The sequence below is a fragment of the Inquilinus sp. 2KB_23 genome (assembly GCF_052115705.1).
Taxonomy (GTDB): domain Bacteria; phylum Pseudomonadota; class Alphaproteobacteria; order DSM-16000; family Inquilinaceae; genus Inquilinus; species Inquilinus ginsengisoli_A.
Genome location: NZ_JBFRHF010000001.1, coordinates 454,995 through 510,613, shown reverse-complemented (window position 1 = coordinate 510,613; position 55,619 = coordinate 454,995). Strand labels below are relative to the sequence as shown.

General features: G+C 69.5%; 56 protein-coding genes (1 of these 56 only partly in view). 24 read left to right on the top strand and 32 right to left on the bottom strand.

Annotated features, from left to right (window positions below):
* Both AB4112_RS02265 and AB4112_RS02260 read left to right on the top strand, forming a co-directional pair.
* The coding region (locus tag AB4112_RS02265; RefSeq protein ID WP_441716909.1) for a DUF3734 domain-containing protein at positions 1-423 on the top strand (423 nt) is incomplete at its 5' end.
* A gap of 255 nt (positions 424-678) precedes the next feature.
* Positions 679-1,401, top strand: a complete 723-nt coding sequence (locus AB4112_RS02260) for an MOSC domain-containing protein (RefSeq protein ID WP_441716908.1) — start codon at positions 679-681, stop codon at positions 1,399-1,401.
* 269 nt (positions 1,402-1,670) lie between these two features.
* On the opposite strand, the gene AB4112_RS02255 is transcribed toward AB4112_RS02260, so the two are convergent.
* From AB4112_RS02255 to AB4112_RS02245, 3 genes are all read right to left on the bottom strand, one after another.
* Positions 1,671-2,531 (bottom strand): hypothetical protein, encoded by an 861-nt coding sequence (locus AB4112_RS02255; RefSeq protein ID WP_441716906.1) that lies wholly within the window; start codon positions 2,529-2,531, stop codon positions 1,671-1,673.
* Positions 2,532-2,708: 177 nt separating this feature from the next.
* Entirely contained in the window at positions 2,709-3,035 is a 327-nt protein-coding gene (locus AB4112_RS02250) for a hypothetical protein (RefSeq protein ID WP_309800590.1), read from the bottom strand.
* Between the two features lie 644 nt (positions 3,036-3,679).
* Positions 3,680-4,762, bottom strand: a complete 1,083-nt coding sequence (locus tag AB4112_RS02245; protein ID WP_441716904.1) for an ATP-dependent 6-phosphofructokinase — start codon at positions 4,760-4,762, stop codon at positions 3,680-3,682.
* A gap of 325 nt (positions 4,763-5,087) precedes the next feature.
* Here AB4112_RS02245 and AB4112_RS02240 point away from each other — a divergent pair, with 325 nt between their 5' ends.
* Genes AB4112_RS02240 through AB4112_RS02225 form a run of 4 tightly spaced genes read left to right on the top strand, consistent with a single transcriptional unit; the run spans position 5,088 to position 7,872 of the window.
* Entirely contained in the window at positions 5,088-5,288 is a 201-nt protein-coding gene (locus tag AB4112_RS02240; RefSeq protein ID WP_309800586.1) for a YdcH family protein, read from the top strand.
* Between the two features lie 57 nt (positions 5,289-5,345).
* Complete coding sequence (gene purE / locus AB4112_RS02235; protein ID WP_441716902.1) at positions 5,346-5,840, top strand: 5-(carboxyamino)imidazole ribonucleotide mutase; 495 nt, start codon at positions 5,346-5,348, stop codon at positions 5,838-5,840.
* On the top strand, positions 5,837-6,934 hold the full coding sequence (locus tag AB4112_RS02230) for a 5-(carboxyamino)imidazole ribonucleotide synthase (RefSeq protein WP_441716900.1): 1,098 nt from the start codon (positions 5,837-5,839) through the stop codon (positions 6,932-6,934). The genes purE and AB4112_RS02230 overlap by 4 nt, the downstream gene beginning before the upstream one ends.
* A gap of 53 nt (positions 6,935-6,987) precedes the next feature.
* Positions 6,988-7,872 (top strand): hypothetical protein, encoded by an 885-nt coding sequence (locus AB4112_RS02225; RefSeq protein ID WP_441716898.1) that lies wholly within the window; start codon positions 6,988-6,990, stop codon positions 7,870-7,872.
* On the opposite strand, the gene AB4112_RS02220 is transcribed toward AB4112_RS02225, so the two are convergent.
* Positions 7,862-8,746, bottom strand: coding sequence for a LysR substrate-binding domain-containing protein (locus tag AB4112_RS02220; protein ID WP_441716896.1), 885 nt, complete (start codon positions 8,744-8,746; stop codon positions 7,862-7,864). The two genes, AB4112_RS02225 and AB4112_RS02220, sit on opposite strands and share 11 nt — an antisense overlap.
* 95 nt (positions 8,747-8,841) lie before the next feature.
* Between AB4112_RS02220 and tmpA the strand changes: the two genes are divergently transcribed.
* Together tmpA and AB4112_RS02210 are read left to right on the top strand one after the other, a co-directional pair.
* Complete coding sequence (tmpA, locus tag AB4112_RS02215) at positions 8,842-10,011, top strand: 2-trimethylaminoethylphosphonate dioxygenase (RefSeq protein WP_441716895.1); 1,170 nt, start codon at positions 8,842-8,844, stop codon at positions 10,009-10,011.
* Positions 10,008-10,553 (top strand): HD domain-containing protein, encoded by a 546-nt coding sequence (locus tag AB4112_RS02210; RefSeq protein WP_441716893.1) that lies wholly within the window; start codon positions 10,008-10,010, stop codon positions 10,551-10,553. The genes tmpA and AB4112_RS02210 overlap by 4 nt, the downstream gene beginning before the upstream one ends.
* Before the next feature lie 101 nt (positions 10,554-10,654).
* Here the strand turns inward: AB4112_RS02210 and AB4112_RS02205 are convergent, their stop codons facing one another.
* The 4 genes from AB4112_RS02205 to nthA all read right to left on the bottom strand — a co-directional run bounded on the left by AB4112_RS02205 (position 10,655) and on the right by nthA (position 12,813).
* Positions 10,655-11,041: a RidA family protein gene (locus AB4112_RS02205; protein ID WP_441716891.1), complete on the bottom strand. Its 387-nt coding sequence runs from the start codon at positions 11,039-11,041 to the stop codon at positions 10,655-10,657.
* A gap of 113 nt (positions 11,042-11,154) precedes the next feature.
* Positions 11,155-11,535: a nitrile hydratase accessory protein gene (locus AB4112_RS02200; RefSeq protein WP_441716889.1), complete on the bottom strand. Its 381-nt coding sequence runs from the start codon at positions 11,533-11,535 to the stop codon at positions 11,155-11,157.
* Positions 11,522-12,181: a nitrile hydratase subunit beta gene (gene nthB, locus AB4112_RS02195; protein ID WP_441716888.1), complete on the bottom strand. Its 660-nt coding sequence runs from the start codon at positions 12,179-12,181 to the stop codon at positions 11,522-11,524. Before nthB ends, AB4112_RS02200 begins: the two co-directional genes overlap by 14 nt.
* Positions 12,178-12,813 (bottom strand): nitrile hydratase subunit alpha, encoded by a 636-nt coding sequence (gene nthA, locus AB4112_RS02190; protein ID WP_441716886.1) that lies wholly within the window; start codon positions 12,811-12,813, stop codon positions 12,178-12,180. Before nthA ends, nthB begins: the two co-directional genes overlap by 4 nt.
* Before the next feature lie 145 nt (positions 12,814-12,958).
* Here nthA and fumC point away from each other — a divergent pair, with 145 nt between their 5' ends.
* Together fumC and AB4112_RS02180 are read left to right on the top strand one after the other, a co-directional pair.
* Positions 12,959-14,362 carry a class II fumarate hydratase gene (gene fumC / locus AB4112_RS02185; protein WP_441716884.1) on the top strand — a complete coding sequence of 468 codons (1,404 nt, stop codon included), beginning with the start codon at positions 12,959-12,961 and terminating at the stop codon, positions 14,360-14,362.
* Positions 14,363-14,520: 158 nt separating this feature from the next.
* Positions 14,521-14,745 (top strand): ribbon-helix-helix domain-containing protein, encoded by a 225-nt coding sequence (locus AB4112_RS02180; RefSeq protein ID WP_441716882.1) that lies wholly within the window; start codon positions 14,521-14,523, stop codon positions 14,743-14,745.
* A gap of 55 nt (positions 14,746-14,800) precedes the next feature.
* On the opposite strand, the gene AB4112_RS02175 is transcribed toward AB4112_RS02180, so the two are convergent.
* The 11 genes from AB4112_RS02175 to AB4112_RS02125 all read right to left on the bottom strand — a co-directional run bounded on the left by AB4112_RS02175 (position 14,801) and on the right by AB4112_RS02125 (position 27,394).
* Positions 14,801-15,112, bottom strand: a complete 312-nt coding sequence (locus AB4112_RS02175; protein ID WP_441716880.1) for a hypothetical protein — start codon at positions 15,110-15,112, stop codon at positions 14,801-14,803.
* Between the two features lie 136 nt (positions 15,113-15,248).
* On the bottom strand, positions 15,249-17,078 hold the full coding sequence (locus tag AB4112_RS02170) for an extracellular solute-binding protein (protein WP_441716878.1): 1,830 nt from the start codon (positions 17,076-17,078) through the stop codon (positions 15,249-15,251).
* 210 nt (positions 17,079-17,288) lie between these two features.
* On the bottom strand, positions 17,289-19,769 hold the full coding sequence (locus AB4112_RS02165; RefSeq protein ID WP_309800559.1) for a glycogen/starch/alpha-glucan phosphorylase: 2,481 nt from the start codon (positions 19,767-19,769) through the stop codon (positions 17,289-17,291).
* 139 nt (positions 19,770-19,908) lie between these two features.
* Positions 19,909-21,045 carry a branched-chain amino acid ABC transporter substrate-binding protein gene (locus tag AB4112_RS02160; protein ID WP_309800557.1) on the bottom strand — a complete coding sequence of 379 codons (1,137 nt, stop codon included), beginning with the start codon at positions 21,043-21,045 and terminating at the stop codon, positions 19,909-19,911.
* A gap of 80 nt (positions 21,046-21,125) precedes the next feature.
* Positions 21,126-21,479 carry a DUF6867 family protein gene (locus AB4112_RS02155; protein WP_309800555.1) on the bottom strand — a complete coding sequence of 118 codons (354 nt, stop codon included), beginning with the start codon at positions 21,477-21,479 and terminating at the stop codon, positions 21,126-21,128.
* 10 nt (positions 21,480-21,489) lie between these two features.
* Positions 21,490-22,200: an ABC transporter ATP-binding protein gene (locus tag AB4112_RS02150; RefSeq protein WP_441716915.1), complete on the bottom strand. Its 711-nt coding sequence runs from the start codon at positions 22,198-22,200 to the stop codon at positions 21,490-21,492.
* The gene (locus tag AB4112_RS02145) at positions 22,200-23,069 is read right to left on the bottom strand and encodes an ABC transporter ATP-binding protein (RefSeq protein ID WP_309800553.1); all 870 of its coding nucleotides are present in this window, start codon (positions 23,067-23,069) and stop codon (positions 22,200-22,202) included. The genes AB4112_RS02150 and AB4112_RS02145 overlap by 1 nt, the downstream gene beginning before the upstream one ends.
* Entirely contained in the window at positions 23,066-24,607 is a 1,542-nt protein-coding gene (livM, locus tag AB4112_RS02140) for a high-affinity branched-chain amino acid ABC transporter permease LivM (RefSeq protein ID WP_309800551.1), read from the bottom strand. Before livM ends, AB4112_RS02145 begins: the two co-directional genes overlap by 4 nt.
* Positions 24,608-24,611: 4 nt before the next feature.
* On the bottom strand, positions 24,612-25,532 hold the full coding sequence (locus AB4112_RS02135; protein ID WP_309800548.1) for an ABC transporter permease subunit: 921 nt from the start codon (positions 25,530-25,532) through the stop codon (positions 24,612-24,614).
* Positions 25,533-25,746: 214 nt separating this feature from the next.
* Positions 25,747-26,610 carry a fructosamine kinase family protein gene (locus AB4112_RS02130; RefSeq protein WP_309800546.1) on the bottom strand — a complete coding sequence of 288 codons (864 nt, stop codon included), beginning with the start codon at positions 26,608-26,610 and terminating at the stop codon, positions 25,747-25,749.
* A complete protein-coding gene (locus tag AB4112_RS02125; RefSeq protein WP_441716874.1) occupies positions 26,603-27,394 on the bottom strand; it encodes a GntR family transcriptional regulator in 792 nt (263 codons plus the stop codon). Before AB4112_RS02125 ends, AB4112_RS02130 begins: the two co-directional genes overlap by 8 nt.
* Before the next feature lie 126 nt (positions 27,395-27,520).
* On the opposite strand from AB4112_RS02125, the gene AB4112_RS02120 reads away from it, so the two are divergent.
* The 5 genes from AB4112_RS02120 to AB4112_RS02100 all read left to right on the top strand — a co-directional run bounded on the left by AB4112_RS02120 (position 27,521) and on the right by AB4112_RS02100 (position 33,159).
* Entirely contained in the window at positions 27,521-28,906 is a 1,386-nt protein-coding gene (locus AB4112_RS02120) for a family 4 glycosyl hydrolase (RefSeq protein ID WP_309800542.1), read from the top strand.
* Positions 28,903-29,838, top strand: a complete 936-nt coding sequence (locus tag AB4112_RS02115) for a carbohydrate kinase family protein (protein WP_441716872.1) — start codon at positions 28,903-28,905, stop codon at positions 29,836-29,838. The genes AB4112_RS02120 and AB4112_RS02115 overlap by 4 nt, the downstream gene beginning before the upstream one ends.
* A 67-nt stretch (positions 29,839-29,905) precedes the next feature.
* The gene (locus AB4112_RS02110) at positions 29,906-31,168 is read left to right on the top strand and encodes an ABC transporter substrate-binding protein (RefSeq protein WP_309800538.1); all 1,263 of its coding nucleotides are present in this window, start codon (positions 29,906-29,908) and stop codon (positions 31,166-31,168) included.
* Positions 31,169-31,408: 240 nt separating this feature from the next.
* Positions 31,409-32,299: a carbohydrate ABC transporter permease gene (locus AB4112_RS02105; RefSeq protein ID WP_441716870.1), complete on the top strand. Its 891-nt coding sequence runs from the start codon at positions 31,409-31,411 to the stop codon at positions 32,297-32,299.
* Positions 32,296-33,159: a carbohydrate ABC transporter permease gene (locus tag AB4112_RS02100; RefSeq protein WP_309800534.1), complete on the top strand. Its 864-nt coding sequence runs from the start codon at positions 32,296-32,298 to the stop codon at positions 33,157-33,159. Before AB4112_RS02105 ends, AB4112_RS02100 begins: the two co-directional genes overlap by 4 nt.
* Here the strand turns inward: AB4112_RS02100 and AB4112_RS02095 are convergent.
* Positions 33,156-33,620, bottom strand: coding sequence for a low molecular weight protein-tyrosine-phosphatase (locus tag AB4112_RS02095; protein ID WP_309800533.1), 465 nt, complete (start codon positions 33,618-33,620; stop codon positions 33,156-33,158). The genes AB4112_RS02100 and AB4112_RS02095 overlap by 4 nt on opposite strands.
* Before the next feature lie 47 nt (positions 33,621-33,667).
* Positions 33,668-34,657, bottom strand: coding sequence for an aldo/keto reductase (locus AB4112_RS02090; protein ID WP_309800531.1), 990 nt, complete (start codon positions 34,655-34,657; stop codon positions 33,668-33,670).
* A 126-nt stretch (positions 34,658-34,783) separates the two neighbouring features.
* Here AB4112_RS02090 and AB4112_RS02085 point away from each other — a divergent pair, with 126 nt between their 5' ends.
* On the top strand, positions 34,784-35,695 hold the full coding sequence (locus AB4112_RS02085) for a LysR family transcriptional regulator (protein WP_309800529.1): 912 nt from the start codon (positions 34,784-34,786) through the stop codon (positions 35,693-35,695).
* A 181-nt stretch (positions 35,696-35,876) separates the two neighbouring features.
* Here the strand turns inward: AB4112_RS02085 and AB4112_RS02080 are convergent, their stop codons facing one another.
* Positions 35,877-36,539, bottom strand: a complete 663-nt coding sequence (locus AB4112_RS02080; protein WP_309800528.1) for a sulfite oxidase-like oxidoreductase — start codon at positions 36,537-36,539, stop codon at positions 35,877-35,879.
* A gap of 212 nt (positions 36,540-36,751) precedes the next feature.
* On the opposite strand from AB4112_RS02080, the gene AB4112_RS02075 reads away from it, so the two are divergent.
* Positions 36,752-38,986, top strand: a complete 2,235-nt coding sequence (locus AB4112_RS02075; RefSeq protein WP_309800526.1) for a mechanosensitive ion channel domain-containing protein — start codon at positions 36,752-36,754, stop codon at positions 38,984-38,986.
* Here the strand turns inward: AB4112_RS02075 and AB4112_RS02070 are convergent.
* Positions 38,968-39,120 (bottom strand): hypothetical protein, encoded by a 153-nt coding sequence (locus AB4112_RS02070; protein WP_309800525.1) that lies wholly within the window; start codon positions 39,118-39,120, stop codon positions 38,968-38,970. The genes AB4112_RS02075 and AB4112_RS02070 overlap by 19 nt on opposite strands.
* A 110-nt stretch (positions 39,121-39,230) precedes the next feature.
* Here AB4112_RS02070 and AB4112_RS02065 point away from each other — a divergent pair, with 110 nt between their 5' ends.
* Genes AB4112_RS02065 through AB4112_RS02055 form a run of 3 tightly spaced genes read left to right on the top strand, consistent with a single transcriptional unit; the run spans position 39,231 to position 41,552 of the window.
* Entirely contained in the window at positions 39,231-39,632 is a 402-nt protein-coding gene (locus tag AB4112_RS02065) for a Fur family transcriptional regulator (RefSeq protein WP_309800523.1), read from the top strand.
* Entirely contained in the window at positions 39,610-39,855 is a 246-nt protein-coding gene (locus tag AB4112_RS02060) for a hypothetical protein (RefSeq protein ID WP_309800520.1), read from the top strand. The genes AB4112_RS02065 and AB4112_RS02060 overlap by 23 nt, the downstream gene beginning before the upstream one ends.
* A 56-nt stretch (positions 39,856-39,911) precedes the next feature.
* A complete protein-coding gene (locus AB4112_RS02055; protein ID WP_309800518.1) occupies positions 39,912-41,552 on the top strand; it encodes an adenylate/guanylate cyclase domain-containing protein in 1,641 nt (546 codons plus the stop codon).
* 114 nt (positions 41,553-41,666) lie between these two features.
* Here AB4112_RS02055 and AB4112_RS02050 read toward each other — a convergent pair whose 3' ends face one another.
* The 5 genes from AB4112_RS02050 to AB4112_RS02030 all read right to left on the bottom strand — a co-directional run bounded on the left by AB4112_RS02050 (position 41,667) and on the right by AB4112_RS02030 (position 46,924).
* On the bottom strand, positions 41,667-42,842 hold the full coding sequence (locus tag AB4112_RS02050; RefSeq protein ID WP_441716864.1) for an IS481 family transposase: 1,176 nt from the start codon (positions 42,840-42,842) through the stop codon (positions 41,667-41,669).
* A 121-nt stretch (positions 42,843-42,963) separates the two neighbouring features.
* On the bottom strand, positions 42,964-43,629 hold the full coding sequence (locus AB4112_RS02045) for an exopolysaccharide biosynthesis protein (RefSeq protein WP_309800516.1): 666 nt from the start codon (positions 43,627-43,629) through the stop codon (positions 42,964-42,966).
* A 262-nt stretch (positions 43,630-43,891) separates the two neighbouring features.
* Entirely contained in the window at positions 43,892-44,542 is a 651-nt protein-coding gene (locus AB4112_RS02040; protein ID WP_309800514.1) for a ThuA domain-containing protein, read from the bottom strand.
* A 26-nt stretch (positions 44,543-44,568) separates the two neighbouring features.
* Positions 44,569-45,687, bottom strand: coding sequence for a Gfo/Idh/MocA family protein (locus AB4112_RS02035; protein ID WP_309800512.1), 1,119 nt, complete (start codon positions 45,685-45,687; stop codon positions 44,569-44,571).
* A 16-nt stretch (positions 45,688-45,703) separates the two neighbouring features.
* Positions 45,704-46,924, bottom strand: coding sequence for an ROK family protein (locus AB4112_RS02030; RefSeq protein WP_309800510.1), 1,221 nt, complete (start codon positions 46,922-46,924; stop codon positions 45,704-45,706).
* A gap of 455 nt (positions 46,925-47,379) precedes the next feature.
* Between AB4112_RS02030 and AB4112_RS02025 the strand changes: the two genes are divergently transcribed.
* The 4 genes from AB4112_RS02025 to AB4112_RS02010 all read left to right on the top strand — a co-directional run bounded on the left by AB4112_RS02025 (position 47,380) and on the right by AB4112_RS02010 (position 52,843).
* Positions 47,380-49,368: an aldo/keto reductase gene (locus AB4112_RS02025; protein WP_441716861.1), complete on the top strand. Its 1,989-nt coding sequence runs from the start codon at positions 47,380-47,382 to the stop codon at positions 49,366-49,368.
* A 67-nt stretch (positions 49,369-49,435) separates the two neighbouring features.
* Positions 49,436-50,695: an ABC transporter substrate-binding protein gene (locus tag AB4112_RS02020; protein ID WP_441716859.1), complete on the top strand. Its 1,260-nt coding sequence runs from the start codon at positions 49,436-49,438 to the stop codon at positions 50,693-50,695.
* Between the two features lie 388 nt (positions 50,696-51,083).
* Positions 51,084-52,001: a carbohydrate ABC transporter permease gene (locus AB4112_RS02015; RefSeq protein ID WP_309800503.1), complete on the top strand. Its 918-nt coding sequence runs from the start codon at positions 51,084-51,086 to the stop codon at positions 51,999-52,001.
* 8 nt (positions 52,002-52,009) lie between these two features.
* Positions 52,010-52,843 (top strand): carbohydrate ABC transporter permease, encoded by an 834-nt coding sequence (locus tag AB4112_RS02010; protein WP_309800502.1) that lies wholly within the window; start codon positions 52,010-52,012, stop codon positions 52,841-52,843.
* Positions 52,844-52,863: 20 nt separating this feature from the next.
* Here AB4112_RS02010 and AB4112_RS02005 read toward each other — a convergent pair whose 3' ends face one another.
* The 4 genes from AB4112_RS02005 to tauB all read right to left on the bottom strand — a co-directional run.
* Positions 52,864-53,667 carry a GNAT family N-acetyltransferase gene (locus AB4112_RS02005; RefSeq protein ID WP_441716856.1) on the bottom strand — a complete coding sequence of 268 codons (804 nt, stop codon included), beginning with the start codon at positions 53,665-53,667 and terminating at the stop codon, positions 52,864-52,866.
* A gap of 111 nt (positions 53,668-53,778) precedes the next feature.
* A complete protein-coding gene (gene tauD / locus AB4112_RS02000; RefSeq protein ID WP_441716854.1) occupies positions 53,779-54,627 on the bottom strand; it encodes a taurine dioxygenase in 849 nt (282 codons plus the stop codon).
* A gap of 28 nt (positions 54,628-54,655) precedes the next feature.
* Complete coding sequence (gene tauC / locus AB4112_RS01995; RefSeq protein ID WP_441716913.1) at positions 54,656-55,486, bottom strand: taurine ABC transporter permease TauC; 831 nt, start codon at positions 55,484-55,486, stop codon at positions 54,656-54,658.
* 12 nt (positions 55,487-55,498) lie between these two features.
* Positions 55,499-55,619: the final stretch of a taurine ABC transporter ATP-binding subunit gene (gene tauB, locus AB4112_RS01990; RefSeq protein WP_309800498.1), read on the bottom strand. Its footprint extends 659 nt past the window's final position; 121 of the gene's 780 nt are visible here — the last part of the coding sequence; its start codon lies beyond the right edge, outside the window — the gene reads right to left on this strand; the stop codon is at positions 55,499-55,501.

The window sequence follows — 55,619 nt, the reverse complement described above, 5'->3', positions numbered from 1 at the left end:
CTGTGGTCGGCCAAGGGCCGGCTGCCCGACGACCTGATGGAGGTGTCGAGCCGGCAGAAGGACATCCAGTATTCCAGCCGCACCCGCGCCATCACCACCTACATGATGCAGATGCAGAAGATGCGCCAGGCGCTGCAGCGGGTGATGGAGAAGCTGCCGGAGGAGGCGAAGCAGGACCCGGAGATCAAGGCCATCGCCGACCTGGCCTGCCCGCACGCCTACAACATCGTCCACCTGATCTACCAGACCAAGGCCTATGAGGGCCATTCCAAGGACTACGAGTTCGGGCTGGACGCGATGCGCGAGCATTGGCAGAGCGGCCTCGACGACATCCGCCGCACTTTGGCCGACCCGCGCCGCCTGGACCGGCCGTCGCCCGAAATCGGCGTCGTCACCCACGACGTGCACCGGCTGGACCGTTAGCCGGGTCGGTGAGTGGCAACCGTCTGGCGCGCCACAATTTCCACTGTCATTGCCCGGCTTGACCGGGCAATCCAGGGACCACCAAGAGCCGCTCTGGCCGCCCCTGGATGCCACGGTCAAGCCGTGGCATGACAGTGGAAGGCAGCCTGGGCAGGGTTGGACGCGCCAAGGCGAACCCCAACCACCTCATCGATCGTCGGGTTGCCCCTGCCTTTTCTTCCTCCATGATGCAGCGAGGACAGAAGCGGGGATGTGATGGAAGGGCGGGTCACGGCGCTGTGGCGCTATCCGGTCAGCTCGCTCGGCGGCGAGGCGCTCGCGGCCTGCGCCGTCGATGCCACCGGGCTGGCGGGCGACCGGGCCTGGGGCCTGGCGGACCGCGACAGCGGCGAGACCGCCTGTCCCGAATCGAAGCGCCGCTGGCGGCCGGCGCCGCAGATCCGGGCCCGGCTCGGCGAGGATGGCCTCCGCCTCGACTTCCCGGACGGGCGCAGCCTGCCGCCCGACGCCGCCGGGGACGCCCTGGCCGACCATTTCGGCTTTCCCGTGCTGCTACGGCCGCACCGACCCGACGCGGCCGAGACCGCGACGGCCGGGCCGCTGAAGCCGCGCTATGAGCGCCACCCGATCCACCTGCTGACCACCGCCTCGCTGGCGGCGCTGCAGGCCATCCTGCCGGACAGCGCGATCGATGTGCGCCGGTTCCGGCCGAACCTGGTGCTCGACCTGCCGGGGGCGGAGGGCTTCGCCGAGACCGGCTGGATCGGCCGCGCGGTGGCGATCGGCGACGCGCGGATCCGCATCGCCGACCCCTGCGTGCGCTGCGCCTTCACCACCCTGGCCCAGGGCAGCCTGCCGCAGGACCCGGCGGTGCTGATGGCGATCGCCAGGAGCAATGCCACCCATCTCGGCGTGCTGTGCACGGTCGAGGCGCCCGGCGAGATCCGGGTGGGTGATGCAGTGCGGGTGCTGGGGTAAAGGGAGGCGATCGAGCCTTATTGAGTCCCCCCTCCCCTCGCGGGAGGGGGTAGGGGGAGGGGGTTTTCAATGCCCAGAACCGGCCCGGACTCCGGCAATCCGGCTCCGACGCCGAAGCCTGTCCTTTGCGCATTCGCGCGCGGACGCGCGCAGACCCCTCCCCCTACCCCCCTCCCGCAAGGGGAGGGGGGACAGGAAAGGAGCGGGCTCGGCATATTCTGAAAAGGTCCCGCAGGCCGCAACTCCGCCCCAGACGGCCGACTCGCCCCTCAGCTGCTGTCGGGCGGCACGGCGGGGTCGAGCGGGATGTCGAGGTTGCCCTCGATGTCGAAACCGAGGGAGCGGCAGAGGCGGACCACGGCGGTGGCGGTGCTCTCGGTGTCGATCAGCCTCTCGACATCGGGCTCCTGCAGCCGCACCGCCAGCCCGGCCCGGATGTCGGCGGCCAGGGCGGGCTCGGCGAGTTCGTCGATGGCCAGTTCGACCCTGGCGGTGACGGCGGCCTGGCGGCGGGCGCGCTCGGCCGCGATCTCCTCCGCGCTGCCGCCCGGCCGGCCCGGACGCGGCCGGCTCACACGATGCCGCGCCCGGCGGCTCCATTTCCTGGCGAGGCCGAGGCCGCAGACCAGCCCGGTCACGACCGAGCCGACCGGGCGGTCCTCGACCGGGTCCTCGCGGTCGCCATACAGGTCGGCAAACGCCTGGTTGACCTGCATGTCGAGGGCGGCGGCGCGGTCGCGGTCCTCGACATCGCCCCACACCAGGCTGTCGATCGCGGTCTCGACCTGTTCGCGGTGGCGGGTGCGGCGGGCCTCGTGGCCGCCGTCGCGGGCGCACATGTCCTGCACGGCGCGGGCGCGCTGGGCCACGGTCTGGCGCACCAGATGGGCATAGCGGACGAAGGCGAGACCGGGATCTCCGGCCGGGGCCGCCAGGCCCGCCGGGGCCTCGGCCGGCGCGGCCGCGGCGGCAGGCTGGGCCTCCGGCGCTTGGCCGCCGAGGATGCGGGCACCGGCCGACTCGGCCAGTTGCATGCCCATCTCGGCCAGCCGCGTGAGCATCTCGGCCTGTTGCAGCGCGCAGTTGCGGCCATAGGCCTGGGGGTCGAAATCGGCGGGCATCTCTTTCATGGAACATATCATGAACGAATGAAGCAGATGAGCGCAATGAACATTATGTTTACGGATCCGGCGGAGCCCGCGCGGGCCCCATCAGGGCCGACCGGCGGATACTAGACCAGCCCGCTGAGCACTCAGCTCGCCAGAGCCACGCCAAAATTGCGCACTCTCACCCGTAATTCGGCCGGGTCAGCGTTCGGCGGCCAGTCTTTCGCGAATCCGCTCCGGTCCGCCGGCCATGCGTCGGGCGAAGGGCCGGTCGGGATCCACCACGCGCCAGAAGGGAGCGCCGCCGTCCTGGCTGATACGCACCAGGTGCCGCTGCACGGTCACCGGGCAGCAGGCATCCGCCCCGTATGCCCTGGCGAGTGCGCGTCTCAGCTCCGCCGGATCAGACACCAGGCCGGGCCGGGCCGCCCGGAGAGCGTCGGCGACCATCGCCTCGCTCGGAATCAGCATGCTCTGCGTCTGGCTCCTGCCCTTGCGCCGCGTCTTGATCACCGGTCGTTCGTCCATGACTGCCTCCATCCATGATCTCCCCGGAGGACGAACGGGAACGGCGCGATACATGCCCTCGCCTCCATCCCCCAGACAGCGGCCTGGGGTCGAAATCGACGGGCAGCTCTTTCATGGAACATATCATGAACAAATGAAACAGATGAGCGCAATGAACATTATGCTTACGAAATCGGCGGCGCCTGCACGATTCGCATCGGGCAGGCGGTGCGCTGCCATATCGACAGCCTCAATTCTTTGCAGGATCCCCTATGCCTGATCAGATCAAGGAAGCGTGGGGAATACTCTTTGCCCGCATCTTCGCGCATCAGGCCGTGAAGGTCGCCCTCGATCAGCAGCGGCTCCGCGACGATGCCACCCCCTCTATCTGGCCGAACTCGAGAGGATCACCGCTCAACTCGAGAGCGAGGTTTCTGCGGCCCGGAAGGCCATGAGGTGTGATGCGGGCATCCTGGACATGATCACGGCGGCCCGGCAACGGATCGCCAATGACGAGGTTGAACCGCTTCAATAACCGTAGGGGCGTTCGAAGACCGACTGGGATCGATCGGATCCCCGCCAACGCCCCAGCAGCCGTATCGACGGTCGGAGGTTGGGTTCGCGACGCGAACCCAACCTACAGAACGCCTTTATCAGCCCTCACCTCAATCCCCCAGGCAGATCCCCAGCGCCCTCGCGGTCTTGAGCAGCGCGTCGTCGTGCTTGATGTCCTGGTATTCGGCGATCGCGTCCTGCAGCGGCACGTCGATCACCCGGCGGTCGGACCAGGCGACCAGGCGGTCGAACTTGCCCTCGGCGATCAGGTCGACCGCATGGGCGCCGAAGGCCGAGGCGATCAGCCGGTCGCGCCAGCTGGGCATCGAGCCGCGCTGGACATGGCCCAGCACCGTCACCCGCGTTTCCGCCCCCGTGGTGTCGGCGATCTTGAAGGCGACATAGTCGCCGATGCCGCCGAAGCGCTTCTCGCCGCCGTGATAGTCCTTGTGCACCTTGGTGCCGTCGATCGTCTTCACCGCTTCCGACACCACCACCAGCGCGAAGTTGCGGCCGGTCTTGCGCACGTCGCGGATCTTGTCGGCGACGGAGTCGATCGAGAACGGGATCTCCGGGATCAGGATGACGTCGGCGCCGCCGGCGATGCCGGCCGCCAGTGCGATGTGGCCGGCGTCGCGGCCCATCACCTCCAGCACCATCACCCGGGCGTGGCTGGCCGCGGTCGGCTGCAGCCGGTCCAGCGCCTCGGTCGCCACCGCCACCGCGGTGTCGAAGCCGACCGAGACCTCGGTCAGGCCGACATCGTTGTCGATGGTCTTGGGGATGCCGACATAGTTGAAGCCGCCCTGCTGCGCCAGCCGGCGCAGGATCAGGTGGCTGCCGTCGCCGCCGACCCCGATCAGCGCGTCGAGGCCGAGTTCGTGATAGCCGCCGATGATCTCGACCGACCGGTCCTTCAGCGTGCCGTCGGCCATCGGGAAGGCGAAAGGGTCGCCCTTGTTGGTGGTGCCGAGGATGGTGCCGCCCTGGCGCATCACCGCGGTCGTCATCTTGTCCGGCGTCAGCACCTCGTAGCGCAGCGGCCGCGACAGCAGGCCGGAGGTGCCCTCCTTGATCCCGATCACGGTCCAGCCCAGCCCGTCGGCCCGGCACACCGCCGCGCGGATCACCGCGTTCAGCCCGGCGCAGTCGCCGCCGCTGGTCAGGATGCCGATGCGCTTTTCGCCCGCCATGGCCGTGTTCCCACTTCCCCCACACTCCGGTCTTCCCCTTGTACCGGGATGCGCCGGGCACGGTACAGAGACCGTTTGGAAATGCGCTGGTGTGAGTCGGCTGGCGGTGGAATCGAGAACCGGAGCGCAGCGGACGTTTGGTCTCGTCGAGCACCGGAAGCGCAGAGGCCGCCGTCAGACGGCCGCACCAGGTGCATTTACAGATGGTCTCATTGATGCGGCGGCCGGGCGCCTCCCCCGCATCAAACGCGTTCCGGTCCGGGGGCTGGCTGCGCTATGATCCCGGCCGCTGTACCGGGATCCGCATGAAAGGTCGACGGAGGGAATGATCGACATCGAGTCGATGCAGGAGAAGCTCGCCGCATTGCGGATCGAGCACCGCGATCTTGACGAGATCATCGACCGGCTGACCGCGGACGGGCCCATGAACCAGCTGCAGATCCAGCGCCTGAAGAAGCGCAAGCTGCTGCTCAAGGATCAGATCACCATGATCGAGAGCCGGATCCTGCCCGATATCATCGCCTGACCACCATCATCGCCTGACCGCACCCCTTCGCCCGCCAGACCGAGGATCATCCGACCCATGGCCGAACCCGTCGCCCCCGTGGCGATCATCATGGGCAGCCAGTCCGACTGGGAGACCATGCGCCACGCCGCCGAGACCCTGGCGCTGCTGGGCATCGCCCATGAGGCGCACATCGTCTCCGCCCACCGCACGCCGCAGCGGCTGTATGATTTTGCCGGCAGTGCCCGCGACCGCGGCGTCAAGGTGGTGATCGCCGGGGCCGGCGGCGCCGCGCACCTGCCGGGCATGACGGCGGCGCTGACGCCGCTGCCGGTCCTGGGCGTGCCGGTCGAGAGCAAGGCGCTGAAGGGCATGGACAGCCTGCTGTCGATCGTGCAGATGCCCGGCGGCATCCCGGTCGGCACCCTGGCGATCGGCCGCGCCGGGGCGATCAACGCCGCGCTGCTGGCTGCCGCGATCCTGGCGCTGAGCGATCCGGCCGTGGCCGACGCGCTGGACGATTGGCGCCGCCGCCAGACCGCCGCCGTGGCCGAACACCCGAAGGACGAATGACCAGCGCTCCCCCTCTCCCACCCGGCAGCGTCATCGGCATGCTCGGCGGCGGCCAGCTGGGTCGCATGACCGCGCTGGCCGCCGCCCGCCTGGGCTACCGCACCCATGTGCTGTGCCCGGACCTGGACAGCCCCTGCGCCCAGGTCACCAACCGGTCGACCCTGGCCGCCTACACCGACCATGCGGCGCTGGACGTCTTCGCCACCCAGGTCGACGTCGTCACCTACGAATTCGAGAACATCCCGTACGAGACCGTGCGGCACCTGGCGGCGCGGGTGCCGGTGCGGCCGGGCCCGGACGGGCTGGCGGTGTGCCAGGACCGGGTGGCGGAGAAGGATTTCGCCAACCGCCACGGCATCGGCACCGCCCCCTGGCGCGCGGTCGGCTCGGCCGAGGAGCTGGCGGCGGCCGTCGCCGCGATCGGCACCCCGGCGGTGCTGAAGACCCGGCGCGAGGGCTATGACGGCAAGGGCCAGGCGGTGATCCGCCGGCCCGAAGATGCCGCGGCGGCCTGGCAGCAGCTGGGCGGGCGCCCGTCGGTGCTGGAGGGCTTCGTCGACTTCGCCCGCGAGCTGTCGGTGATCGCGGCCCGCGGCGTCGACGGGTCGGTGGTGTGCTACCCCGCGGTCGAGAACCGGCACCGCGACCACATCCTGTCCGAGACGATCGCCCCGGCCCCGGACCTGTCGCCCGAGCGCGCCGAGGAGGCCGAGCGGATCGCCCGCACCCTGGTCACCGCGCTCGACATGGTCGGGCTGCTGGCGGTCGAGCTGTTCGAGGCGCGCGACGGCAGCCTGCTGGTCAACGAACTGGCGCCGCGGCCGCACAATTCCGGCCACTGGACCCAGGATGCCTGCGCCTGCGACCAGTTCGAGCAGCTGGTCCGCGCCGTCTGCGGCCTGCCGCTGGGGTCGACCGCGCGCCATTCCGATGCGGTGATGCAGAACCTGATCGGCGACGACGTGCTGCGCTGGCCGGACTTCCTGGCCGAGCCGGGCGCGCGCCTGCACCTCTACGGCAAAGGCGCGCCGCGCCCTGGCCGCAAGATGGGGCATGTCAACCGGCTGGTCCCGGGGCCAAAGTTGCATAAATAGATATTCTCCGGCATCATTCCTGCATATTTGCGGGAATTGGCCGGAGGCAAGGAATGCGGGACCTTGGCGCGGCATTGCTTCGGACGCTCCGCCGTCCCGAAGCCTTGGCCGCTTGCGTCGGTGCCCTTTGCGCCATCGCCGTGGTCCTGGTGACCCAGAGCTTTTCTTTGGTGCGGGGCCTGAGCATTGAGAGCCGGCGGGTCGAAGGCGCCATCGGTCTTGAGCAGCAGCGCTTCGCCTTCGAGATCATCGACCGATCCCTGACCGCCAACGACCCCAAGGACAACCTCGCCCACCTGGCCTTCTACGCCAAGGTCGGGGTGCTCGACCGCTACAAGGACAACATCCTGCAGATGGCCACGGCCGCCGGCATCGATGTCGACCGGCTGCTGCCCCCCGCCGCGCCGGCCACGCCGCCGGCCCGCGGCTTCGTCGGCGGCAGCCCGGTGCCGGAGAAGCTGTACCTGGCGCTGTTCGGGCAGCCGGCCGCCAGCCTGAGCGAGACCTGCCAGGCGCCGACCAACAAGCGGCTGCTGAGCAATGTCGAGGATGCCAATGTCGGGCCGTTCCAGGTGCAGGGGCTGAAGCCGGCCGTCGCCTCGCTCAAGGACATCCTCGACAAGATCAAGGCCGACAACCCCGACCTCTACGGCCGGCTCGACACCGCCGGGATGATCTGCGCCAAGCTGATCCGCGGCACCAACCGGATCTCGTCGCAGGCCTGGGGCGGCACCATCGACCTGATGATCGACCACAAGGTCCTGCCCTATATGGACCCCGCCAACCCCGGCAATCCGCTCTATGCCGACTATTCCGCCCTGGCTGGGTACTTCATGGAGGATGGCTGGATCTGGGGCGGGCCGACGGAGCCGAGCCGCTTCGAGATCAGCGCCGACTTCCTGGTCCGGTCGGTCAATCAGGGCGCGATCACCCTATGACCTGAACATCGGCAGCGGCGGCCACCGCCAGCTCGATAAAGGCGCGGATCGCCGGGAAGCGGCGGCGGTCGCGGTGGCACAGCACGTATTCGTCGGTCTGCCACCCCCGGTCGCCCAGCGGCCGGATCGCGATCCTGGGGTCGGGCCGGATTTCGCCCTCGGAGATGAAGCCGATGCCGAGGCCGTGGCCCACCGCCTCCTGCACCGCCTCGCGGCCGGTGACCTCGAACACCGCGGCGGGCACGATCTCGGCCTCGGCCAGGCCGCGTTCGACCGTGCGCCGGGTCATCGACCCGGTCTCGCGCATCACCAGCCGTCGGCCCGCCAGCGCAGCGGCCGGCACCGCATCCAGCGCGGCCAGGGCGTCGCCAGCCGGCAGCATCAGCCGCACCGGGTCGCGATACAGCGGCGCGATGTGGAAGCGCGGATCGACCGGCGGGTTCGACAGCAGCGCCACGTCCAGCCGCGCCTCGGACAGGTCCTCCAGCACCGCGCCGGCATTGCCGATCGACAGCCGGATCTCGACCTGGGGGTGGCGGCGGTCGAACTCCGCGATCAGCGGCATGACGTAGTAGGGGCTGTCGGCGCCCAGTTGCAGCAGCCCCTGCGCCAGCTGGGCCGACCCCTCCAGCAGCGTCGCCGCCTCCTGCTCGGTGTCGAACAGCCGGGTGGTCAGCCGGAACAGCCGCCGCCCCATCTCGGTCGGCTGGACCTTGCGCGAACTGCGTTCGAACAGCAGCACGCCGTAGCGTTCCTCCAGCGCCTTCACCGATTGCGACAGGGTCGGCTGGGTCAGGCCCAGCGTCCGCGCCGCCAGGGTGAAGCTGGACTGGGTGGCCACCGCATGGAAGGCGCGCAACTGCATCAGATTCATTGGCATGACCTATAGATAACATGGGAATCCCGAATTGGACTTATGCATTGAGGAGTCGCAATTTCGGTCTCAGCCACTCCAGCCTCAAGGCCGCCATGCCCACCGTCGCCGCCCGCCCGATTGCCAGTGCGCGCCCGATCACCACCGACGACATCGGGATCGCGACGCTGCACCACACGCCCAGCCGCCTGACCATCCGCTGGTCGGATGGGCGCGAGAGCCCCTATCCCGCGATCTGGCTGGCCGACAACCGGCCGGACCGCCGCGACCGGCCGGACGGGCAGCGCCTGTTCGACGCCATCGACCTGCCCGAGGGCATCGTCCTCCGCGCCGCGGCGCTGGCGGCCGACGGATCGGTCGAGATCCACCTCGCCGGCTTCGACAACCCGGCGCGCTTCACCGCCGCCTGGCTGCGGGCCCATGCGCTGGACCCGGCCTCGCGCGCCGAGCGCCGCCGCAAGCCGGTGCTGTGGGATGCGGGCCTGGCCGCGGCGCCGCCGTCTGGCGACTACGCCGCGGTGCTGGCCGATGACGGCGCCCGCGCCGCCTGGCTGCGCCAGGTCCACGACCACGGCTTCGCCCTGCTGCGCGGCGTGCCGACCGAGCCGGGCATGGTGTGCAGGGTGGTCGAGATCTTCGGCCATGTCCGCGAGACCAATTACGGCCGGCTGTTCGACGTGGTGGCGGTGGAGAAGGCGCAGAACCTGGCCTTCACCGCCCTGTCGCTGGGCAACCACACCGACAACCCCTATCGCGATCCGGTGCCGCAGATGCAGCTGCTGCATTGCCTGGAGGCGGCGCCCGAGGGCGGCGAATCGGTGGTGGTCGACGGCTTCGCCGCCGCCGACCGGCTGCGGCGCGAGGCGCCGGACGCCTTCGCCCTGCTGACCCGCCGGGCGGTGCCGTTCCGCTATGTCGAAGCCGGCAAGGTCGACCTGCGCGCCAAGGCGCCACTGATCGAGCTGGACGCCGACGGCGACGTGAAGGCGGTGCGCTACAACAATCGCTCGATCGCGCCCTTCGACCTCGACCCCGATGAGGTCGAGGCCTTCTACGACGCCTATCGCCGCTTCGGCCGGCTGCTGCACGACCCCGCCCTGACCGTCGGCTTCCGCCTGGCGCCTGGCGACCTGTTCATCGTCGAGAACCGCCGCGTGCTGCACGGCCGCCGCGGCTTCTCCGCCGGGCGCCGCTGGCTGCAGGGCTGCTACACCGACACGGACGGGCTGACCAGCACCCTGTTCAGCCTGGAGGCGTCCCGATGAGCGACACGCTGCATCCGCTGCTGGCCGAGATCGAAGGCCTGTTCGCCGCCCATGGCCACAACACCTATGGCGAGGGCGTCACCATGCAGGAGCACGGGCTGCAGGCCGCGGCCCTGGCCGAGCACGAGGGCGCGCCGGACGAATTGGTGGTCGCCGCCCTGCTGCACGACATCGGCCATTTCCTCGAGCTGGCCGACGACGCCTATGGCTATCACAAGCATGACGGCGCCGGCGGCGACTGGCTGGCCGCCCGCTTCGGGCCGGAGATCAGCGAGCCGGCCCGGCTGCATGTCGCCGCCAAGCGCTACCTCTGCGCCGTCGAGCCCAGCTACCTCGACGTGCTGTCCGCCGCCTCGGTCCATTCCCTCGGCAAGCAGGGCGGGCCGATGAGCGCCGCGGAGGTCGCCGAATTCGCCCGCCACCCCCAGGTCGACGCCGCGGTGCGGCTGCGGCGCTGGGACGACGGCGGCAAGATCGAGGGGCTGAAGGTCAGCACCGTCGCCGACTACCGCGACCGGATTTTGAAGGCGGCGAAGATCTGAAGGTCGTTTCGTAGGTTGGGTTCGCATCGCGAACCCAACAATGGCTCCGGCGGCGCGGTGTTGGGTTCGCGATGCGAACCCAACCTACGGCCTCGCCGTTCCTACTTGGCCGCCACCGCCTGGATCTCCACCAGCAGGCTGGGCACGACGAGGCCGGCGACGATCACCAGGGTCGAGGCGGTGGCGTGCCCGGCCAGCCGGCGTTCGCGCACGCTGCGGTACAGCGGCAGCAGGTCGGGCCGGATGATGAAGCCGTCGACCTTGACCAGGTCGGTGACCGCCATGTCGGCATCGGCCAGCACCGCCAGCAGGTTGTCCCAGGCCAGCTCCATCTGCCGTTCCGGATCCTCCGGCACGGTGCCGTCGGGGGTGGCGCCGACCTGGCCGGAGATGTGCAGCCAGCGCGCGCCGGCCGGGGCCGAGGCGCCATGGCTGTAGCGCGAGAACGGCGCGGCGACGCCGGCCGGGTTGTGCAGCGTGATCGTCATGGGTCTTCCCCTTCGGTCTAGAATCGTAGGTTGGGTTCGCGATTGCGAACCCAACACCGGTCCCGGCCTCGACATGTTGGGTTCGCAAAGCGAACCCAACCTACGCGGCGACATCAGGACAACGGATCGTTCTCCAGCAGGATCGGCGCGCCATGCGGCGTGGCCCGCGCCGCCCGGTCCCAGGCCGCCTTGCGGTGCCGCAGAGTGTCGCTGTCGGCGGCGCCCTTCGCCACCACCAGATGCTCCAGCGCGGCCAGCCAGTGCTCGTAGTAGCGGCTGCCGTCATCGGGGTCGCCGGCGGCCTGGGCGCGGGCGATTTCCGCCCCCAGCGCCGCCGCCCATTCGTCCCAGGTGAAGACGCCGCGGTCGCGCAGCGCCACCGCCATGGCGAAGGCCTGGGCCTGCCAGGGTTCGGCGAAGACCGGGCCGTCGCGGTCGCGCGGCAGCGGCGCCGTGCCGGCCAGCGCGGCGGTCACCGAGTCATGCCGGGTCAAGATAGCCCTCCCAGGCGTCGATCGAGACCTCCAGCGTCGGGTCGGCGCCCTCGCCCCACAGCTCCGGCCCAGTGAAGCGCACGGTGTAGAGCCATTGCGGATCCTCGTCCGTGCCATGGGCCCGGGCGTCGGGCAGCACGAACACGCCATGCACGCGGTCGACCACCCCGGCCTTGCCGCGGGCATAGCGCGGCAGCCTGGTGTGGCCGGTGGGGTGAAGGTTGCGGGTGCGGACGGCCTGGCCCAGGGCGAAGCGGGCCGGCGCCGCCTGCGGCCGCTGATAGTTGGTGCCGCGCGCCAGCACGCCCGCCACCTGGTCCGCCTGCAGCGCCGGCGGCACCGGCAATGCGGGGTCGATGGCATGCCCGGCCGCCAGCTCCGCCGCCGTCACCAAGCCATCGGCCAGCAGCAGCTTCTCCAGCCCCTTCAGCCAGATCTGGTAGTAGCTGGAGGATAGGTAGTCGACCGGGTGCAGGGTCTCCCGCGCATGCCGGCTGGCGTCGATCGACCAGCGCCGCAGCGCGCCGACGGCGAGGTTCATGGCCAGGACGCGCTTTTCCCAATCGGCGTGGAAGCGGACATGCTCCGGCTCCGGCACCACCGGGCCGAAGCCCATCATGCCGCCGAGATCCTGGCCGCCATTCATGGCTGCATCCCCGGTTCACGCGCGATCCCGGCGCCGATCATGCTGTCGCGGCTGACCAAATCGGCCAGCGCCGCCTCGTCCCAGCCTTCGGTGCCGGCGGGGCGCATCGGGATCACGAGGTAGCGGGTCTCGGCGGTCGAATCCCACACCCGGATCCGGGTCTCGGCCGGCAGGGTCACGCCGAAATCGGCCAGCACGCCGCGCGGGTCGATCACGGCGCGCGAGCGGTAGGGCGCCGATTTGTACCAGACCGGCGGCAGGCCCAGCACCGGCCAGGGGTAGCAGGAGCACAAAGTGCAGACGATCAGGTTGTGGGTGTCGGGCGTGTTCTCGACCGCGATCATGTGTTCGCCGCCGCGGCCGCTGAAGCCGAACTCGGCGACCGCGGCGGTGGCGTCGGCCCGCAGCCGGTCGCGATAGGCCGGGTCGGCCCAGGCCTTGGCCACCACGCGGGCGCCGTTGCGCGGCCCGATCCGGGTCTCGTAGGTCTCGACCAGGACGTCGAGCGCCGCCGGGTCGACATAGCCCTTCTCGACCAGCACCGATTCCAGCGCCCGGACCCGCAGCGCGGTGTCGGACAGCTCGCTGCCCTCGTGGTCGTGGTCGTGATCATGATCGTGGTGGTCGGACATGGGCCTCGCTCCGCTGCATCGGATCCCGCATCGGAGCCTAGCGCCGCTGGCCGACGGCGACCAGCCGCCGGGCGCTACCGTCCCATGCGCTTTCGTGCTAGCAAACCCGCCGAACCGACACCCTGATGGAAACCGGAGCCGTCCGATGGCCGCCGAAACCGCCTTCCGCAAAGAGACCGACAGCCTGGGCGCCGTCGACGTCCCGACCGACCGCTACTGGGGCGCGCAGACCCAGCGCAGCCTGCAGAACTTCAAGATCGGCGGCGAGCGCATGCCGGCCCCGCTGGTGCGGGCCCTGGGCATCCAGAAGAAGGCCTCGGCCCAGGCCAACATGGCGCTGGGCGAGTTGGACCCGGCGATCGGCAACGCCATCGTCGCCGCGGCGGAAGAGGTGATCGACGGCACCCTGGCCGACCATTTCCCGCTGGTGGTGTGGCAGACCGGGTCGGGCACCCAGACCAACATGAACGCCAACGAGGTGATCTCGAACCGCGCCATCGAGATCCTGGGCGGCGAGATCGGGTCGAAGAAGCCGGTGCACCCGAACGACCACGTCAACCGCGGCCAGTCCTCGAACGACAGCTTCCCGACGGTGATGCACATCGCCGCGGTCGAGCAGATCGGCCATGAGCTGCTGCCGAGCCTGGAGCACCTGCACGGCGCCCTGGCCGCCAAGGCGTCGGAGTTCAAGGACCTGGTCAAGATCGGCCGCACCCATCTGCAGGATGCCACGCCGCTGACCCTGGGCCAGGAGTTCTCCGGCTATGCCCGCCAGATCGAGCTGGGCATTTCCCGGGTGAAGGGCTGCCTGCCGCATCTGCTGGACCTCGCCCAGGGCGGCACCGCCGTCGGCACCGGGCTGAACGCCAAGGAGGGCTTCGCCGAGGCCTTCGCCGCCCATGCCGCCAGCATCACCGGCTTCCCGTTCAAGACCGCGCCGAACAAGTTCGAGGCGCTGGCCGCGCATGACGCCTGCGTCGAGGCCTCGGGCGTGATGAACACCCTGGCGACGTCGCTGATGAAGATCGCCAACGACATCCGCCTGCTCGGCTCCGGCCCGCGCTGCGGCATCGGCGAGATCCACCTGCCGGAGAACGAGCCCGGCTCGTCGATCATGCCGGGCAAGGTCAACCCGACCCAGTCCGAGGCGATGACCATGGTCTGCGCCCAGGTGATGGGCAACAACGTCACCGTCACCTTTGCCGGCGCCACCGGCCATTTCGAGCTGAACGTGTTCAAGCCGGTGATCATCTACAACCTGCTGCAGTCGATCCGCCTGCTGGCCGACGCCTGCCGCAGCTTCACCGACAACTGCGTCGTCGGCATCGAGGCCCGCACCGACCGGATCGAGCAGCTGCTGCATGAATCGCTGATGCTGGTGACCGCGCTGAACCCGCATATCGGCTACGACAACGCCGCCAAGGTGGCGAAAAAGGCGCATGCCGAGAACACCACGCTGAAGCAGGCGGCGATCTCGCTCGGCCTGCTGACCGCCGAGCAGTTCGACGAGTGGGTGCGGCCGGAGACCATGGTCGGCCCCAACGCCTGAGAGCCCGTATGGAAATGCTACTGCTGTGGCCGTCTGACGGCGGGCTCGAGGCTTCCGGTGCTCACGGACCCAAACGTCCGCTGCGCGCCGGTTCTCGAAACCACCGCCAGCCGACTCACATCAGCGCATTTCCAAACGGGCTCTGACGGGGCGGGCCGGTGGCGAGCGGCGTCCGCAAGCGGTCGGTCAACATCGCCGGCCACGCCACCAGCGTGTCGCTGGAGCCCGGGTTCTGGGACGCCCTCGGCCGCCTGGCCGCCCGGCGGGGCCTGCCGGTCAACCGGCTGGTCGAGGCGATCGACGCGGCGCGCGACCCGGACGGCAACCTGTCCAGCGCGCTGCGGACCGCCGTCCTGGAGGCGGCGCTGGCGCGCGAGATCTGACATGAAAAAGCCCCGGCCGCACGGCCGGGGCTTTTCATTCAGGGAGTCGCGGAGATCAGCCGCCGCACTGGGCGGTGTAGGCCTGGTCGCCGGTCGAGACCTGCTGGTCGAGCTGCTTCAGCTGGTCGTCCGTCAGCTTCAGGTCGGCCTGGCAGCCCTTGTAGATGTCGGTCAGCTTCTTGGTCTCGGCCATGACTTCCTTCATCGACGAGCACTGCTCGTCCTTCGAGGCCGTCGTCTTGCCCTGAAGGGCCTGGCTCAGGGTCATGACCTTCTGCGCCTGGGCCTGGGCGTCATCGGTGCAGGCGGCAAAAGCGGGCGATGCCAGCAGCGAGGCCACGGCGGCGGCGAGGAAAATACGCTTCACGGAATGCTCCTTGGGCTTTTTCGGACGATCCCGCATCGGCGAGCACCGGCTGCAGGAGCTTGGGAAACCCATAGTTGCGGACTGGGTTCCCAGCAATTGCCATTAATTGCACGGGGTCCGCCGCGGCCGCGAGCCCCTACTTCGCGTTCGACCACCAGGATTCGAGCACGGTGCCGTAGGTCGGGTTTACGGTGGTGACGCGGCCAAGGTCGCCCCAATAGGCGATGTAGTCGCGGTCGAGATAGTAGAGCGGCACCACGTAATTGCCCCACAGCAGCACGCGGTCGAGCGCGTGCACCGCGGTCTGCAGGTCCTCCTGGCTGTCCGCGCTGGTGACCGCCTTGATCATGGCGTCGACCACCGGGCTCTTCACCCCGGGATAGTTGCGCGTGCCCGGCACGTCGGCCGAGCCGCTGCCCCAGTAGCCCGACTGCTCCACCCCGGGGGACAGGGTGGTGATCCAGGTGTTGAGGATCATGTCGAAATCATAGGTGCCGACGCGGTTGGCGTATTGCGCGCTCTCGACCAGGCGGATCGACGCCGGGATGCCGAGGCGGCGCAGCTGGTCGGCATAGGCCAGGGCGACGCGCTGGTAGCTCTTGTTCTGCAGCAGGATCTCGAAGCGGAACGGCGCGCCGCCGGCATCGACCAGCGCATTGTCCTTGATGGTCCAGCCGGCCTCGGCCAGCAGCGCCTGGGCGGCGCGCAGATTCTCGCGGTTGCGACCGCTGCCGTCGCTGACCGGCAGGGTGTAGGCCTCGCTGAACAGCTGCGGCGGCAGCTGGGCGCGGAACGGCTCCAGCAGCTTCGCCTCCGCCCCCTTCGGCGTGTCGGTGGCCGCCAGCGCCGAATTGGCGAAGAAGCTGTCGTCGCGCTTGTACTGGCCGCCCAGCAGGGTCTTGTTCACCCAGTCGAAGTCGAAGGCCAGGACCAGCGCCCGCCGCACCCGCGGATCCGCGAAGATCGGCCGGCGGGTGTTCATGGCGAAGCCCATCATGCCGACCGACCGGTATTGCGGCAGGGTCAGCAGCGTCACCCGCCCGTCCTGGACCGCCGGGAAGTCGTAGTTGCCGTCGGTCCACTTCTCGGCATTGGCCTCGCGCCGCCAGTTGTAGGCCCCGGCCTTGAACGCCTCCAGCGCGGTGTCGGCGTCGAGGTAGAAGTCGAAGCGCATGCGGTCGAAATTGTAGAGGCCCTTCATCGCCGGCAGGTTTTCGCCCCACCAGTCCTTCACCCGGTTCAGGGTGATGCTGCGCCCGGCATCGACCGTGCCGATGGTGTAGGGCCCGGCGCCGAGCGGCGGGTCGAGGCTGGGCTGGTCGAACGCATGGGCCGTGTACCAGGCCTTGCTGAGGATCGGCTGAAGGGCGACAACCAGCGGGTCCTCGCGCGCGATGCCCGGCTTGAAGCGGAAGCGCACGGTGCGGTCGTCGACCCGGTCGATCCCCGCCATCTCCTCGTAGAGGCTGCGGGTGTTGGGCCGGCCCTTGGTGCCCTGGGTCTGCCAGCTGAAGATCACGTCGTCGGCGGTCAGCGGCGTGCCGTCATGGAACACCGCCTTGGGGTTGAGGTGGAAGGTGACCGTGAGCCGGTCGTCCGACACCTCCACCCGGTCCGCGACATAGGGGTAGAGGGTGAAGGGCTCGTCCCAGCCGCGCGTCATCAGGCTGGCGAAGTTGTAGGGCGGCACGATCAGCCGGACCTGGTCGGTCTGGCCGCCGATGATGAAGGCGTTCAGCGTGTCGAAGCTGCCGACCACCGCCTGGCGCAGCTCCCCACCCTTGGGCGCATCGGGGTTGGCATAGGCGAAATGGGTGAAATCCGCCGGGTATTTCGGATCGCCATGCGCGGCCAGGCCCGGGCCCTGCGCCGGCGCCCCGGCCTGCGCCCGGGCGGTCGCCGGCAGGAAACCGGCCAGCAGGAGGGCGGCGACGGCGAGGCGGAGCAGGGGTCGGGCAGCGCGCATGCGGACGGATCCATGGCCGGATTCGGGGACGGCCGCAGTCTCAGCGCCCGACGCCCACCACGCAAGGGCGATATCCCCAGCCGTCATTGCGAGGAGGCGAAGCCGACGAAGCAATCCATCGGCCTGCACAAGCTGCCCGATGGATTGCTTCGCTACGCTCGCAATGACGAGGTTGGGAATTCTGAAAAAGTCCCATCAGTAACGCGTCGCCTACTCCGCGGCGCGGGCCAGTGGCGGCCAGACGCCCCAGATCTCCTCGGCATAGTCGCGCACGGTGCGGTCGGAGGAGAACCAGCCGACCTGGGCGGTGTTGAGGATGGCCATGCGGGTCCAGCCGGCGCGGTCGCGGTAGATGGTGGCGGCGCGGGCCTGGGCCTCCCAATAGGCGGCGAAGTCGGCCGCCACCAGGAACCAGTCGCTGTGCCGCAGCGCGTCGGTGATCGGCCGGAACCGGCCGGGATCGTCCGGGGAGAAGGTGCCGTCCTCGATCGCCGCCACGGCGCGGGCCAGGCGGGGATCGGCCGCGATCACCGCCGAGGGGTCGTAGCCTTGGGTCCGCTTCGCCGCCACCTCGGCCGCGGTCATGCCGAAGATCAGGATGTTGTCGGCACCGACGCGTTCGGCGATCTCGACATTGGCTCCGTCCAGCGTGCCGATGGTGACCGCGCCGTTCAGCGCAAACTTCATGTTGCCGGTGCCCGACGCCTCCATCCCGGCGGTCGAGATCTGCTCCGACAGGTCGGCGGCGGGGATGATGCGTTCGGCCAGGGTGACGTTGTAGTTCGGCAGGAACACCATCTTCAGCTGGTCGCGGATGGTACGGTCGTTGTTGACCACCCGGCTGACGTCGTTGGCCAGCTTGATGATCAGCTTGGCCATGGCGTAGCCCGGGGCGGCCTTGCCGGCGAAGATCTTGACCCGCGGCGTCCAGGTGGCGTCGGGGTCGTCGCCCATCTCCTGCCACAGCGCCACCGCGTGCAGGATGTTCAGCAGCTGGCGCTTGTACTCGTGGATGCGCTTGACCTGGACGTCGAACAGCGCGTCGCCCGACACCCGGACATCGGCGATCTCGGCGATGTGGTGGGCCAGCAGCGCCTTGTTGCGGCGCTTCACCGCCCAGAACGCCTCGCGGAAGGCGGTGTCCTCGGTCTTGCCGCGCAGCGCCGACAGCCGCTCGAGGTCGTCCTCCCAGCCGGTGCCGATCATGTTGTGGATCAGCTGGGCCAGGTTCGGGTTGGCCTGCACCAGCCAGCGCCGCGGGGTGATGCCGTTGGTCTTGTTGGTGATGCGGCCGGGGAATTCCTCGTTGAGGTCGCGGAACACCGTCTCGCGCATCAGCTGGGTGTGCAGCGCCGAGACGCCGTTGACCCGATGGCTGCCGAGGAAGGCCAGCGGCCCCATCCGCACCCGCCGGTCCCAGCCCTCCTGGATCAGCGACAGGCTGCCCAGCCGGCTCGGGTCCTTGGCGATCACGCGCGAGGATTTCAGGAAGCGGTCATTGATCTCGTAGATGATCTGCAGGTGCCGCGGCAGCACGCGTTCCAGCAGCGCGACCGGCCAGGTCTCCAGCGCCTCGGGCATCAGCGTGTGGTTGGTGTAGCTGATGCAGCCGGTGGTGATCTTCCACGCCCGGTCCCAGTCCAGCCGGTGCCGGTCGATCAGCAGGCGCATCAGCTCCGGCACCGCGATCGCCGGATGGGTGTCGTTCAGCTGCATCGCCGCCTTTTCGGGCAGGTCGTCATAGCCGTCATGGTGCATGCGATGGCGGCGCAGCACGTCCTGCAGCGAGGCCGAGGTGAAGAAGTATTCCTGCTTGAGCCGCAGCTCCTGCCCCGCCGGGGTGTTGTCGTTGGGGTACAGCACGCGCGACAGGATCTCGGACAGGATCTTGTCCTCGACCGACTTCATGTAGTCGCCGGAGTTGAACTTGACGAGGTCGAACTCGCGCACCGGCTTGGCCGACCACAGCCGCAGCGTGTTGACCGTGGCGCCGCCCCAGCCGACCACCGGCGTGTCGTAGGCCACGGCCAGCACCCGCTGGCTGCCCTGCCAGCGCGCCGTCGGCTTGCCGTCGGGCCCCGGCTCGCCGGGTTCGACCTTGCCGTAGAAATCGATGGGGTAGGCGATCTCCGGCCGCTCGAACTCCCAGGGGTTGCCGAATTTCAGCCAGTCCTCGGGGTATTCGACCTGCCAGCCGCGGTCGAACTGCTGCTCGAACAGCCCGTATTCGTAGCGGATGCCGTAGCCGGTACCGGCGATGCCCAGCGTTGCCATGCTGTCGAGGAAGCAGGCGGCGAGGCGGCCGAGACCGCCATTGCCCAGGGCTGCGTCAGGCTCGACCTCCAGCACCGCGCCGAGGTCGACGCCGAAATCCGACAGCGCGTCGCGGCAGGTCTCGTACAGGCCGAGATTGGTCAGCGCATTGGCCATCAGCCGGCCGATCAGGAATTCCAGGCTGAGGTAGTAGACCCGCTTGCCGTCGGTCGCCTCTTCCTGGTGCTGCGATTCCATCCAACGGTCGACCAGGCGGTCGCGTACGGCCAGGGCGGTGGCGGCGAACCAGTCGTGGCGGGTGGCGCGGTGGATCTCGCGGCCCACGGCGTAGACCAGCCACTCCAGAATGTCGCGCTTCAGTGACTCCCGGTCGAGCCCACGGGGCTCGATGGCGATCGGAGAGGCGGGCGGCTGCATCGGCTGGCCTCTTTGCTGCACTGCGATATCTCAAATCCGTTACAGCACGGAACGGCGCGCCGATCAATCATATGACATAGAAACGGCCCGGCGGATCGCTCCGCCGGGCCGCAGAAGGGCGGAAAACTCGACTTAAGTCTTACTTCGCGCCGATCTTGGCCAGTTCGCCCGGGGTGGCTTCGGCGTATTTGCCGCTGTTCCAGATGTAGAACACGTAGTCGGTCTTGACGCGGTCGCCCTTGGCGTCGAAGGCCAGCTCGCCCAGCACGGTCTTGTACGCGGTGCCGTCATGCAGGGCCTGGGCGACCTTCGGCCCCTCGAAGCTCTTCGCCTTGGTCGCGGCCTCGGCCCAGGCCTGGACCGCGGCGTAGCTGTACAGGGTGTAGCCCTCGGGCTCGTAGTTGTCGGCCTTGAACTTGGCGACCACGTCCTTGGCCGCCGGGGAGGTGCGCTGGTCGGCGCCGAAGGTCATCAGCACGCCCTTGCCGGCGTCACCGGTGATGCCCCAGAACTCCTGGGTGACGATGCCGTCACCCGAGATGAACTGGGCGTTCATCCCCTGCTCGCGCGCCTGGCGCAGGATCAGGCCGGCCTCGTTGTGCAGGCCGCCGAAATAGATCACATCGATGTTCGCCTGCTTCATCTTCGACACCACGGCCGAGAAGTCGCGCTCGCCGACGGTGATGCCCTCGTACAGCTTCTCGGTCAGGCCGGCCTTGTTCATCGCCGCCTTGGTGGCGTCGGCCAGGCCCTTGCCGTAGGTGGTCTGGTCCTGGAGGATCGCGACGTTGCGGCCCTTGTACTTGTCGGCGATGAAGGCGCCGGCGACGTCGCCCTGCTGGTCGTCGCGGCCGCAGGTGCGGAAGGTGGTCTTCTGCCCCTGTTCGGTCAGCTGCGGGTTGGTCGAGGCCGGGGTGATCTGGACCACGCCTTCCTCGGCATAGATCGCCGAGGCCGGGATCGAGACCGACGAGTTGAAGTGGCCGATCACGGCCACGACGCCCTCGCCCACCAGCTCGTTCGCCGCGGCCACGCCCTGGCGCGGGTCGGAGGCATCGTCGCCATAGACCACGGTGATCTTCTGGCCGTTGACGCCGCCGGCGTCGTTCAGCGCCTTCACCGCCGCATCGGTGCCGCGCTTCATCTGTTCGCCGAAGGACGCGTTCGGCCCGGTCAGCGGCGCGCCGAGGCCGATCTTCACATCGGCCAGGGCCGGAGTCGTCGCCAGAGCGGCCAGGGCCGCGCCGACCAGGAGGACTCGGTTCAATCTCGTCATCAGATCGCTCTCCCAGTTCTTCGCCCGGCGGGACGCTCCCGCCGGACCTTGCTTTCCACCGGCCCCGAGGGACCGGCGTCTTACCGTGTGGCCGACGGCCGGTCGCGCCAGCCGAACAGCCCGGCACGCTCGTAGAGCCACGGATACTGCCGGACCATCTTCGCCGCCCGGGTCATCCGGAAGGCGACCGTCGCGCACACCCCGATCCACACAAGATCGATGATGAAGCCGGTCGGCGACAAGAGCGTTCCGCCGAACAGGGCGTAGTGCAGGAACCGGGTGGCGCAGGCGATCAGGATCACGAAGGGGATGACCTTGCGCCCCTTTGCCCAGCCCTGGGCCTGGCCCTGGCCGGTCAGGAACCCGGCCCCGCCGCCGAGGATCAGGCTGACGAAGATGAAGTCGCCGATGGAGCTGCCGAGGATCTGTTCCATGGCGATCTCCTCAATGCCCGCCTTCGAGATAGGCGGCCCGGACTTCCGGGTTGGCCAGCAGGTCCCGGCCGGTGCCGCTCATCGTCACCCGGCCGTTGACCATGACGTAGCCGCGATGCGCCAGCCGCAGCGCGTGGAAGGCGTTCTGCTCGACCAGGAAGACGGTCATGCCCTTCTCCCGGTTGATGGCGCGGATCGCTTCGAAGATCTGCTTCACCACCATCGGCGCCAGGCCGAGCGACGGCTCGTCCAGCAGCAGCAGCCGCGGCTGGCTCATCAGCGCCCGGCCGATCGCCAGCATCTGCTGCTCGCCGCCCGACAGCGTGCCGCCGCGCTGGGCCTGCCGCTCCTTCAGCCGCGGGAACAGGGTGAAGATCTGCTCCAGGTCGCGGTCGAAGGTGGCGGGATCGGCGGTGAGGCCGCCCATCCTGAGGTTCTCCATCACCGTCATGCGCGGGAAGATCCGCCGCCCTTCCGGCGAGATGGCGACGCCGCGGCGCACGATCTCGAAGGTCGGCAGCCGGGTGATCTCCCGCCCGTCGAACAGCACCGCCCCCTGTCGCGCCTGCGGATTGCCGCAGATCGTCATCAGGAGGGTCGACTTGCCGGCGCCGTTGGCCCCGATCAGGGTGACGATCTCGCCTTCCTTGACCTCGACGTCGACGCCGCGCAGCGCCTCGATGGCGCCGTAGAAGGTGTGCACGCCCTGCAGCGACAGCATCATCGCCGCACCTCCCCGGTGGCGGCGGCCCCGGTCACGGCAGCCACATCGGCGGCGATCTCCGGCGGCAGGTCTTCCTCCTCCGGCTCGCCGAGATAGGCGCGGATCACCGTCTCGTCGCTGCGGATCTGGTCCGGCGTGCCGTCGGCGATCTTCTTGCCGTGGTCGAGCACCACGATGTGGTCGGAAATCTGCATGACGACGCTCATGTCGTGCTCGATCAGCAGCACGCTGGTGTTGTGCTCGTCGCGGATGGCGCGCAGGAGGCCGTTCAGCTCCTGCGATTCCCGCGGGTTGAGGCCGGCGGCCGGTTCGTCCAGGCACAGGATCACCGGGTCGATGCACATCGCCCGCGCTATCTCCAGCCGGCGCTGGCCGCCATAGGGCAGGCTGCCGGCGGAATCGTCGGCCTGGGCGGTCAGGCCGAGCTTGTCGAGCCAGAACTTCGCCTTGTCCACCGCCTCGCGCTCCGCCCGCCGGAAGCCCGGCAGGCCGAACAGCCCGGCGAAGGAGAAGGCCGAGGCCTTCATCAGCCGGTTGTGCTGGGCCACCATCAGGTTCTCCAGCACGCTCATGCCGGCGAACAGCCGGATGTTCTGGAAGGTGCGGGCGACCCGCGCCTCCTTGGCGATGCGGTAGCCGGGGATCTGCTCGAGCAGGAACTCGCGGCCGTCCTCGGCGCGCAGGGTCATCCGCCCGGCGGTCGGCTTGTAGAAGCCGGTGATGCAGTTAAACAGCGTGGTCTTGCCGGCGCCGTTCGGCCCGATCACCGCGGTGATGTCGCCGGCGCGGATGTCGAAGGACACGTTGTCGATGGCGACCAGGCCGCCGAAGCGCATCGAGATGCGCTCGATGGTCAGAAGGGTCATGACGAGGCTCCCTTCTTGCGGTTCAGCAGGATGGTCGGGTCGCGATGGGCCAGCAGGCCGCGCGGCCGCCACACCATGATGCCGACCATGCACAGGCCGAACACCAGCATGCGGTACAGGTCGAGGCCGCGGAACGCCTCGGGCAGGCCGATGATCAGGCAGGCGGCGACGACGATGCCGAGCTGGCTGCCCATGCCGCCGAGCACGACGATGGCCAGGATGATGGCGGATTCGATGAAGGAGAAGCTCTCCGGGCTGATGAAGCCCTGGTAGGTCGCGAAGAAGCTGCCGGCGAAGCCGCCGCACATCGCCGAGGTGGCGAAGGCCGCCAGCTTCAGGTTGGTGCGGTTGATGCCGAGCGACTGGCAGGCGATGTCGTCCTCGCGGATCGCCTCCCACGCCCGGCCCAGCGGCAGGCGCCGCAGCCGGGTGCTGATGAAGTTGACCAGGAGCGCCAGGGCCAGGATCAGCAGGTACAGGAAGACGATCCGGTGGGTTGGGCTGTACTCGAGGCCGAACAGCTGGTGGAAGGCGGTCTGGCCCTCCGGCGGGCTGCGGTCGAAGGGGAAGCCGAAGAAGCTGGGCCGCGGGATGTTGTTGATCCCGTTCGGCCCGCCGGTCACCGGCGCCCAGTTGATCAGGATGATGCGGATGATCTCGCCGAAGCCCAGCGTGACGATCGCGAAATAGTCGCCGCGCAGCCGCAGCACGGGATAGCCGAGGATCAGGCCGAAGCAGGCGGCGAACACCCCGGCCAGCGGCAGGCAGATCCAGAAGCTGAGGCCGAAGGTGGTCGACAGCAGGGCGTAGGAATAGGCGCCGACGGCGTAGAAGGCGACATAGCCGAGGTCGAGCAGCCCGGCGAGGCCGACGATGATGTTCAGCCCCCAGCCCAGCATGATGTAGATCAGCACGATGGTGGCGACGCCGAGTGTCGCGCGGGTGGCGAGGTCGGTGAACGGGAAGACCACCGCCAGCAGCACCAGGATGGGGCCGACGAAGACGGTGGCGCGCTGCACCTTCGCCCCGATCTTGTCCATCGCCCGGTCGCGTTCCTGCCGCGACAGGCTGGAGCGGTGGCGCCGCTGCACCAGCAGCGCCTGCAGCGCCAGCCACATCGAGCCGAGCGTGCCGATCACCAGCAGCGGGATGGAGTGGAAGTCCAGCACCGGCAGCGGCGGCAGGTCGAGCGGCACCTGCACCCCGAACAGGGTGAAGCCGGAGCGCAGCAGCTCGTAGATCACCGGCAGCGGGAACACCACCAGGAACAGCAGGCTGAGCCACAGCACCGGCCGGGCGATGCCTTCGCGGTTCAGGATGATGCCGATGCGGCCGACGAAGACCAGCGCCACGGCGATGGCCACGGCGGTGAAGTCGGTCTCGAAGCCGAGCGACCCGCTCTGCTCCACGGTGCGGATGCCGATCAGGGGGGCGGTCAGCACCAGGGCGATCAGGGCGGTGACCCCCGCCTCCTTCGCCATGGCGACGAGGTCGAGGCCGCGGGGGGCGGCCGCCTCGGCCTGGACAAGCGTGGCCATGATGTCAGACCTTCTCGATGTCGGGGCGGCCGAGCAGGCCGGACGGTCGGAAGATCAGCACCAGCACCAGGATGGTGAAGGCGGCGACATCCTTGTATTCCGACGAGAAGTAGCCCGACCAGAAGGCCTCGATCAGGCCGATCAGGATGCCGCCGAGCATCGCGCCCGGCAGCGACCCGATGCCGCCCAGCACCGCGGCGGTGAAGGCTTTGATGCCGGCGAGGAAGCCGATGTAGAAGTCGATCACGCCGTAGTACAGCGTCACCATCACGCCGGCCACGGCGGCCAGCGCCGCGCCGATGACGAAGGTGGTCGAGATGGTGCGGCCGACATCGACCCCGATCAGCGCCGCCATGGTGCGGTCCTGGGCGCAGGCGCGCTGCTGCCGGCCGAGCGAGGTGCGGTTGATCACCCAGGTCAGGCCCAGCATCAGCACCAGGGTCAGGACGACGATGATGATCTGGAGATAGGACAAGCTGACGTCGAAGCCGCCGCCGGAGGTCAGCTGGAACCCGCCCGGGATCTGTGGCGGCACCGGCTTGCGCCGCGCGCCCTGCAGCAGCTGGACGTAGTTCTGAAGGAAGATCGACATGCCGATCGCCGAGATCAGCGGCGCCAGCCGGGTCGAGCCGCGCAGCGGCCGGTAGGCCAGCCGCTCGATCGTCCAGCCATAGGCCGCCGTGACCACCACCGAGATGATCAGCACGATCGCCAGGGCCAGGGCCACCGACACGCCGGGCACGCCGAAGGCGCCCAGCACGACGAAGCCGATCACCGCGATGAATGCGCCGATCATATAGATCTCGCCATGGGCGAAATTGATCATGCCGATGATGCCGTACACCATCGTATAGCCGATCGCGATCAGACCGTAGATCGCGCCCAGCGTCAGCCCATTGATGAGCTGCTGCAGGAAATATTCCATGCTCGCGCCGATTTGCCTCCACAGACCATCCCGCGACGGTCAACAGACCACCCGGGGATGGTCGACCTCATCTGTTCGCTTCGCCGTTTAGACCGAGGGCGTTTCTCTGTTCAAGCTCCGCGTCACACGCCGGATTGGCGCGACTATGGAGAAGAAAATGCACCGTTACAATCTCAATGAATCGTAAGACGTTTCGGGGGGTTAGCGGCCGCGATCAGGCGCCGTAGCGGTCGAGAATCCGGCGGATCGGCTCGGCATAGGCCGGGTCCCAGTACCGGACATGGACCAGCAAGGGATACAGCAAATAGATCGGCCGGCGGCCGTCCCAGAAGCCGGGATCCAGCGGCGCGGCCTCGTCATAGCGGCGGAAGAAGGCCTCGTCGAAGGTGCCGAACAGGGTCGGGTAGGCCAGCTCCATCTCCGGATGGCCGCAGGAGATGGCGGGGTCGATGACAGCGGCGATTCGGCCGTCGCGGTGCAGCAGGTTGCCGGTCCAGATGTCGCCATGCAGCAAAGCGGGATGGCGCGGTTCGGACAGCAGATCCTCCAGCCGGCCGGCCAGGATTTCCAGGCGGCGCAGCAGCTCGGCATCGACCGTGCCCTCGGCGTGGCCGGCGCGGGCCATGTGCAGCAGGCGGTGGTCGCGGAAGAACGGCACCCAGCGGTCGCCGGGCGGGTTCGGCTGGGGCAGCCTGCCGATCGAGGTGTCCCTGGCATAGCCGAAGGTCGGCCACGGCACGGCGTGCAGCGCCGCCAGCAGCTCGGCGGCGTGCAGCTGCGCCGCATGGGGCGGCGGCCCGGGCTCGTGGTCGACATGCTCGAGCAGCAGCAGGTCCTCGGCCGCATGCAGCACCGCCGGCAGCGGCAGGGCGGAGTGCTGTGCCAGCTCGCCCAGCATCCAGGCCTCGAGGGCCAGCGCCCCCTGCCCCGCCTTGGCGACGATGCGGCCGCCATCGGCGAGATCGACCCGCAGCACCGCGACGGTCGACCCGCCGGGCAGCGGCTCGGCCGCCGCCGGCCGCACCCCGAGCGCCGCCTCGATCCGGTCGGCGAGGCCGGGATCGAGGCCGTCAGCCACCCGCCGCATCCTTCTGGCCGCGCTGGTCGAGGCTGAGGGGATAGCGCAGCGGGTGGTGGCTGGAGAAGGTCATGTTCACCGGCCTTCCCTGCGGGTCATAGGCGATCTGCTCGACCGTCAGCACCGCCGCCGGCGGCGCCAGCTCCAGCAGCCGCGCCTCCTCCTCATTGGCCAGGCGGGCGCTCAGCGTGGTGCGGCCGCTGTCCGGGCGCAGCCGGTAGCGGTCGCGGATCTCGGCGTAGAGCGAGCGGTTGCCGGTCGACCAGTCGAGGTCGAGTATCCCCGGCACCAACCCGGCGGCGAACCAGTCCTGGGTCAGCACCATCGGCTGGCCGTCGAGGCAGCGCAGCCGCTTCAGCATCACCACATCGGCGCCGACCGGCAGGAACAGCGGCCGCGCGATCTCCGCCGGCGCCGGGCAGACCCGGCCGTCGATCAGCCGGCTGGCCGGCACCCGTCCATGCGCCTCGGCGATGGCGGTGAAGCTGCGCAGCAGGTGCAGCTCATAGGCCTCCTCGCGCCGCGCCACGAAGAAGCCGCGGCCGGGATGGCTGTGCAGCCAGCCTTCCGCCACCAGCTCGCGCACCGCCTGGCGCACGGTGATGCGGCTGACGCCGTATTGCTTCTCCAGCTCGCGCTCCGACGCCAGCTTGGCATCGGTGCCGAGCTCGCCGCGGTCGATCTGCTCGCGGATCCGCTGCTTGATCTGGCGGTACAGCGGCTGCGGGTCGTCGCGCCGCACCCCGGCGGTGATCGGATCGTCGTTCATGGCATCATGCGGCACGGAATCTCCGGCGCGGCGAGGGCGAATCCATGACTGCTGCATACACGCAAATCCGGCGTCCGGCCACCGTTGACATGACTGGTTATAACCAGTCATGTCAACGGTGGCCGGTTCCCGGGAGGCCCCATGAAACTGACCCTGGTCGGCGGCGGCGGAGTCCGCGCCCCCCTGTTCATCGAATCGGCGCTGCGCCGGGCGGAATGGAGCAACCTGACCGAGCTGTGCCTGCTCGACATCGACGGGCCGCGGCTGGAGCTGTTCGGCGGCCTGGGCACGCTGATCGCCCGGCAGATGAAGTCGCCGGTGAAGATCACCACCAGCCTGGATCCCGAGCGGGCGCTGGACGGCGCCGCCTATGTCGTGACCACGGTCCGGCCGGGGCTGGAGGAAGGCCGCATCAAGGACGAGCGCATCGCCCTGGCGCATGGCGTGCTGGGGCAGGAGACCACAGGGCCGGGCGGCTTCGCCATGGCGCTGCGCAGCATCCCGACCATCCTGGGCTATGCCGACCTGCTGAAGCGGGTCAGCCCCGATGCCTGGCTGTTCAACTTCACCAACCCGGCCGGCCTGGTCACCCAGGCCCTGCGCGACGCCGGCCACGACCGCAGCATCGGCATCTGCGACGGCGCCAACGCCGCCCAGTCGGCGGTGGCGCGCTGGTACGGCGTGCCGGAGAAGGCGGTCCGCACCGAGGTGTTCGGCCTGAACCACCTGTCCTTCACCCGCCGCGCCGAGATCGGCGGCGAGGACGTGCTGCCGCGCCTCTTGGCCGACGACGCCTTCCTGGCCGCCTCGGCCCAGAAGGTGTTCAGCCCGCGCGTGGTCCGCCGCCATGGGATGTGGATCAACGAGTACCTCTATTACTTCTACTATGCCGAGAAGGCGGTCGACGCGATCCGGTCGGATTCGCGCACCCGCGGCGAGGAGATCCTGGACCTGAACCACGGGCTGATCGACCAGCTGACCGCCCTGGACTGGCGCCGCAACCCGGACCTGGCGCTGCGCGCCTACCACGCCTACGCCCACCGCCGCAACGCCACCTACATGCACTACGCCCAGGACGGGGCGCCGAGCATGGAGGAGGCCGACCGCGCTTTGGCGGCCGATGCCGCCGTGCCCAAGGGCGACGAGGGCGAGGGCTATGCCGGGGTCGCGCTGGACCTGGTCGATGCGCTGGAGACCGGCAAGCCGCTGTACAGCGGGCTGAACGTGCCGAACCGGGGCGCGATCGAGGGGCTGCGCGACGAGGATGTGGTCGAGGTCAGCTGCGTGGTCGACCGCGACGGGGTGCGGCCGCTGCCGATCGGCCCGATGCCGGAGGCGCAGGCCCAGCTGGTGCACGCCATCAAGCGCTATGAGCGGCTGGCGGTGCAGGCGATCCGCGACCGCGACCGCGACCTGGCGGTGGAGGCCCTGGTGGCGCACCCGCTGGTGCTGTCCTATTCCCGGGCCGAGGCGCTGGTCGACGAATACCTGACCGCCCACGCGCCTTACGTCGGCAACTGGCAATGACCGGCGGCCCCCATGCCGAGGGCTGCGACGTCGTCGTGGTCGGCGAATACTACTGGGACCTGATCTTCACCGGGCTGCCGGAGGTGCCGCGGCTGGGCGCCGACCTGTTCGCCCGCGGCTTCGGCATGCTGCCCGGCGCCAGCTTCACCACCGCCATGGCGCTGCACCGGCTGGGGCTGAGGACGGTGTGGGCGGCCGATTTCGGCACCGACCTGTTCAGCCGCCTGGCGCTGGAGGCGGCGCAGGCGGAGGGGCTGGACGACCGGCTGTTCCGGCGCCTCGACCACCCGCTGGAGCGGGTCAGCGCGTCCTTCTCCTTCGCCCATGACCGCGGCTTCGTCAGCTACGCCGTGCGCGACGACCTGCCGCCGGCGCCGGAGGTGCTGGACGCCGTGGCGCCGCGCGCGCTGCTGCTGCAGAGCTTCCGGCTGGAGCCGGAGCTGCTGGCCCTGGCCCGGGCGGCGCGGCAGCGGGGGATCCTGGTCTGCCTCGACTGCCAGCATGTGGCGCACCGCATCGACACGCCTGGCGTGGCTGAGCTGTTCCGCGAGGTCGACGTCTTCCTGCCCAATGAATCCGAGGCCATCGGCTTCACCGGCGAGGCCACGGCCGAGGCGGCGTTGGAGCGGCTGGCGACGATGGTGCCGACCGTGCTGGTCAAGCGCGGCGCCGCCGGGGCAATCGGCCTCAGCCGCGGCCGGCGCTGCAGCGTGGCGGCGCCCGCGGTCGCGGTGGTCGACACGACAGGCGCCGGCGACAGCTTCAACGCCGGATTCCTCTACGGCCGGCTGCGCGGCTGCGACTTCCGCGACAGCGTCGCCCTGGCCGTGGCCTGCGGCACGCTGGCCACCACCGGCCATGGCGGCAGCACGCTGCCGGACGAGGACGGGCTGCTGGCGATGGTTCGACACGAGGCCGCGGCCTMCAGCTGACGCGGCGGGACCAACCCGCCCGGACCGACGGAAGAGAACGCAAACAGGGGCTTGAACGGAGGGACCCGTGAAGATTGCAACCCTATCCCTGGCCGCCATGCTGGCCGGCTTCGCCGCGACCGGCGCCCAGGCCGCGACGGTGAAGCTGTTCTGCGGCGCCACCGACTACGATCTGTGCAGCAGCGCCGCCGAAGCCTGGGCGAAGCAGTCCGGCAACGCCGTCTCGATCAACAAGATGCCGGCGTCCTGGGACGACGCGGTGCCGCTGTACCAGCAGATGCTGGCGGCGCAGTCGACCGATGTCGACGTGCTGGTGATCGACGTGATCTGGATGGGCATGCTGAAGAACCACCTGCTCGACCTCGGCACCCTGGTGCCGAAGGAGGAGGTGGCCGCGCATTTCCCGACCACGATCGACGCCGCGACCATCGACGGCCACCTGCTGGCACTGCCCTGGTACATGGACACCGGGCTGATGTTCTACCGCAAGGACCTGCTGGAGAAGTATGGCAAGACGGCGCCCAAGACCTGGGCCGAGCTGACCGAGACGGCCAAGGCGGTGCAGGATGGCGAGCGCAAGGCCGGCGATGCCGACATGTGGGGCTTCGTCTGGCAGGGCAAATCCTATGAGGGGCTGACCTGCGACGCCATCGAATGGGTGGCCAGCGCCGGCGGCGGCACCGTGATCGACGACAAGGGCGCGGTCACCATCGACAACCCCAAGGCGGCCGCGGCGCTGGCCCTGGCCCATGGCTGGATCGACACCATCAGCCCGCAGGGCGTGCTGGGCTATGACGAGGAAAGCTCCCGCGCCGTGTTCGAGAGCGGCAAGGCCGTGTTCCTGCGCAACTGGCCCTATGTCTGGGGCACCTCGCAGGCCGCGGGCGGCGCCCTGGTCGGCAAGGTCGGGGTGGCGGCGCTGCCGGTCGGCGCGGCGGGGGAGAAGTCGAGCGGCTGCCTGGGTCCGGCCTATCTCGGCGTGTCGAAATATTCCGAGAACAAGGAGGCGGCGGTCAGCCTGATCCGCTACATGACCGGCGCCGCCGACCAGAAGCGCCGGGCGATCCAGGGCGCCTACAACCCGACGGTGGCGGCGCTGTACGACGACCCCGAGGTGCTGGCCAAGCTGCCCTTCCTGAAGGACACCCAGGCCGCCTTCGCCGACAGCATCGCCCGCCCCTCCTCCGCCACCGGCGCCAGCTACAACCGGGTGTCGCAAGCCTTCTCGAAGTCGGTGCATGCGGTGCTGACCGGCGACGAGAAGCCCGAAGCCGCCGTGGCCGAGCTGGCCCAGCAGCTGGAGCAGCTGAAGAAGCGGGCGAAGTGGTGATGGCTCGCCAGGGATAGCGCCGGTGCTGCTCGCCCAACCGCTCCCTTCCTTGTCCCCCCTCCCCTTGCGGGAGGGGGCTAGGGGGAGGGGGTTGCCGAGGCAGGGCTCCGCATCCATGCATCCCAAGCCTTGGGGAAACGGCGACGCTATGGCCGGGACCGGCGGCCCTTGCGGCGCGACCCCCCTCCCCCTACCCCCCTCCCGCAGGGGGAGGGGGGACTCAATCATGGGGCCCACCCCATGACCGGCCGCATCGCCCGATCGCACCGACGGGCCGCGTGGCTGTTCCTGGCGCCGACCCTGGCGGCGCTGGCGCTGGTGGCGCTGTGGCCGCTGCTGCGCACCCTGTTCTTCTCCACCACCGACGCCACACTCGACGACCCCGCCAATTACGGCTTCGTCTGGCTCGACAACTTCATCGACGTCGCCCAGGACCCGCAATGGTGGCGGGCGGTCGAGAACACCCTGGTCTTCACCATCGCCTCGGTGGCGCTGGAGACGGTGCTGGGCCTCGCCATCGCCCTGCTGCTGAACCAGGCGATCCCCGGCCGCGGGGTGCTGCGCGCCGCCATCCTGGTGCCGTGGTCGATCCCGGTGGTGGTTTCGGCCAAGATCTGGGAATGGCTGCTGCACGACCAGTTCGGCATCATCAACCGGCTGCTGATCGACCTGCATTTGATCGACAAGGGCGTGGCCTGGACCGCCGACCCGGCGCTGGCGCTGGGCGTCGTCATCTTCGTCGACGTCTGGATCACCACGCCGTTCATGGTGCTGCTGATCCTGGCCGGACTGCAGCTGATTCCGGCCGAGATCCACGAGGCGGCGCGGGTCGACGGCATCTCGGCGTGGAAGCGCCTGACCTCGATCACCCTGCCGATGCTGCGGGTGCCGCTGGGCGTCGCGGTGCTGTTCCGCACCCTCGACGCGCTGCGCATGTTCGACCTCAGCTACGTCCTCGGCGGCAACGGCGACCCGACCATGACCATCTCGATCTACGCCCGCAACCAGCTGGTCAGCTTCCAGGAGCTCGGTTACGGCTCCGCCGCCTCGACCTGGGTGTTCCTGCTGATCGCCCTGATCGCCATCGTCATCATCGGCGCGATCCGGCTGGACCGGACGAGCATGCGATGACCGTCGCGGCCGCCTCCATCCTGGCCCGCTACCGCCGCCGCCGGCTGCTGAAGAGCATCGGCCTCGGCGTCGCCGTGGTGCTGGTGCTGATCTACACCTTGTTCCCCTACTACTGGGCGATCGTGTCCTCGCTGAAGACCGGGGCATCGCTGTTCGAGGCGACGCTGCTGCCGGCCTTCGACCTGATCTACTACAAGGCGCTGCTGCACGACCCGGTGTTCCTGGGGTCGATCGTCAACTCGCTGATCGTCGCCGGATCGACCACCGCGATCTCGCTGCTGCTCGCTCTCGGCGCCGCCTATGCGCTCGGGCGGCTGGACTTCCCGCTGCGGCGGACGGTGCTGCTGGTGATCCTGATGATCTCGATCTTCCCGCAGATCGTGGTGCTGTCGGGGATGTTCGAGCTGGTGCGCTGGTTCGGCCTGTACAACCGGGTGGGGTCGCTGACCTTCGCCTATCTGATCTTCACCCTGCCCTTCACCGTCTGGGTGCTGACCGGCTTCATCCAGGACATCCCGCGCGAGCTGGAGGAGGCGGCGCTGATCGACGGCGCCTCGCACTGGCGGGTGCTGGTCAGCGTGCTGCTGCCGCTGATGGGCCCGGCCCTGGCCTCGACCGGCCTGCTGGCCTTCATCCAGGCCTGGAACGAGTTCCTGTTCGCCCTGACCTTCATCCTGTCGGACGAGAACCGCACGGTGCCGGTGGCGATCGCCACCATCTCCGGCGGCAGCCGCTACGAATACCCGTTCGGCCCGATCATGGCGGCCTCGGTGGTGGTGACCCTGCCGCTGATCGTCCTGGTGCTGGTGTTCCAGCGCAAGATCGTCGCCGGGCTGACGGCGGGGGCGATCAAGGGTTAGCCCAGCCGCCCGTCGCGCAGCGCGGTGAGCAGGCCGTCGCAGCCGGCCTCGATCAGGTCCAGCACATGCTCGAAGCCGGCGCTGTCGCCGTAATAGGGGTCGGGCACGTCCTGGCCCTCCAGCCCCGGCGCGAAATCCAGGAACAGGCCGACCCGGCCGCTGCCGGCGGCGGACAGGCGGCGCATCCGGGCGAGATGGCCGTGATCCATCGCCAGCAGCAGGTCGAAACGGCGGAAATCCGCCCGCTCCAGCTTGCGGGCGCGCAGCGGGCGCAGGTCGTAGCCGCGCGACGCCGCCGCCCGGATCGCCGGGGGATGCGGCGGCTCGCCGGCATGGAAGCCCTGCAGGCCGGCGCCGTCGACCTCATGGTCCAACCCGGCGGCGGCCAGCCTGGCCCGCATCACCGCCTCGGCGGTCGGCGAGCGGCAGATGTTGCCGGTGCAGACGAACAGGATGCGCATGCCGCCTGGATAGTCGGGACCGGCCCCAGGCGGCAAGGCATCAATGGTTACAGTCCCACGTCCTTCATCCCCGCCTCGTTGTAGCGGGTGCCGGCGACGGCCTCCGGCGCGAACAGGGCGTCCAGCGCCGCCACCTGCTCCGCCGTCAGCCGGAGCGAGGCGGCGGCCGCGTTCTCGGCGAGGTAGCTGCGGCGCTTGGTGCCCGGGATCGGCACGACGTGGTCGTGCTTCGACAGCAGCCAGGCCAGCGCCACCTGGGCCGGCCTGGCCCCGAGATCGGCGGCGAAGTCGCCGAAGGCCTCGGCCAGGCGCCGGTTCTGCGCCATCGCGTCTTCGGCGAAGCGCGGATTGACGCGGCGGAAATCATCCGCCGCCAGCGACGAGGTGTCGGTCACCGCGCCGGTGAGGAAGGCGCGGCCGAGCGGCGAATAGGCGACGAGGGTGGTGCCCAGTTCGCGGCAGGCCGCCAGCACCCCGCTGCGTTCCTGGTCGCGGGTCCACAACGAATATTCGCTCTGCACCGCCGCGATCGGGTGCACCGCATGAGCCCGGCGCAGCGTCTCGGCCGACACCTCGGACAGGCCGATCTGCCGCACCTTGCCCGCCTTCACCAGCTCGGCCATGGCGCCGACCGACTCCTCGACCGGCACGTCGATGTTGCGGCGATGCATGTAGTAGAGGTCGATGACATCGGTGCCCAGGCGCTGCAGCGAGGCCTCGACCGCGGCCCGGATATAGGCCGGCGAGTTGTCGATCCGCCGCCCGGCGACGCCAGGCTCGCGCACGATGCCGAATTTGGTGGCCAGCACCACCTGGCCGCGGCGGCCCTTGAGGAAGCGGCCGATCAGCTCCTCATTGTGCCCCGACCCGTACAAGTCGGCGGTGTCGAGGAAATCGATGCCGTGCTCCAGCGCCGCGGCGAGGGTGTCGAGCGACTGGGCGTCGTCGCGGGGGCCGTAGAATTCGGACATGCCCATGCAGCCGAGGCCGATGGCGGAGACGGTGGTGCCGTCCTGGCCGAGAGAGCGTCTGTCCATGGTTCTTCTCCTGGATTTCGAGGCCGCCGGTCGCGTCGACCGCTGCGGCACGCCAGGAGAATGGGGGTTGGGCGATCATGCGATAACCCGTAGATATGGGCATGAGCTGATGAATGGAATTCAGCAATGCTGCGTCCCGACCTTCCCGATCTGGCTGCGTTCGCGGCGGTGGCGCGGCACCGCAGCTTCCGCCGCGCAGCGATCGAGCTGGCCCTGTCCGCCTCCGCCGTCAGCCACGCGATCCGCGGGCTGGAGGAGCGGCTGGGGGTGCGGCTCTTGAACCGCACCACCCGCAGCGTCACGCCGACCGAGGCCGGCGACCGGCTGCTGGCCCGGCTGGAGCCCGCCTTCCGCGACATCGAGGGCGCCGTCGGGGAGATCGACCAGTTCCGCCGCCAGCCGGCCGGGTCGCTGCGAATCACCACATCGATCCCGGCGGCGGAGCTGATCCTGGCGCCGATGGTGGCGCGGTTCCTGGAGGCCTATCCGGAGATCCGGCTGGAAATCGCGGTCACCAGCGCCCTGATCGACATCGTCGCCGGCGGATTCGATGCCGGCGTGCGCCTGGGCGAGCAGCTGGAGCGCGACATGGTCGCGGTGCGCTTCGGCGGCGAACAGCGGATGATCGTGATCGCCGCCCCCGCCTATCTCGCGCGGCGGCCGCGGCCGCAGACGCCGCGCGACCTGACCGAGCATGCCTGCCTCGGCTACCGCTTCCCGAGCGGCGTGGTCTATGCGTGGGAGTTCGAGAAGGACGGCCGGGAGCTGACGGTCAGCCCGAACGGACCGCTGATCGTCAACAACGACCAGCGGCTGCTGATCCGGACGGTGCTGGACGGCGCCGGCCTGGGCTTCGTGTTCGAAGGCATGGTCACGGCGGAGCTGGCGGATGGCCGGCTGCTGCCGCTGCTGGAGGACTGGTCGCCGCCCTTCCCGGGCTTCTTTCTGTACTATCCGCGCCAGCGCCAGATGCCGGCCGCGCTGCGCGCCTTCATCGATTTCATCCGCGCCGACACCCTGGCCGCCGGCCGGCCCTGACCGGGCCGGCGCGATTCGCAACGGAGGGTGGCACGATGGACGGTGAAACAGCGGCGATGACGGCCGCCCTGCCCGCACCCATCCCCTTCGTCATCCCCGCGAAAGCGACGCGGAAGCGGGGGATGACGTCCGAAGGAACGCGAGAGCGCTGAACCAGTCTCCGATCCGTTCCCGGTAGCCCTCACCCGTAGCGCTGTTCCTGCCAGGGGTCGGCTTCGTTGTGGTAGCCGCGCTCCTCCCAGAAGCCGGGGCGGTCGGCGGCCACGAACTCGATCCGCTTCACCCATTTCGCGCTCTTCCACAGATACCATTTCGGCAGGATCACCCGCAGCGGGCCGCCATGCTCGACTGTGATCGGCTGGCCGTCATGATGGGTCGCCAGCAGCACGTCGTCATCGGCGAAGGCGTCGAGCGCGACATTGGTGGTGTAGGTGTCGTAGCTGTGGAAGATGACATGGTTCGCCTCCGCCTTGGGCTGCACCGCCGACAGCAGGTGCAGGGCCGAGACGCCGCGCCAGCGGTTGTCAAAGCGCGACCACGCGGTGACGCAATGCATGTCCGAGACGTCCTCGAACGCCGGCTGGGCCAGGATGTCATCCCAGCGCCACACCGTCGGGGTGTCGACCAGCCCGTCGATGGTCAGCCGCCACTTGTCGAGCGGGATCTCCGGCTGCACCCCGAGGTCGAGCACCGGCCAAGTCTTGACTTCGCGCTGGCCGGGCGGCAGCCGTACCCGGTCGGGGTCTGCGGTGACACCGGTCAGCAGCCGGCCCTCGCGCGCCCAGCGCTGCTTGCTCTCCACCAGCTTCGGCCGGACCGAGCCGAGATCACCGTCTTCCGCCATGGCCATGCTCCCCGGCCGGCCCACGAGACTGTGGCCGCGGCCTGCTCAAACAGATAGCGTCGCCCCACAGATGGCATCTTCGGGCCGGCCGATCCAGGGGCCGGAGAGGGGAACGATCGCATGGTCCCTCGGTTAAGATCGGCATCCGCATCCCGCCGCCCGGCGGTGCCCCGCCCGGAAACGCCTTGCCCACCCGCAACCCGTCCGAGCCGATGACCCGTCTTCTCCATCTCCTCTGCCTCGCTTTCATCCTGCTGGCCCCGGGCCTCGCCGCCGCCCAGGTCCCCGCCGCCCCGGCGCCGGCGGCCAAGCCGGCGGAGGCCGACCCGGAGCGGGTCAGGGCGCTGATCGGCACGCTGCAGGACGACAAGGCGCGGGCCGAGCTGATCGCCCGGCTGCAGCTGATGCTGCAGGCGCAGGAGCCGCCGGCGGACAAGCAGACCACGCTGGAGGCGGTGGGCAGCCAGGCCCTGGTCGCGGTGTCGGACAAGATGCGCGACGTCACCGGCGGGGTCGCCGTCATCGGCAGCACCCTGGCGCAGTCGCCCCAGCTGCTGGTCTGGGCCCGCGACCAGCTGGGCGATCCGGACGCCCGGGCGCGCTGGATCGCGATCTTCCTCAACGTGCTCGGCGTCTTCGTCGCCGGCCTCGCCGCCGGCCTGCTGGTGGTGCGGCTGCTGCGCGGCGCGCGGCGGGCGCTCGACCGCCACCCCCCTGCCACGCTGTGGGGCAAGCTGCCACTGATCCTGGGCCAGGCGGTGCTCGACTTCCTGCCGCTGCTCGCCTTCGTCTTCGCCGCCTATGGCGTGACCAGCGTGCTGGCGCCGCCGCAATTCGTCACCATCGTGGTCACCGCGCTGGTCTATGCCGCGCTGATCAGCGGCGTAGCGCTGATGCTGATCCGCATCGTGCTGACGCCGGAGCACCCACGGCTGCGGCTGCTGCACATCGGCGACGAGACCGCGGGCTACCTCTACATCTGGTCGAAGCGGCTGATCCGGCTGACCGTGTTCGGCTACCTCACGGTAGTCACCGCCTCGGTGCTGGAACTGCCCTATGGCGGGCTGACCGCGCTGACCTACCTGGTCGGGCTGGTGATCGTGGCCATGCTGGTGGTGCTGATCCTGCAGAACCGGCACCCGGTGGCCGACTGGCTGCGCGGCCGCCGCCACGGCGCGGCAGGGGACGATGCGGCGGTGACCCGGGCCGTCGGCACCGCCCGGCGGCGCTTCGCCGATGTCTGGCACCTCGTCGCCATCGCCTATGTCGGCGCCACCTTCGTGATCTGGGCGCTCGGCATCAATGGCGGCTTCGCCTTCATCCTCCGCGCCACCGTCCTGACCGTGCTGGCCCTGGTGCTGGCGCGGCTGGTGTCGCTCTACGGGCCGCGGCTGATCCACCGCGCCTTCTCGATCGGGCCGGAGCTGAAGGGCCGCTACCCCGGGCTGGAACAGCGCGCCAACCGCTACCTGCCGGTGCTGGACAACGCGCTGAAGATCATCGTCACCATCGCCACCATCCTGGTGCTGCTCGAGGTCTGGCAGCTCGGCGGCATCGCCTGGATGGAGACCGAGACCGGCCGTGCCGTGCTGCAGAGCGGCGGGGCGATCCTGTTCATGCTGGTGGCCTCGCTGGTGGCGTGGGAGGTGGTCAGCCAGCTGATCGAATTCCATCTCAACCGGCACGATTCCACAGGCCGGCTGGTGCAGCGCAGCGCCCGGGTGCGCACCCTGCTGCCGCTGCTGCGCAACGCCTTCCTCATCCTGCTGATCACGGTCGCGGTGCTGATGATCCTGTCCGAGGTCGGGCTGAACATCGCGCCGCTCTTGGCCGGCGCCGGGGTGGTGGGCCTGGCCATCGGCTTCGGCGCCCAGACCCTGGTCAAGGATGTCATCACCGGCGTCTTCATCCTGTTCGAGGACACGCTGGCGATCGGCGACGTGGTCCAGCTCGGCAGCGACAGCGGGTCGGTCGAGACCATCACCATCCGCACCATCCGGCTGCGCGACGAGACCGGGGCGGTGCACACCATCCCGTTCAGCTCGGTGACCTCGATCATCAACATGACCAAGGATTTCTCCTTCGCCGTGTTCAACATCGGCATCGGCTACGACCAGGATGTCGACAACGTCATCGAGGTGCTGCGCGACCTCGGCCGCGAGCTGCAGCTCGACCCGGAATGGGCGCCGAACATCCTGGCGCCGATCGAGGTCATCGGCCTCGACAAGTTCGGCGAGAGCACCGTGACCATCAAGGCGCGGATCAAGACGCCACCGATCAAGCAATGGGGGGTGATGCGGGAGTTCAACCGCCGGATGAAGCGGCGCTTCGACGAGCTCGGCATCGACCTGCCGTTCCCGCACCGGATGGTGCTGACCCGCAGCCTGGACAAGCCGGACGGCGACGCCGCCACCTCCAGCTCCGCGGCTCAGGGCGCGTCGTCGTGAGGATCGAAGCTGGAATCGTGCTTCTTGCGGGCCAGATGCATCAGCCCCAGGTTCAGCGCGATGATGCCGACCACCGCGATCCCGAGCGCGATCCAGCCATGGATGCTCATCTCCAGATTGAAGAGATCGCTCATCGCGTTTCCCTCTTGTTGCGGTGCGACGCGTTTTCGGGTGCCAAGCGCCGCGCCGATCTGTAGTCTGCGCCCATCCGCCAATGGTTCCGTGGCTAGAGAGGGCTAGAGCCATGACGCTCGAGGAGAGGTGCATCTCCGCCGGCCTGAAGATGACCGATCAGCGTCGTGTCATTCTCCAGGTCTTGACCGAATCGGCCGACCACCCGTCGGTCGAGACCGTGTATCACCGTGCCCGCGAGATCGACGCGTCGATCAGCATCGCGACCGTATACCGCACCCTGCATCTGCTCGACGAGCTGAACCTGGTGCAGCGGCATGACTTCAACGAGAACTACTCCCGCTTCGAGGTCAATCTCGAGCATCACCACCACCTGATCGATCTTGAGACCGGCGAGGTCATCGAGTTCAAGGACCAGGAGCTCGAGGTGTTGAAGGAGAAGATCGCCCGGCGGCTCGGCTTCGAACTCGTCGATCACAGGCTTGAACTCTATGGCCGCAAGAAGAAGTCCTGAAAGCTGCGGCTCCGGCGGGCCGCCCTTCGCGGACGGCACTGCCGATTGCCGCTGCCACCAGGCGGTGACCCGCGCCTATGCCGAGATGGTGGCTCGCGGCGCCCCCGGCTCGGTGGCGCTGGAGGCGGCGATCCGCGTCTTCGTCTACCATCACCCCGAGGTCCCGGCGTTCCGCGCCCATGACACCGTGGAGACCTGGGTCTACACCGGTCCGCTGAACTGACCCTCCCCCCTGACACCGGTCCTTCCGGTGCGCGGCGTCCGTCCCTGCTGCAGCGATTGCGGCTGCCCAGCGGGCTGGTCCTCTTCGTCTTCCTCGCCAGCCACCTGCTCAACCACGCCGCCGGGCTGATCTCGCTCGACGTGATGGAGCGCGGCCTCGGCCTGTTCATCCTGGTGTGGGAGAAGCAGCCGGGGCTGATCCTGCTGTCCGCCGCCTTCGCGGTCCACATCGCCAACGCCCTGGCCTCGATCTGGCAGCGCCGCAGCTTCCGGCTGAAGGGCTGGCAGGCGGCGCAGCTGGGGCTCGGCCTGGCCGTGCCGATCCTGCTGGCGGCCCATGTCTTCGGCACTGTGATCGCCTATGAGGTGTTCGGCGTCGGCACGCCCTACCGCTATGTGCTGGCGCGGCTGTGGGTCGAGGGCGGCGGCACCGGCGCCTGGGCGCAGGCCTTGCTGGTGCTGGTCGCCTGGGGCCATGGCTGCATCGGCCTGCACTACTGGCTGCGGCTCAAGCCCTGGTATGGCAGGGCGCTGCCCTATCTCTACGCCGCGGCGCTGCTGCTGCCGGCGCTCGCCCTCGCCGGCTTCGTCTCGGCCGGGATGCAGGTCTCGGCGCTGGCGGCCCAGCCGGGATGGATGGAGGCGCTGTACCGCGCCAACAAGCTGACGCCCGAGGCCCGGGCCTTCGCCGAGAACGGGGCGCTGTGGACCCGGCTGGCGATCCTGGCCGTGGTCCTCGCCGCCTTCGCCGGGCCGGTGGCGCGCATGCTGCTGGCCCGGCGCGGCGGGCCGAAGCTGTACTACCGCGACAGCCGGGTGCTCGACATCATCCCGGGCGCCACCGCGCTGGAGATCATCCGCGCCGCCGGCATCCCGCAGGCCATGGTCTGCGGCGGCCGCGGCCGCTGCTCGACCTGCCGGGTGCGGATCGGCACGGGCGGCGAGCATCTGCCGCCGCCCAGCCCGGAAGAGGCGCGGGTGCTGCAGCGCATCGGCGCGCCCGAAGGGGTGCGGCTGGCCTGCCAGATCCGGCCGGTGCGTGACCTCGAGGTCACGCCGCTGCTGCCGCCGACCGCGACCGCGCGCGAGGGCTTCCACGGCCCCGGCCACCGCCACGGCCAGGAGCGCGAGGTGGCGGTGATGTTCGCCGATTTGCGCGGCTTCACCCAGCTGTCGGAGCACCGGCTGCCCTACGACGTGGTGTTCCTGCTGAACCGCTATTTCGCCGCCATGGGCCAGTCGATCGAGGAGGCGGGCGGCCAGGTCGACAAGTTCATCGGCGACGGGGTGATGGCGCTGTTCGGGGTCGAGAGCGGGCGCGACGCCGGCAGCCGCCAGGCGCTCGACGCCGCCCGGCGGATGGCGGCGCGGCTGGCCGAGCTGAACCAGGCCCTGGCGTCGGACCTGAAGGAACCGCTGCGCATGGGCATCGGCCTGCATGTCGGCCCGGCCATCGTCGGCGAGATGGGCTATGGCGGGGTCAAGGGCCTGACCGCGGTCGGCGACACCGTCAACACCGCCAGCCGGCTGGAAGGCCTGTGCAAGACCTACACGGCGGAGCTGGTGGTGTCGCAGGACCTGATCGACCACGCCGGCGCCGACCTCTCGGCCTTCCGCATCGAGCGGGTGGCGATCCGCGGCCGCGGCAACGACCTGTCGATCCGCATCGTGCCGGAGATCGCCGAGTTGCCCGTCTGAGGCTGAAGACGCAGGGGAAGGGCCTCTCTTTTCCTTGTCATGCCACGGCTTGACCGTGGCATCCAGGGCGGCCAGAGCAGCTCTTGGTGGCCCCTGGATTGCCCGGTCAAGTGTTCAGCCCGGGGACATGGCGGACACCTGTTCGGAGACATGGCTGACAGGTTTGGTGTTGGTCAAGTCGATGGTGGCGATGAGGTGGCTGGCGAAGAAGACGCCGAAGTGGCCATCGGTGGTGAGGGGTCGGATGGCGACGCGCTCGCCCCGGAAGGCCTGGGGCACTTTCCAGGGCCGTCCAAGGAAGCTGACATAGGCCTTGGTGGTGCCGACGGTGCGGACGATGTCGTGGCTGTCATACTCGACCTCGGGCAGGTGCCTGGGCATGGTGCGGGAACTGGGGTGGTAGCGGCTGCCTGGAACCCGGTGGTCGAGCGCCTGGTGCGGTCGCTGCCAGTTGTAGACCTCGCGCCAGCGGTCGAAGGCGCGCTGGACTGCGGCAAGGTCCGGGAAGGCCTCGAGGGCGAAGACCTCGGCGGCGAGGGTGCGGTGGAAGCGCTCGATCTTGCCCCGGCTCTGCGGGTGATAGGGCCGGCTGTGCAGGACCCGGACGCCGAGCTTGAGCAGCCAGACGCCGAGCCGGGTCCAGCGCTCTCCCGAGGCGTCGCCCCAAGGGGAGCCGTTGTCGACGAAGATCGCCTGCGGCAGGCCGTGGCGGCGGAAGGCCGCCCGCAGATGGCCCTGCACGGTCCGGCTTTGCTCATCGGCGCAGGCCTGCAGGCTGGGCGCATAGCGCGAATGGTCGTCGAGCATGGTCAGGGGATGGCACCGCTGGCCCCCGACCAGCGGCACCCAGCCCTTGAAGTCCATCTGCCAGAGCTGGTTGGGCTCGTCCTTCTCGAAGCGCTGGAAGGGCTGGCCCGAGCCGGCGGCTTCAGGATCGATCCGGCCATGCCGGCGCAGGATCTCGTGCACGGTCGAGATCGCCGGCGGCCTGCTCCCATCGCGGATCAGGCAGGCCGCGATCTTGCGGGCGCCCCAGGCCGGATGCGCATCGCGCACCGCCAGCACCGCCATCTCCGTCGCCGCCGTGCTGCGTCCCGGGCTCTCATGCGGCCGGCGCGACCGGTCCGCCAGCTCGGCATCGCCCGACTGCCAGCGACCCAGCCACTTGTAGCCCACATCCGGGCTGATCCCGAACCGACGGCACAACTCCCGCCGGTTCGCCCCCTCCTGTTCCGCAAGCCGGACAAACTCCCGACGCTGCTCCATGACCGACATCTCCTGCCACGCCATGGATCGCCTCCATCGAAGCCAATGCCACGGCACTATGTGTCAGTCATGTCTCCGAACACCTGTCAGGGATCTCCCCGGGCCATACATCAAGCCGGGCAATGACAGTGGAAATGGAGAGCCCTCAGATCGTGACGCCCAGCAGCGTCTGCAGGAAGGCGCGGAGGGCGGCCCACAGGGCGGCGGAGATCGCCACCAGGATGCCGGCCGCCGCCGCGGTGGCCGCCCAGCCGACCGAGACCGCGACGCCGTCGCGCTCGATCAGGCCGACGGCGAAGGCTGCGATGGCCAGCGCCGGCACCATGTTGCCCAGCGGGATCGGCAGGAATAGGATCACGGCCAGCAGCAGGCAGGCGGCGCCGATGAAGCGGTCCGCCACCGGCCCGATCAGCAGGGTCAGCCGTGGCCGCAGCAGCCGCTCCGCCTTCTCCAGCCAGGGTGCCATGCGGTCGACCAGCCGGGCGAAATCCGCCCGCGCGACCGACCGGTTGGTGATCAGCCGCGGCAGCCACAGCACCGACCGGCCGATCATCAGCTGGAAGGTGATGAACAAGAGCGGCGCGCCCAGCACCGATGAGGTGCCGGGCGGCGTCGGCAGGGCGTTCGGCGCGGCGAAGACCAGCATCAGCGCGCCGAAGGCCCGGTCGCCGAAGGCGGCCAGGATGTCGGCGATGGCGATGCGCTCGCGGTCGGCCGCGGCCAGGTCGCGCAGCACCTCGGAGAAGCGGCGTCGGCGCCTCTCCCCGCTGGCGGGATCGTCTCGGGTCTCGGTCGGCGGCGCGTCGGGCAAGCGGGTCGTCCGGCGTGGTGGCGTCCGCCCCGGTGATAGCGGGGCGGCCAGGGCCGGCGCAAGCGCGAGGGTGGGTCGGAGCCCGCGCGTCACCTCTTCCGCAAGCGCGACCTTTTCAGAACACCATCCCATCCCTTCGCCGTCATTCCCGCGAAAGCGGGAATCTCTTTCCGGTCAAAATGCCGCGAGATCCCCGCTTTCGTGGGGATGACGGATTGGGGGATTTCGAAAAGGTCTCGTAAACGGGAGAGGCAATCGGTGGTCAAGCCTCCCGCGCCGCCCACAGCAGGCCGCGGTGCAGGATGGTGCGCATCGCCTGGTTCTCGAACTCCTCCACCCGGTGGCCCAGCGCGCTGTAGAACACCCGGCCGGCGCCGTGCTTGCGCTTCCACACCACCGGCATGGTGTGGCCGGCGATCCAGGCGGCGTGGTCGCCGGTGAAGGTGGTCTCGGCCAGCACCTCGTTGTTCGGGTCGACATGCATGTAGTACTGCTCGGACCGGTAGTCGAAATCCTCCAGCCCCTGCATCACCGGGTCGTCCCGCCGGGTCACCCGCACGCGGTAGTCGATGATGTTGCCGGGGTGCGACACCCACTGGCCGCCGGTCATGAACTGGTACGCCACCTCGTTGCGGAAGGCGTCGCACATGCCGCCATGGAAGCCGGCCAGGCCGACCCCGCTCTCGACCGCGCTGGTCAGGTTGGTGACCTCCTCCTTCTCCATCGTCGACATGGTGTAGATCGGCACGATCAGGTGCATGTCCTTCAGGCCCGGGTCGGCGAAGGCCTCGGTGGTGTCCTCGATGAACACCTCGAAGCCGTCGTCGCGCAGCATCCCGGCCACCACATCCGCGCATTCCTGGGGGGTATGGCCGTTCCAGCCGCCCCAGACGATCAGCGCCTGCCTCGTCATCGTTCGTCTCCCTAACGTCTCGTGTTTCAGGCGGCGGCCCGGCCGAAGGCAGGCTCCACCGGCATCGGTTCCGGCCGCGCGCAGCGGCTCTCGATCTCGATCGGCCGGCCCTCTTGGCCCGACCGCTCCACCGCCTCCATCACCTCCAGCACGTGGAAGGCCAGCTCGGCGCTGGCGCGGTGCGGCCGGCCGGCGCGGATGGCATGGGCCATGTCGGCGACGCCGATGATGCGGTAGTTGCCGTCGCCATAGGCGTGGCCGGTCGTCTCGGTCTGCCACTCCACCTTCCGTTCGGGCAGGGGCACCGAGATCTGCAGCTCGCCGCCGAAGATGTTCGGGTCGGGCACGCTCAGCGACGCGGTCTCGCCATAGATCTCGATCGGGGCGTGGCGGTGGGCCGGGATGTCGAAGCTCATCACCAGCGTCACCACGGCGCCGGAGGCGAAGGCCAGCGTGCCGGTGATGTGGGTCGGGGTGCCGACCGGCACGACCTGGCCGGCGCGCGGGCCGCTGGCGATGCGGCGCTCGGCGTAGGCGGCGGCGACCGTGCCGGTCACCCGCGCCACCGGGCCCAGCATGTTGACCAGGGTGGTCAGGTAGTAGGGGCCCATGTCGAACAGCGGGCCGCCGCCCTTGGCGTAGTAGAAATCCGGGTTCGGGTGCCAGCGCTCATGCCCCGGCACCATCATGAAGGCGGTGCCGGCGACCGGCCGGCCGATCCGCCCGGCATCGATCAGGGCGCGGGCGGTCTGCTGCCCGGCGCCCAGGAAGGTGTCGGGGGCGCAGCCGACGCGCAGCCCCTTGGCCGTCGCGGCGTCCAGCAGTTTGCGGCCCTCGGCGACGCTGATCGCCAGCGGCTTTTCCGAATGCACATGCTTGCCGGCGGCGATCGCCTGCAGCCCGACCGGGACATGCGCCTGCGGCGTGGTCAGGTTGACCACGATCTCGATGTCGGGGTCGGCCAGCAGCTGGTCGATGGTCCGGGCCGCGACGCCGAATTCGGCGGCCTTGGCCTGCGCCACCTCCAGGTTCAGGTCGGCGCAGGCCCTGACGGCCAGGATCGGGAAATGGGGTGCGGCCTTGAGATAGGCGCCGCTGATGTTGCCGCAGCCGATGATGCCGATGCCGACGGGTTTCTCGCTCATCCGGTGTTCCTCTCCGCTATCGCGCTCTGCCCTGTCCGTTCCAGGGCGATTCGTAGAGCTGCCGCAGCACCAGGCTGGCCGCGCCGCGGGCCCAGGCGTCGTCGCTCCACTCATGCAGGATGATCTCGGTGCCGCGCCGGATCGGCGCCGGCACGATGCGGTCGATGGTGGCCAGCAGCGCCGGCTCCATCAGGTCTCGGGCCTGGATCGCGCTGCCGGCCACGATCACCTTGGGCGGGCTGTGCAGCGTGATCAGGTTGCCGACGGCGAAGCCCAGGATGGCGCCGGCCTCCTCGAACAGGGCGCGGATGTCGGCCCGCCCGGCCCGGGCCATGTCGCGCAGCCGGCCGATGGCGCGCGGATCCTCCGGCGCGATCGTCCCGGCCTCGGCGCCCAGCAGGGCGCGGGCGCGGGTGACGATGCCGTGGTCCGAGACATAGGCGTCGATGCAGCCGCGCTGGCCGCAGCGGCAGGGCAGCCCGTCCAGCGCCATCTTGGTGTGGCCGAATTCGGTGCCCATCCCGGCGGCGCCGCGATGCACCTCGCCGTTCAGGAACAGGCCGAGGCCGACCGAATCCTCGACCGTCACCACGGCGAAGGTGTCGCTGTCGCGGCCCTGGCCGAACCAATGCTCGGCCAGGGTGACGAGATGGACGTCGTTCTCGACGATGGTGCGGATGCCCAGCCGGTCCTGGATCATCGCCGCCAGGGGCACGTCGGGCGTGCCCAGGATCGGGGTCCAGACGCAGGTGCCGCTGCGGCCGTCGATGAAGCCGGGCAGGCCGATGCCGATGCCGCCCAGCCGGTCCAGGCCGAGATCGGCGTCGCCGACGCAGCGGCGGATGCCGTCCTCCAGGATGTCGGCCACCACGCCGGGCGCCTGGCGGGCGACGCGGATCGGCAGCGACAGGGTCTGCACCACATCGGCGGTGTAGTCGGTGACGGCGATGCTGATCTGGTGCGGCGCCAGCTTGACGCCGCAGACGAAGGCGGCCTCGCGGTTCAGCTCCAGCATCACCCGCGGGCGGCCGCGCGCCGCGGTGCCGACGCCTTCGACCGCCCGGGCCAGGATCAGGTTCTCCTCGATCAGCCCGCCGGTGATGGCCGAGATGGTGGCCGGCGCCAGCTCGGTGTGCTGCACGATCTCGACCCGCGAGATCGGGCCACGGCGCCGCACCACATCCAGCACATGGAAGCGGTTGATCGCCCGCATCAGCTCCGGGTCGGCGGTCTTCATGGCCGGCCCGCCCCGGGGCGGTGCTGGAGGACGGTCCTCATTCCATCATGATCCGAATTTTATGGTGCGGTGCACCATGCGGTTTTCCGGATGGCGACGACGATGCGAAGCCAAGCCGATGCCCAGATTGCCCAATCTTTGCGCCATATCGTTTCGATTTGTCGACAATTGTCTGGTTTTTCGATCTTGACAGGGCCCACCCTAGCCGGTCTGATAAATTCGTAAAACGAAAAAAATAGCCGGTCGGGCAAAGTCTCCTTCGGGACTGTGCCGCAACCGCCCGCAACGGATCGGTGACGAGGAGGAAGGACGCATGGACAAGGCGCATTCCATCATCCGCAGTGACCGTCGAACCATCCCGAAGACCAAGGCTGCGGGGGCCGGCACGCGGGCCGCCGGCCCGACCCTGGGGCGGTAAAGGGCCGATGACACCCTCGACACACGGAAAGGCGGATATGGCAACGGACGCGAAGCTGCGCTGGGGCATCATCGGGCCGGGCAAGATCGCCCAGGCCTTTGCCGGGGGCGTGGCGCGGTCGCGCACCGGGCGGCTGGTGGCGATCGGCACCAGGGATCCGGCCAGGCCCGGCCTGGCCGAGGCCTTCCCCGGCGCCCGCATCCATGCCGGCTATGACGCGCTGCTGGCCGACCCCGAGATCGACGCGGTCTACATCGCCACGCCGCATCCCAGCCACGTGCATTGGGGCATCCGCGCGGTCGAGGCCGGCAAGCATGTGCTGTGCGAGAAGCCGATGGGCGTGAACGCCTATGACGCCATGGCCCTGGTCGACGCTGCCCGCCGCGCCGGCGTGTTCCTGGCCGAGGGCTACATGTACCGCACCCATCCGCAGACCAAGCGGCTGGCGGATCTGGTGGCCGGCGGCGCCATCGGCGAGGTGCGGATGATCCAGGCCAGCTTCGGCTTCGCCGCCGGCTTCAACCCCGACCACCGCCTGTTCGCCAATGACCTCGCCGGCGGCGGCATCCTCGATGTCGGCGGCTATCCCGTGTCGATGGCGCGGCTGATCGCCGGCGCCGCCTCGGGCAAGCCGTTCCTCGACCCGGTGAAGGTGACCGGGGCCGGGCATCTCGGCCGCACCGGGGTCGACGAATGGACAGCGGCGGTGCTGCAGTTCCCCGGCGGCATCGTCGCCCAGGTCGCGACCGGCGTGTCGCTCGCCCTCGACAACACGGTGCGGGTGTTCGGCACCAAGGGCCGGATCGAGGTCGCCTCGCCCTGGTTCTGCAGCGGCAAGGAGGGCGGCAGCAGCACGATCGTCATCACCCGCCCGGACGGCACGGCCGAGACCGTGGCGATCGACGAGCCGGGCTGGCTCTACGCCTTCGAGGCCGATGCGGTGGGCGACGCGGTCGCCGCCGGCCGGCGCGAATCCGCGGCGATGGGCCTGGCCGACAGCCTGGGCAACCTGAAGGCGATGGATGCCTGGCGCGCCGCGATCGGCCTGGAATATGCGCTGGAGACCCCCGCCCGCCGCACCGCGCCGGTCGACGGCCGGCCGCTCAAGGCCGGGGCGATGCGCCGGATCGACCTGCCCGGCGCCCAGCGCCCGGCCTCGGCCCTGGCCCTCGGCGCGGTCGGGGTGCAGAGCATCAGCCAGGCCGGGCTGCTGTTCGACTGCTTCTTCGAACGCGGCGGCAACACCTTCGACACCGCCTGGATCTACCGCAACGGCGACTCCGACCGGCTGCTCGGCCATTGGCTGGCCAGCCGCGGCGTGCGCGACGAGATCGTGCTGATCGGCAAGGGCGCGCACGCGCCGCTGTGCTACCCCGACGTGATTCCGCGCCAGCTGACCGAAACGCTCGACCGGCTGCAGACCGGCCGGCTCGACCTCTACCTGATGCACCGCGACAACCCCGACATCCCGGTCGGCGAGTTCGTCGACGTGCTGGATGCCGAGATCCGGGCCGGGCGCATCGGGTCCTGGGGCGGGTCGAACTGGACGCGGGAGCGGCTGGACGAGGCGGCCGCCTATGCCAAGGCCCGCGGCAGGCACGGGCCGGCCACGGTCAGCAACAATTTCAGCCTGGCCGAGATGATCCAGCCGGTCTGGGCCGGCTGCATCGCCGCCGCGGATGCGGAGTGGAAGGCCTGGCTGCGGCAGCGGCAGATGCCGCTGCTGGCCTGGTCCAGCCAAGCCCGCGGCTTCTTTACCGACCGCGGCGGCCGCGACCGGCACGAGGATCCGGAGCTGGAGCGCTGCTGGTACGGCGAGACGAATTTCCGCCGCCGCGACCGCGCCGCGGAGCTCGGCGCCCGGCAGGGCAAGTCGGCGAACCAGGTCGCCCTGGCCTACTGCCTGCACCAGGACTTCCCGATCCTGCCGCTGATCGGCCCGCTGACGCTGGAGGAGCTGGAGGATTCGCTGCAGGCGCTCGACATCGCGCTGACGCCCGAGGAGGTGCGCTGGCTGGAGGGCTGAACGAACCGGATCGAAACCAAACCCGCCGCCGGCAATGGCGGCGGGAGCAGGGAGGACGAAGAGAGACATGAACAGACTTCTGTCGGGCCTCGCGGCCCTCGCCATGGCCGGGCTGGTCTCCGGCGCCGCCATGGCCGACGTCACGGTCAAATGGCTGCACATCGAGAACACGCCGGAGACCGTGGCCTGGATGCAGGGCGTCGCCAAGGCCTATGAGGCGGCGCATCCCGGCGTGACCATCCAGATGCAGTATCTCGAGAACGAGGCCTACAAGGCCAAGCTGCCGACCACGCTGCAGTCGCCCGACCGGCCGAACATCATCTACAGCTGGGGCGGCGGCGTGCTGCGCGACCAGGTCAAGGCCGGGGTCATCACGGACCTGACCGACGCGATGAAGGGCGAATGGGCCGACCGCTTCGGCCCGGCGGCGCTCGACGCCTTCACCATCGACGGCCATGTCTGGGGCGTGCCGGTGCTCGCCTCCCAGGTCGGCTTCTGGTTCAACAAGCCGCTCCTGGCCAAGGCCGGGGTCAAGGCCGAGGACATCAAGACCTGGGACGACCTCCTGGCCGCGGTGAAGACGATCAAGGCCGCCGGCATCGTGCCGCTGGCGACCGGCGGCGCCGACAAATGGCCGATCCATTTCTACTGGACCCACCTGGCGATCCGGCTCGGCGGCAAGGCGGCGTTCCAGTCGGCCTACAACCAGTCGGGCGACGGCTTCGACGGCCCGGTCTTCGTCAAGGCCGGCGAGCATCTGAAGGAACTGGCGGCGCTGGAGCCGTTCGAGCCCGGCTATCTCGGCCTGACCAACCCGCAGGCCTCCGGCTATTTCGGCGACGGCAACGCCGCCATGCACCTGATGGGCAACTGGGACTACAACACCAGCAAGAAGAACAGCGCCAGCGGCAAGGGCCTGGCCGACGCCGATCTCGGCTGGTTCCCGTTCCCGACGGTTGCGGGCGGCACGGGCGAGCCGACCGACGTGCTGGGCGGGGTCAATGGCTGGCTGGTGACCAAGGGGTCGCCGCCGGAGGCGGTCGATTTCCTGAAGTTCCTGACCACGCAGGAGAACCAGGCCAAGGCGGCGGAACTCGGCCTCTACATCCCGGTGGTCAAGGGCACGGCGGAGAAGCTCAAGAACCCGTTCTTCCGCCAGATGGCCGAGAACATCGCCAAAGCAGGCTATTTCCAGGTGTTCTACGACCAGATGCTGGGCGCCAATGTCGGCCGCGTGGTCAACGACGTCTCGGCCGACCTGGCCTCCGGCGCCACCGACCCCGCCGACGCCGCTTCCCAGGTGCAGGACGCCTGGGCGATGCATTGAGAGCCCATTTGGAAACGCGCAGGCGCGGCCGTCTGATGGCGGTTTTTCCGCTTCCGGTGCTCACGGACGACCATGTCCGCTGCGCGCCGGTTCTCAAAACCACCACCAGCCGACTCACGCCAACACGTTTCCAAACGGTCTTCGAGAGGGAAGGGGAGTTGGAGATGTCCCATTCCCGAGACGATCGGCTTCCTTCCTTGTCCCCCCTCCCCTTGCGGGWGGGGGCTAGGGGGAGGGGTCTGCGCGCGTCTGCGCGCGAATGCGTCGGGCCGCACCTCGGTGCCTTGGCCTGTCGCCGGCTCGGAGCGGAGGGAACCCCCTCCCCCTACCCCCCWCCCGCAAGGGGAGGGGGGACTCAAAGCGAGCCGGCCTTCGCGGGTGCGCCCCGATGACCGCCGTCGCCCTGTCGCACGACCATGCCGCCGCCCGGCGCCGCCGCACCGCCCTGCGGTCGCGGGTGGCGCCGATCGTGCTGATGCTGGTGCCGGCGCTGGCCGTGTTCACCATCTTCGTCATCCTGCCGATGGGCGAGGCCGGCTTCTACAGCCTGTTCAAATGGAACGGCTACGGCAGCCCGGAGGATTTCGTCGGGCTGAAGAACTTCGGGCTCCTGCTGCAGAACCGCACCTTCTGGTCGGCGCTGACCAACACCGGGCTGATCATCGCGGTGTCGCTGGCGATCCAGCTGCCCCTGGCCCTGGCGATGGCGCTGCTGCTGGCCGAGAAGCTGCGCGGCCGGGTGGCGTTCCGCATGGTATTCTTCCTGCCCTACATTCTGGCCGAGGTGGCGACCGGGCTGATCTGGAAATTCCTGTATGACGGCCAATACGGCGCCGTCGCCCTGATCTGGGGCTGGTTCGGGGCCCAGGCGCCCTTCGTCCTGGCCGACCGCGGCTGGGCGATGGCGGCGGTGCTGCTGCTGGTGGTGTGGAAGTATTTCGGCTTCCACATGATGCTCTACATCGCAGGCCTGCAGAACATCCCGCACGAGATCATCGACGCCGCCCGGATCGACGGCGCCTCGCGCTGGCAGATCGTGCGCCGGATCAAGATCCCGATGCTGTTCCCGACGATCCGACTGTCGGTGTTCTTCTCGGTGGTCGGCGCGCTGCAGCTGTTCGACATGGTGATGGCGCTGACCCGCGGCGGCCCGTCCAACGCCACCCATTCGCTGGTCACCTATCTCTTCAGCTTCGGCATCATGCGGATGGAGGTCGGCTTCGGCAGCGCCGTCGGCGTGGTGCTGTTCCTGATCTGCGTCACCTTCTCGATCGTCTACCGCCGCACCCTGATGCGGGGGGATTAGGACCGCCCATGGCCGCGCGCACGTTTCGCCCCTCCACCCTGCCGCAATACCTGGTGCTGCTCGCCGTCGCCGGGATGGTGCTGGTGCCGCTGGTCGCCACCGCGCTCGGCGGCTTCAAGACGCTGGGCGAGCTCAGGGTCAACCCGGTCGGGCTGCCAGGTAGCTGGGACGGCGGCGTCTACTGGGAGATCCTGAGTTCGCCGCTGTTGTGGCGCATGCTGTTCAACTCGCTGGTCATCGCCGTGCTCACCGTCGGCCTGACCCTGATCGCCGGGTCGATGGCGGCCTTCGTCTTCGCCCATGTCGTGTTCTTCGGCAGCCGCATGCTGCTCAGCTACTTGCTGCTGGGGCTGATGTTCCCGGCGGCAACGGCGATGCTGCCGCTGTTCATTCGGGTCCGCGACCTCGGCCTACTCGACACCTATTGGGGCGTGGTGCTGCCGCAGGTCGCCTTCGGCCTGGGCATGGCGATCCTGATGCTGCGCGGCTTCTTCCGCCAGCTGCCGCACGAGCTGTGGGAGGCGGCGCGGGTCGATGGCTGCGGCTACTTCCAGTTCTACCTGCGCGTGACCCTGCCGCTGTCGCGCCCGATCCTGGCCACGGTCGCGGTGTTCGCCCTGGTCGCCAGCTGGAACAACTACATGCTGCCGCTGATCATGTTCAACGCGCCGGAGATGTATCCCTGGCCACTGGGGATCATGAACTACCAGGGCGAATTCTCGACCGAATGGAACAAGATCCTGGCCTTCGTCACCCTGACCCTGGCGCCGGCGATCGCCTTCTTCCTGCTGGCCCAGCGCCACATCGTCGCCGGCCTGGCCGGCGGCGCGGTCAAGGGGTAGGGCCGGCCTCCGTCCCTGGCTCACGTTGCCGGCATGTAGGTCAGGAAGCTGGCGGCGCGGCGATAGCCGACGCGGCCATAGACCGGGGCGCCGGCGTCGGTGGCGTGCAGGACCGTCCGGGTCAGCCCCGTTGCCTTGTGCCCGGCCTGCAGCGCCCGCCGCACCACTGCCTCGCCATAGCCCTTGCGCTGGGCATCCGGCCGGGTGGCGACCAGCGCAAGATACAGGCGGCCGCCATGCGCCACCGCCGAGGCGGCGGAGACGGCGCGGTCGCCCTCATAGCCGAGATAGGAATGGGCCGTCTTGGTCCACAGCGTCGACCCGGCCAGCCCGGCCCGGCCCCATTCCAGCGGGAAGCCATAGCCCTCGCAGTTGATGTCGGCATAGGCCTCGAGCGCGGTCGCGTCGGTCACGCGTTCGATCCGCAGCCCGGGATGGGGCGGCGCCTCCAGCGGCAGGATGTTGCCGACCATGCCGGTGATCGGCATGGCGAAGTCCAGCCCGGCCTGCACCAGGGCCTCCGGCAGGCCCTCTTTGGCCGCGCCGCTCAGGAACTCGTCGCAGACATAGATCAGCCCCGACTGGCGCTTGCCCCGGACATAGGCCGCCGCCTCGACCAGGCGGGCCCGCAGCAGCCTGGCATCCGCCAGCTGCTCGGTCAGGAACACCGCGTTCCAGAACGGGAAGGGGCTGTCGGCCCAGCTGACCGACAGGCCCGGCCGGTTGGTCAGGTCGACGCCCGGCCGGTCGGCCACCAGCGCCTTCCAGACCGAGGCGTATTGCTCCACGGATTCGACGGTTTCGGCGTCTGTCGTTTTTGGCATGCTGGGCTCCCGAGATTTCGCCGCGATGGACGGCGTCTCGTGAGCCTGGGAATCCCGTACTACGCTGCGATGTCAGGTCCGGCGATGATGGGTTACGCCAGTAACAGCTGGCTATACGGGCCGGTCGCCCAGGATGGTGGCGCGGTGCATCACCCGCCGGTTCGGCAGGTAGTCGGCCAGGGCGTAGTGCTGGGTGCAGCGGTTGTCCCAGAAGGCGACGTCGCCCGGCTTCCAGCGCCAGCGCACGGTGAATTCCGGCTTGGCGACATGGTCGAACAGGAAGCGCAGCACCGCGTCGCTCTCCTTGGCCGAGAAGCCGGTGATGCGGGTGGTGAAGCCCTCGTTGACGAACAGCCCCTTGCGGCCGGTCACCGGATGGGTGCGCACCACTGGGTGGGTGACCGGCGGGTTCTTGTCGCGCGCCGCCTGCCAGCGCTCGCGCTCCTCCGGCGCGGTGAAGCGCTCGGGCGGGAAGGACCGCGCGAAATCATGCAGCGCGGTCAGCCCGGTCAGGAAGCCCTGCCAGGCCGGGGCCAGCGCGTCGAAGGCGGCGACGCTGCTGGACCAGCTGGTGTCGCCGCCCGACGGCGGCAGCTGCTGCGCCGCCAGCACCGCGCCCATCGGCGGGGTCTCGATGAAGGTGACGTCGGTGTGCCAGTTGTCGTTGTCCGGCTGGTTGTCCGGATGGGTGTCGAGGATGATGATCTCCGGCACCTCCGCCACATGCGGATAGACCGGGTGGACGTGCAGGGCGCCGAAGCGGGCGGCGAAGTCGCGATGCGACGCCGGGGTCAGGTCCTGGTCCTCGAAGAACAGCACATGGTGCTGCAGCAGGGCGCGGTTGATGGCGGCGACATGGGCCTCACCCTGGGGCTGGGCCAGGTCGACGCCGCGGACCACGGCGCCGATGGTCGGGTTCAGCGGCTGGACGGAAAGGATGGTCGACAGGCTGTCGGGCATGGCGGACCTCCCGGTTCGCGAGGGTGTGTCAGACGCGCCCGTGCCAGGGCGTCAGGCGACGCTGCAGCAGGCGCAGGGCGTATTCCAGCACGAAGGCGACGACGGCGATCACCAGGATGCCCAGCACCACCACGTCGGTGACCAGGAACTGGGCCGCGCTCTGGATCATGAAGCCCAAGCCGCTGGTGGCCGCCACCAGCTCGGCCGCGACCAGGGTCGACCAGCCGACGCCCAGGCCGATGCGCACCCCGGTCAGGATCTCCGGCAGCGCATTGGGCAGGATGACGTGGTGCAGCAACTGGGCCCGGGTGGCACCCAGGGCGCGGGCGGCACGCAGCCGGTCGGGCGGCACCGCGCGCACCCCCGATGCGGTCGAGATCGCGATCGGGGCGAAGATGGCGAGGAAGATCACCAGGACCTTCGACGCCTCGCCGATGCCGCACCAGATGATGACCAGCGGCAGATAGGCCAAGGGCGGGATCGGCCGGTAGAACTCGATCAGCGGGTCCAGGATGCCGCGCGCCACCCGGCTGGTGCCGATGGCCAGGCCGACCGGCACCGCGATCACCAGGGCCAGGGCCAGGGCGGCGAAGACGCGGCCCAGGCTGGCCGCCAGGTGCTGGGCCAAAGTGGCGTCGGCGAAGCCGTTGGTGGTGACGGTGATCAGCTTGTGCAGCACCGCCTGCGGCGTCGGCAGGAACAGGGGCGGGACGAGGCCGAGATTGGAGACGATTCCCCACAGGAGCAGGAGGCCCACCACGGTGGCGAGGCTGATCAGCCGCGTCCCGCGGCCTCTTTTGTTGCTGGCCCGCGGGATCGTTCCCTCGCGAACCGGCTGGGACGTCGATGGCTGGAGCACGAAATCAGTCAATCAGGCCGCCTCGCGCTCGAAGATCTCATCCATCACCCGCTCGCGCAGGGCGATGAAATCCGGGTCGGACTTGATCCGGCGGGCCGGCTCGCCGGCACAGTAGCGGCGGCCGAAATCGAGT

Coding starts and splice junctions, on each gene's coding strand:
- AB4112_RS02230 (WP_441716900.1), top strand. CDS start 5,837: ATGACCAGCGCTCCCCCTCTCCCACCCGGCAGCGTCATCGGCATGCTC.
- AB4112_RS02255 (WP_441716906.1), bottom strand. CDS start 2,531: ATGAAAGAGATGCCCGCCGATTTCGACCCCCAGGCCTATGGCCGCAAC.
- AB4112_RS02160 (WP_309800557.1), bottom strand. CDS start 21,045: ATGACGAGATTGAACCGAGTCCTCCTGGTCGGCGCGGCCCTGGCCGCT.
- AB4112_RS02095 (WP_309800533.1), bottom strand. CDS start 33,620: ATGCGCATCCTGTTCGTCTGCACCGGCAACATCTGCCGCTCGCCGACC.
- AB4112_RS02015 (WP_309800503.1), top strand. CDS start 51,084: ATGACCGCCGTCGCCCTGTCGCACGACCATGCCGCCGCCCGGCGCCGC.
- AB4112_RS02010 (WP_309800502.1), top strand. CDS start 52,010: ATGGCCGCGCGCACGTTTCGCCCCTCCACCCTGCCGCAATACCTGGTG.
- AB4112_RS02260 (WP_441716908.1), top strand. CDS start 679: ATGGAAGGGCGGGTCACGGCGCTGTGGCGCTATCCGGTCAGCTCGCTC.
- AB4112_RS02170 (WP_441716878.1), bottom strand. CDS start 17,078: ATGCGCGCTGCCCGACCCCTGCTCCGCCTCGCCGTCGCCGCCCTCCTG.
- AB4112_RS02035 (WP_309800512.1), bottom strand. CDS start 45,687: ATGAGCGAGAAACCCGTCGGCATCGGCATCATCGGCTGCGGCAACATC.
- AB4112_RS02090 (WP_309800531.1), bottom strand. CDS start 34,657: ATGGACAGACGCTCTCTCGGCCAGGACGGCACCACCGTCTCCGCCATC.
- AB4112_RS02100 (WP_309800534.1), top strand. CDS start 32,296: ATGACCGTCGCGGCCGCCTCCATCCTGGCCCGCTACCGCCGCCGCCGG.
- AB4112_RS02135 (WP_309800548.1), bottom strand. CDS start 25,532: ATGGAATATTTCCTGCAGCAGCTCATCAATGGGCTGACGCTGGGCGCG.
- AB4112_RS02020 (WP_441716859.1), top strand. CDS start 49,436: ATGAACAGACTTCTGTCGGGCCTCGCGGCCCTCGCCATGGCCGGGCTG.
- AB4112_RS02210 (WP_441716893.1), top strand. CDS start 10,008: ATGAGCGACACGCTGCATCCGCTGCTGGCCGAGATCGAAGGCCTGTTC.
- AB4112_RS02075 (WP_309800526.1), top strand. CDS start 36,752: ATGACCCGTCTTCTCCATCTCCTCTGCCTCGCTTTCATCCTGCTGGCC.
- AB4112_RS02005 (WP_441716856.1), bottom strand. CDS start 53,667: ATGCCAAAAACGACAGACGCCGAAACCGTCGAATCCGTGGAGCAATAC.
- AB4112_RS02060 (WP_309800520.1), top strand. CDS start 39,610: ATGGCCGCAAGAAGAAGTCCTGAAAGCTGCGGCTCCGGCGGGCCGCCC.
- livM (WP_309800551.1), bottom strand. CDS start 24,607: ATGGCCACGCTTGTCCAGGCCGAGGCGGCCGCCCCCCGCGGCCTCGAC.
- AB4112_RS02105 (WP_441716870.1), top strand. CDS start 31,409: ATGACCGGCCGCATCGCCCGATCGCACCGACGGGCCGCGTGGCTGTTC.
- AB4112_RS02150 (WP_441716915.1), bottom strand. CDS start 22,200: ATGCTGTCGCTGCAGGGCGTGCACACCTTCTACGGCGCCATCGAGGCG.
- tauD (WP_441716854.1), bottom strand. CDS start 54,627: ATGCCCGACAGCCTGTCGACCATCCTTTCCGTCCAGCCGCTGAACCCG.
- AB4112_RS02220 (WP_441716896.1), bottom strand. CDS start 8,746: ATGAATCTGATGCAGTTGCGCGCCTTCCATGCGGTGGCCACCCAGTCC.
- purE (WP_441716902.1), top strand. CDS start 5,346: ATGGCCGAACCCGTCGCCCCCGTGGCGATCATCATGGGCAGCCAGTCC.
- nthA (WP_441716886.1), bottom strand. CDS start 12,813: ATGTCCGACCACCACGATCATGATCACGACCACGACCACGAGGGCAGC.
- AB4112_RS02030 (WP_309800510.1), bottom strand. CDS start 46,924: ATGAAGACCGCCGACCCGGAGCTGATGCGGGCGATCAACCGCTTCCAT.
- nthB (WP_441716888.1), bottom strand. CDS start 12,181: ATGAATGGCGGCCAGGATCTCGGCGGCATGATGGGCTTCGGCCCGGTG.
- tmpA (WP_441716895.1), top strand. CDS start 8,842: ATGCCCACCGTCGCCGCCCGCCCGATTGCCAGTGCGCGCCCGATCACC.
- fumC (WP_441716884.1), top strand. CDS start 12,959: ATGGCCGCCGAAACCGCCTTCCGCAAAGAGACCGACAGCCTGGGCGCC.
- AB4112_RS02085 (WP_309800529.1), top strand. CDS start 34,784: ATGCTGCGTCCCGACCTTCCCGATCTGGCTGCGTTCGCGGCGGTGGCG.
- AB4112_RS02025 (WP_441716861.1), top strand. CDS start 47,380: ATGGCAACGGACGCGAAGCTGCGCTGGGGCATCATCGGGCCGGGCAAG.
- AB4112_RS02070 (WP_309800525.1), bottom strand. CDS start 39,120: ATGAGCGATCTCTTCAATCTGGAGATGAGCATCCATGGCTGGATCGCG.
- AB4112_RS02050 (WP_441716864.1), bottom strand. CDS start 42,842: ATGGCGTGGCAGGAGATGTCGGTCATGGAGCAGCGTCGGGAGTTTGTC.
- AB4112_RS02040 (WP_309800514.1), bottom strand. CDS start 44,542: ATGACGAGGCAGGCGCTGATCGTCTGGGGCGGCTGGAACGGCCATACC.
- AB4112_RS02065 (WP_309800523.1), top strand. CDS start 39,231: ATGACGCTCGAGGAGAGGTGCATCTCCGCCGGCCTGAAGATGACCGAT.
- AB4112_RS02250 (WP_309800590.1), bottom strand. CDS start 3,035: ATGGACGAACGACCGGTGATCAAGACGCGGCGCAAGGGCAGGAGCCAG.
- AB4112_RS02205 (WP_441716891.1), bottom strand. CDS start 11,041: ATGACGATCACGCTGCACAACCCGGCCGGCGTCGCCGCGCCGTTCTCG.
- AB4112_RS02240 (WP_309800586.1), top strand. CDS start 5,088: ATGATCGACATCGAGTCGATGCAGGAGAAGCTCGCCGCATTGCGGATC.
- AB4112_RS02120 (WP_309800542.1), top strand. CDS start 27,521: ATGAAACTGACCCTGGTCGGCGGCGGCGGAGTCCGCGCCCCCCTGTTC.
- AB4112_RS02155 (WP_309800555.1), bottom strand. CDS start 21,479: ATGGAACAGATCCTCGGCAGCTCCATCGGCGACTTCATCTTCGTCAGC.
- AB4112_RS02165 (WP_309800559.1), bottom strand. CDS start 19,769: ATGCAGCCGCCCGCCTCTCCGATCGCCATCGAGCCCCGTGGGCTCGAC.
- AB4112_RS02225 (WP_441716898.1), top strand. CDS start 6,988: ATGCGGGACCTTGGCGCGGCATTGCTTCGGACGCTCCGCCGTCCCGAA.
- AB4112_RS02145 (WP_309800553.1), bottom strand. CDS start 23,069: ATGACCCTTCTGACCATCGAGCGCATCTCGATGCGCTTCGGCGGCCTG.
- AB4112_RS02245 (WP_441716904.1), bottom strand. CDS start 4,762: ATGGCGGGCGAAAAGCGCATCGGCATCCTGACCAGCGGCGGCGACTGC.
- AB4112_RS02080 (WP_309800528.1), bottom strand. CDS start 36,539: ATGGCGGAAGACGGTGATCTCGGCTCGGTCCGGCCGAAGCTGGTGGAG.